The organism is Streptomyces sp. AC627_RSS907, assembly GCF_019049165.1.
Genome location: NZ_JAGMUE010000168.1, coordinates 76,713 through 128,177, shown reverse-complemented (window position 1 = coordinate 128,177; position 51,465 = coordinate 76,713). Strand labels below are relative to the sequence as shown.

The window sequence follows — 51,465 nt, the reverse complement described above, 5'->3', positions numbered from 1 at the left end:
GCCACCGAACACCGTCCACCAGCCGCCGACGACCCGGCGACCTGCGACTCACACCCGCCGCAGGAAGCAACGACTCCAACACAGACCACTGCTCATCAGAAAGATCCCCACGCCCCACAACGTGATCATCACAGCACGAGGCGTGGATCAGAATCCCGACCTAAAACACGGCCTAGGCCGGGTGGCGCGCAGGAGGCGTTGGGCCCACCTTATGTCCCACCACGCCAGGCATCTGACCGACAGAGCCATAGATACAGCCACCGGCTCGGAGGGCGCGCTCCGTGAGCTGGCTGGGTCGCAACGGCGCAATGTCGTCGGCGCGGGTCCGATGGGTGCTCTCTGTCGTCGCCGTCCACCGGAGCCTCCCTCGTCCAGTGCTGGGGAGTGGCGTTGCTCCCGTCAGTCTCGGTCGCGGAGTCAGTGCTGTCTCAGGCTTGGATGCCGTCCCGTGACGGCGCGTCTTGAAAGAACGCGCGCAGGGGCTCATCGATGGCACGTTTGCAGCTGGCGCAGTCGGCTGCGGCATCAAGACGAGGTGCGAGGTCTTCCGTGTCGATAGGAGTGAGAATGAGCCAGCGAAGGACTGCCTGTCGCACGATCAGCCTGAGTTCGCGTAGTTCGGCCAGCTTCTCACTCTCTTCTTGCTCTATGAGCAGGTCTCCGTGTACGTACTTGGAGCGCGTACTGTAGGCCTTCTGCACTGCGTTCTGGACGAGTTCGCGCAGGCGTGGGGTGGGGAATAGGGCGGCTGTGCGAGTCTGGATTTTTTTACTGATTCCCTCGTGCTTGTCGTTGGGGCTGGCCATCAGGGCTTCGAGCGCGATGACGTAGTCCAGGTGCAGTTCGTCGGCCTCTTGTTCCCATACGCCGTTGTCGCTGTGGGTACGTTGGTAGGCCTGCTGCAGGTGTCGGGCAGCCCGCTCAAGGCGGCGGGCGCGTTTCCTGGGCAGCTTTCGGCCGCTGGTGGCTCCGTCCATGACGGCGTCGATCTTTGCTGTCACTGCGGAACAGAATGCCTGCATCCGCGGTAGATCGGCTGAGGTGACGCAGAAGCCGCCTGCCTCACGAGTTTCAGACTCTTGTGAGATGCCCCGTGTTTCGTAGAGTCCGGCGATCTTGTTTCAGGCGGACTGTGGGGTGTCTTCCTGTTGTTGCCACCAGGCGCGTTCGTACTCGGCGGGCGGTACGTAGTCGAGGGCGGAGTGGAGCCGTTCCTCGTTGTACCAGGCGACCCACTGGAAGATCGCTCGTTCCACTTGGTCGACGTCCCGCCAAGGGCCCTGCATCTCGATCAGCTCGGCCTTGAAGGTTCCGTTCAGGGCTTCGGCCATCGCGTTGTCATAGCTGTCCGCGACCGAGCCGACCGAGGCCGAGGCTCCGATCTCGGACAGCCTCTCGGTATAGCGAATTGATACGTATTGCGACCCGCGGTCGCTGTGATGAATGAGGCCAGAGTCCTTCTTGATCTTCCGTCTCCACAACGCCATTTCCAGTGCGTCCAGAGGCAGTTCGGTTCGCATGTGGTTCGCAACTTGCCAGCCGACGATCATGCGTGAGTACACATCCAGGACGAACGCCACGTACGCCCAGCCCGACCAGGTGCGGACATACGTCATGTCCGTCACCCACAGCTGATCCGGTCGCGAGGCGGTGAAGTCACGGTCGACCAGGTCCGGCGGGCGGGGCGCCGACGGCTCCGGCACGGTGGTCCTCCGCCGCTGCCCGCGGATCACGCCCTCCAGGCCCAGCTCGTCCATCAGCCGCTCGACGGTGCAGCGGGCCACGACGACGCCCTTGCGCCGCAGGGCGCGGGTGATCCGCCGGACCCCATAGGTGCCGCCCGACTCGGCGTGAACCTGCTCGATCAGCCGCATGAGCTGCTCGTCACGGAGCCGGCGCGCCGACTTCGGCCGCTTCTTGCGCGCGTAGTAGGCGGACTCGGACCAGCCGAGCACCCGGCGTACGGGCCCGACCCCGAAGCCGCTGTCCTTCAGGCTGTCGATCACCTGGTCGGCCTCGTCCGGGGACGGTCGAGCTCCTGGGCAAAAAGCGCACTCGCCGCTTTGAGGATCTCGTTCGCCCGCCTCAACTCCGTTACCCCCTTGCGGAGTTGCTTCAACTCGGCAAGCTCGGTACTGGTCAGCCGGTCGTCGCGTTCGCCGGCGTCCGCCTCGGCCTGGCGGACCCAGCCGCGCAGGGCCTCCTTGTGGATGCCAAGGTCCTTCGCGACATGCGCGATCGGACGGCCGGTGGTGCGAACCTCGCGGACGGCCCGCTCACGGAGCTCGTCCGGGTACTTACGTGGTGCTGGCACTGCTCGTGGTTCTCCTTCGGGCCAGGATCATAAGCCTGGCTTCAGGGACTCCACGAAACCGGGGTCAGCTCAGCCGGACCGTGCAGGCCCAAGGCACTCTGCCCGGCCTTTACCGGCTGTTCGGCGTGTGGATGCGGGTGGCAGGGTCCCTGACCAACCAGGCACCGTACTGCTGACCGTCACGCGAGCGTGCCACGGTCAGCGGCTTCCGGCCTGCCTCGCGCACACCGTCGTCATTGGGATGAACCCTACGAGCAGGGGTTGTGCTCGGTGGGCCTGAGCGCTATCAGGTGAGATACGCGCGTCCGGGCCCTTGGAGTGCCGGTCCACCAGGCGTTGAGGCGGTGGAAGTTCATAGCGGTGGCCGTGAGCTGATGCTGTAGCCGAGCCTTGGCCAGGCCGCGATACCGACATTGGCGCAGGCCGAAGGCTCGAACACCTTGAGAGATCGTGCCTTCGACACCGGCCCGGTGTGCGTACTGCTCCCTCCACTCCTGAGTGTCTTCCTGGGCGCGTGCCTGCTGAATCGCCTCATACTCCGCTTGTGGCCGGAGGGTGATCCGACGGCCCATGTCCCATCTGCTGTTGGAACGGGTGCACTGCTCTCTGCTCTTGCAGGGACGGCAGGCAACCGGTGGGAACCGTACTCGGATCACGGCTGCCCCCTCCTGGGAGCGGTCTTCGGCCCAACGGCTGCTGGTCGCGCCGTTGGGACAGGTCACCTGCCGGTTCTCCCAGTCGATGGCGAAGTCCGCCTGGGAGAAGCCGCCGTCCTTGGTCTGCCAGCTGGTGGAGGCGAGGATTGGACCCACCAGATTCACTTTGTGGTTTTGGCAGGCGGTGACCACTTCCCTGGCCGTTGCGTACCCCGCGTCGACCAGGTGGCGGTCGGGCAGGAGGTCGCGCTCGGCAAGGTGAGCGTGAATCGGGGCAACCAGCCGCACGTCCTGGACGGTGGAGTCGGTCGTGGCGACGTGTGTGATCAGGTTTGGGCTGTCCGGCTCGCAGGTCTCGGTGAGGTGGACCTTGTAGCCGTCCCAGAAGATGCCGCGCTTCACGCTGCCCCGGGCGTCAGTGTCGTAGGGCGTGACCAGCCGCTCCGCGCCCGGCGGGCGGTCCTTGAAATGCCGGCGATGGACTTGTCCCTTATCGACGAAGTACTGCTGGATCCACATCTGCCGAAGGGTCTGCACCCGGCTAAGCAGCCGTAGGGACGCAGGGGCGTCCGGGCGGTGCACGGCCTCAAGGAGAGCCAGCCCATCGGTGCCGATCTGCTCGAGCAGCTCCGTCTGCTTCGTCTTTCCCTTGGGCAGACGGGTGTCTTCGAACCGGATCGCGTACCGATCGAACCAGTCGGATGGCACCCACCCTGCCAGCCACTCCGGCTCGTCTGCGGCCACGCTGTTCAATGCAGCCCGGAGCGTCTCACCGAGCCGTACCAGTCCGTTGATCTGCCGGGCGGCGGACAGCACGATCGTGGAGTCCGTGCGCGCACGGCCGCCGGCCTTGAGCAAGCCGCGTTCCACGGCGGCTTCAAGGACCTGGTCCAGGAGCTGGATCCCGGCGTCTCCGGCGATCAGCCGGTCTTGGAACTCGGTGAGCACCGAGTGATCAAAGCCGGGATCGACCAGCTCCAGTCCCAGCAGGTACTTCCAGTCCAGCCGTCCGCGCACGGCGTCCGCGGCCTGTCGGTCCGAGAGTCCCTCGGCGAACTGCATGACCGACACAAGCGCCAGCCTGCCCGGCAACCACGCTGGCTTTCCCCTCACCGGGTACAGCCCGTCGAAGTCTGCGTCCGAGAACAGCTCGCCCAACTCGTCACGGATCCGCATCGCCAGGCTTCCCTTCGGGAACGCAGCCCGGGCCACCCGGGCCGTCTCCTCAGGAACCCCGCCAGCCCTCTTGGCGCGCAGCGACACCCCGACACCCTCCCCAAACGCGATGACGGCCTTCACAACCACAACGGGTCCTGAAGGCCGGCGTCACGTTCAGGCACTGGATTCGCCAACAGTGTCGCTGCAATGCCGGGGTGTGGTCGGCGCATCACCCGCAGATGAACACCGCGGTGGCGCCGTTGGGCAGGTCCTGCTCGTGGCTGCCGCCGGAGAAGATGTTGCTCACCGACCTATGATGCGATCCCGGCCCTCCACCTGCTTGGAGAAGACGCATGACGGTTGCGAGCACCGGCAAAGTGGTCGTGAACAGGGTGATGTCGCTCGATGGGTTCATCGCCGGTCCTGGCCACACAATGGACTGGATCTTCGAGCACATGACGTCGGCGACGTTCCCGGAGGTCATGGCGGCCACGGGCGCCATGCTCATCGGCCGGGGCACGTACGAGGTCGGCAAGCGCATGTCCGACGAGAACACCGGCTACGACGGCGGGGCGCAGTTCGTCCTCACCCACCTCCCGCCCGACGAACCGGACCCCAACGTCACCTTCCTCACCTGCGACATCGAGGAAGCCGTGGCCACGGCACGCCGCGCCGCCGGCGACAAGGACCTGGAGATCCTCGGCGCCGACGTGGCCGCCCAGTGCCTGCAGCGCGGCCTCGTCGACGAGATCCTGGTGTACGTGCTGCCGGTGCTGCTCGGCGACGGCGTCCGCTTCGCGCCGCCGGGCCTCGACCGGATCGACCTGGAACCGTTCAGCAACGTCCAGTCGGGCGGGGTCACCATGCTGCGCTTCCGCGTGCGCAAGTAGGCACGGTCACAGCTACCAGCTTGCACGCTCGCCAACTGAATTGCTCAGTCGCACGGGGACGCGGCGCTCGTGGCAGGCGCCTGGCTACAGCTCGATGTCGAGCCGCTCCACGTCGGTGAACTCCACGCCCAGCCCGTGCGCGCGGCTGTTGTTGGCGCGGAAATACATCTGGGCGAGGCCGTCGGCCGCGATCTGCTGGAGCTGCTGCTCGGTGGCGCCCTGCTCCCGCGCGGTGAACAGCTGGTCCGCGAAGGCGGGTGGCAGCGCCTGGGTGATCTCCTCCCGGGCGGACTCCAGCACTCGCTTGGTCAGCTGCCGGAGCAGCCTGCCCTCCCCAGTCAGCTGCAGGCCCTCCGACCGGGCCCGGTCCACAAGTATCGCAACCAACTGCTCGTCACTCGCCGCCACGGCCTCCGCCCGCCGGCTCGCTGCCCGGCATCTGCTCGATGGTGGTGTCGCTCATCTGGCGTCTCCTTGATCATCGGATCCGCCGATCATTGAACACTCTCGATCGTGGACCTGGGTCGACCAGGCGCCGCATCCCGGGCAGGTGGCGCCGGCCGTGGTGCATTGCGCGTCGACACGCACTATCCCGATATCCGCGTTCACCGACAGCACCGCGACGTCCGCGATCGCCGGGAACAGCAGCTTCTCCAGCCAAAGCACAACCTCTTCCGCACGGACCACGGCCTATTTTCGGGCGACTTCGCATGCCGCTTGGGAAAGCTCAATCGTCACACAGCGTGGCCACTGCACGAAAGCTGAGCCAGAACCCGAGTGCCGACAGCACACGCCCGGGGCTGGGGGCGCGCTGAGGGATCCCCTTGGCCGGCGACGGTGGCCGGGCGCCATCCGCCGAGGAGAATCGCTGCATGCGGATTCTGATCATCACTGCCGGTTCACGTGGGGATGTCGCGCCCTTCACGGGCCTGGGGCGGCGCTTGCTGGACGCCGGCCTTCAGGTCGCCGTGGCCGCTCACGCGTCCTTCGCTGCACTCATCGACGGGTGTGGTCTCGACTACCGGCCTGTGCCGGGAGACCCGCAGGGGCTGATCCGGGACTGGTCCCGGGTGGCGTCGCGGGAGGAGGCCCAGGCGCTGACGAGGGCGTACGCGGACGGGCTCGCCGACGGGGTGGCGGAAGCCGTGGCGGGCGGGGCCGACCTGCTGCTCACGGCCTCCGGCCCAGCGCCGCTCGGCCGGACGGCCGGCGAAGCGCTCGGCATCCCTGTCATCGGCACCTACCTCGTACCGGCTTTCGCCACCGGAGCATTCGCGCTGCCCAACGCACGCAGCACCGCCGGCGGCCCGGGGCCGGAGGGCAACCTCGCCGCAGGTCGGGACGTGGTGCGGCGCGCGGAAGGGGTCTTCGCGGGCGCCGTGACCCGGCTGCGCGCCCACCTCGGGCTGCCCGGCGCCGGCGCGTCATCGTCATCGGGGGAGATCCGGCCGGTCCTCCACGGCTTCAGCCCCTTGGTGGTGCCGCGCCCCGGGGACTGGCCGTCGCGGGTCGAAGTATCGGGTTACTGGTGGCCCGCGCGGCCGGACGGGTGGCGCCCCCCGGCCGAACTGGTCGACTTCCTCCAGGCCGGTCCGCCGCCGGTGTTCATCGGGTTCGGCAGCATGGCGCCAGGGCAGGGGGAACGGCTCAGTGAGCTGGTGGCTGCGGCTGTAGGGCAGGCGGGGGTGCGTGCGGTGGTGCAGGCGGGGTGGGCCGAACTGAGTGGCTGGGGCGACGACGTCCTGGCCATCGGCGACGTCCCGCACGACTGGCTGTTCCCTCGCACCGCCGCCGTCGTCCATCACGCCGGGGCGGGTACGACCGGAGCCGGACTGCGGGCCGGAGTGCCCGCTGTGGCCGTTCCCGTCATGGCCGACCAGCCGTTCTGGGCGTCTCGGTTGTACGAGCTGGGGGTCGCCCCCCGGCCTGTGCCGTTCCAGGACCTGACCGCCGAAGCTCTCAGGGACGCGATAACGGCCTGCCTGTCCGAGCCGGCCCACCGACGCCGCGCGACCGAACTCGCTCACCGCATCACAGCAGAGGACGGCGCCGCCGCGGTGCTCACCCACATCGGCTCAGGGGGCGCCGGGTGAATCCGAGGAATGCTCCACCACCGTGCTGCGGAGCCAAGCCGTCCGAGGCACTCCGCCGTATCCAGTGCTGCCGAAACTCGCGAACAACTCGAACGCCACCGTCCCTCGGACGCCTCCCAAAAGTCGTGGACAAATGCTGCCTGAAGTCGTGAACGAAGCCACCCCACCCCTGCTCTGTTCCCAAGTCTGCTTGTCCGGGACGATTTGTCTGCCCGTGCAGCGATCCGTACGACCCTTGATGGTGCGGGAGCGCGGGGCGCGCCTACGGCAGGGGGGTTGCATGTGCCGTAGCGGCATGTGGTCCAGTAGGCGGCGAGCTCGACATTGAGAGGTTCCCGCGCATGCCCCTTCCTGCGATTCCCCGCCGGGTCAAGATCGGTGACGCCGCCGCGTTCGCCGGGACCACACCCCGCGCCATCCGCCACTATCACGCCATCGGGCTCCTCCCCGAACCCGAACGCGGCAGCGACGGCCGGCGTCGCTACGTATACGACGACATGATCCGCTTGCTGTGGATCCGCAGGATGGCTGAGGCGGGTATCTCCCTGGACGACATCCGGGCCGGCTTTGAGGGCGTCACCGGCATCGAGCAGTCCCTGGCCCGGCTGGAGGAGTCCCTCGTCTCCAAGGCGGCCGCCGTCGAAGCCCAGCGGGCCGCCGTGCACCGCCTCCGCGAGGTGGGCAGCCCCCTGGGCCTGCTCTCACCGCTGGTCAGTGGCCGCCTGCATGATCTGCCGCCCGGGTCCCTGCGCCCGGCCGATCTCGATACCCTTCTGGTCACGGAGCGTATCTTCGGCTCCCTGGGCGCCGCCTTCCAGGCCAACCGGTTCATCGTCCTGGCCACCCACCCCGAGCTGCGGGCCGAGGAAGACCGCCTGGCCGAGGCCGAGGCGGCCCTGGACGACGCCGTGTCCCCCGACGATCCCCGCATCGAAGACCTGGCTGTCCAGCGGTGTGCTCATGAGACCGCCTTGGGAGCCACCATCGACAGCTCCGGCCTGGACGAGGCCCTCGACGGCCTCCTGGACCAGGAGGACGAGCACGCCGGCGAGGAGGAAGGCGAGGCGAGGATGAGCCCGATGGAGGCCATCGGCAAGATGCCGTACGGCTTCTCCCCGGCCCGCGTCCGGTACGAGGAACGTGTCATCGAACTGCTTCACCCGGCCGATCAGGGCGGCGACACCCCACGGACCTGCTGACAGGAATCGACGCTCGGGGCGAGCCCGGCAAGAGCAGCCCGGAATGGTGCAGCACGAACGTAACCGCGGTGCCTCCGGCGGCCGTTGGGCACTAGGTGAAGAGAGCCGAAGAGCACGCCTGCCCGCTTGTCCACCAGTGCCGTCTGCCACTGTCCACGCGCACCGTCAACCACCTCGCCGGTCCGCTGCGGCGCCGTTTCTGACGGCTATCCGGTCCCGGTGGCGGATCCTGCCGCCCGGGAAGATCGCGGTGATCGCCCTGGCCGTACTGCGCCACGACCAGCGCCTGGCCGACATGGCCGGCGGCGACAACATCTCCGAGTCCACCGTCCGGCGCTGGCGCGACGAGGCGATCGGACTGCTCGCCGCACAGGCCCCGCGCCTGGACCGCGCGTGCAAGAAGAACGCCCGGCAGGGTGGGGAGGTCGTCCTGATCGACGGCACCCTCATTCCCACCCAGCGCCGCACCGGGAAGGCCGACCGCAAGAACTACTCCGGCAAGCACCGCCACCACGGCCTGCACTTCCTCGCCCTCACCGTCGAACGGGCACCGGTCGAGCACGGATTCGCCCACCTCAAGAACTGGCGAATCCTCGCAAAACTCCGCACCGGCCCCGCCCACGCCACCCAAATCCTGCGCGCCCTGCTCGTCCTGACGAACCTCGAAGTCAACCGCTGACGGACGATCTTCTCCGCAGACTCCCGCCCACGACCAGCACGAGCACCCCGGAACACGGTCACACCAGCCCCGCTGACCAGCGATTTTCAGGTTGGCCGAGGCTCACTCCCCCACCGCACCGGTGCACCGGGGTGGAGTCCACCCGATGTGCACCACCGTGGTCTCCACTATCCGGATGGACTCCACTCCCTACCCAGCCGCCGAGCCGCGCCCGAGGGCGCGGTGCAGTTCACCGTGCCCACTCATCCCTAGCGGGCGGCCCCGCACGGAGCGCCACGGGTTCGGCCGGCCGCCGGGGTACTGCCGAGAGCGGGAGCGGCGTCGGTCCGGCGGCGGCTTCGGCGACGGGTACAGCGCCGCGCGCAGCCGGGCCGCGTCGGCGAGCTGCTCCAGGCGCTCGCGCTGCTCCGGCGAGAGGTGCGGCGGGGTCGGGTGGACCATCGGGCCTCCGTGCTTCGGTGGGTTCGCTCCACTGCACCATCGCTGTCTGCGTGGCCTGCGTGGCCGCTCGCGCGGTCCTCGTCCCGACAGGCACTCCGGCGACTTCGCCCGTCGTCCCATGAGATGGGCACGAGCTGCGGACCCTCGCGGACGCGAACGCGTCGGCGCCCACGGACATTTGGTCCGTGGGCACCGGTGCGATCAGCGGTCGGCGGTCAGCTCGCTTTCATGCCCTGGAGGTCACTGAGCGACAGCTCGTTCGTGCCACGGTCCGCCGCCTTGCTCTGTGTCCACGCGAGGATCGCCGGGTGGGCGTCCTCGTACAGGGCGCCGGCGATCGTGTGCTGCCCGTCGGTGGTGGCTACCTCGGCGAGGTAGGCGGCCAGGGCGTGCGGGCCGCCGCCGCTGTACCCGATCTCGTAGCCCAGGGCGTTCCTCTGCGGAAGGAGCGAGAGCACGCCCTTGTCCGTCCGGGCCCAGAACAGACTGCGGCCTGTGTAGAAGCGGCTGAAGACGTCGTCCGGGCGCAGTTCGAGCGGGGCGTACGTCGTGTAGCTCCACTGGTCCGTGCCGCCGGTGCCCGCGTGCTTGAAGTGTTTGCCTACGACGGGCAGCCCGAACTCGGGGTCGTAGAAGGTCCGGCGGCACAGGCAGTGCGGCTGCCACCCACCTTGGTAAGGACCGCTCCTGGGTGACCAGTCAGCTCGCCCTTATCACTCTTCCCGGGGGAGATTCAGGCTCTGCTCGGCGCCGGAAAGATGGCTGAGCGATGGGCGACAGCTCGCCCGGCGGCTCAAGGAGAACCCCGCTCTTGATGCCGCCGTCCTGGTCTCTCTCTGGAAGGACATCAAGGCGCAGGAGGCAGCCGAGCGGGAGGAGAAGAAGAGGCTGCACCGCGCCGCCAGAGAGGGCCGGGTGTTGTCCGCGGACAACACGAAGACTCCGGCCCGGGGACCGCAGTGCGATCTGGAGGCGCCCGCGAGGCCTGTGCCGCGCTGCGGGCACACAGCGGAAGAGGCGTACCCCGGGCAACAGCCCGGGGTACGCCCTTCTGCGGCGCCTGCTGTCAGGAGGAGCGGACCTGGATCTCACCGATGCCCGAGCCAAGGCTTGAGCAGTGCGCGGTCGACTGGCCGGAGTCGCCCGGCTCGAGGCGGATGTGTTCACCGTCCGCGTCGGACGACCAGCCACAGATCAGGTGGACCCAGAAGGTGATGGGCTCGCTCCCGACGTTGGTGCACAGCGCCCAGCCGGTGTAGTCGTCGATGTTGTGCTTGCCCTTCTCGCACGAGAGCCCGTGAGGGTCCGCGGCAGGGGCGGCCACCGCGGCAGGCGCCGCGACGGACAGAGCGAGGGAGAAGGCTGCGGACACGGCGAGGGCGGCACGCACAGCAACGCCCGCCTTCCTGTTGTTCTTCAAAGCGTTTCTCTCCGTGAGGTCGGACGACTTCCTTGTCCCACTCTTCCGCCACCAAACCGGACTAAAACTACGCTCGGCTTCACCGTCCGTGAGCGAAAGGATTCGGCACGCCGGGAGAAGGCACACTCGGCCCTGTGGAAGTCAAGGACACGCTGCTCGACGTCCTGGACGGCGCCGGTGGAGGTCGCGACGGCCGGAGCCGCCGTCGCTGTCGCCGACAACGTCCGCGCCCCTTACGCCGACGCCAGCGCGACCGTCAACAGCAGCGGAGGCATCCAGAACTCGAAGGGCGTCGAGAAGGTCACGCGCCTGGGCACGGGGGAGTACTGCGTCACCTTCACCGACCCCCCGGTTCGACCCGTCCAAGGTCCTACCCAGCGTCAGCTTCCTCCGGTGGGGACGAAGCGGCAGCTACAGGTGGAGCAGCGACAGCGACGCCAGCACCCACTCCGCAAGGGTGTTCTCGTACGGCATGAACGGCAACAACAAGGAAGACGAAGCCGACGTCGATGCCGGTGACGTACTGGCCGCGATGGACGATGAAGCCGTTCTCCGCTGCGTCCTCGCCGGGCCTCCACGGGGTCCTCGTGCCCTGCGGCCGTCCGCTCAACCCGCCGCAGTCACCCGATCGGTGGCCATGCTGAGAGGGTTCAGTGTGTCGGCGAGTGCCAGCATCGAGTTGCAGCCTCGCGCCCGTCGCAGGGTGCTCGGCGGGGTGAGCGGCCGCCCTGAGCGTGAGCCCATTCTCATACCGGTATAGTTTTACCGGTATAGTTATTGGAAGCACGTGAGAGGCCTCATGATCGAGATTTTGAGCCGCCCCATGCTCGACAGGGCGAGAGAGACCGGCGCGTTGGTCGGTGACATCCTGCAGAACCTGAAGAGGCGCAGCACGGTCGGCACAAACCTCCTGGACATCGACCGGTGGGCCAAGGAAATGATCATCGAGGCGGAAGCGCAGTCCTGCTACGTCGACTACGCGCCCTCCTTCGGGCGCGGCCCGTTCGGCCACTACATCTGCACGGCCGTCAACGACGCCGTACTTCACGGACGGCCCCACGACTACACACTGGCCGACGGTGATCTTCTGACGCTCGACCTGGCCATCTCCAGGCGTGGAGTGTCCGCAGACGCCGCTATCAGCTTCCTCGTGGGAAAGGCCAGGCCCGCAGACAGCGTCGCGATGATCGAGACGACCGAGCGCGCGCTCGCCGCAGGGATCGATGCCGCCAAGCCAGGGGCGCGCATCGGCGACATCTCCCACGCCATCGGAACGGTCCTCCGTGAAGCGGGCTACCCCATCAACACCGAGTTCGGTGGTCACGGCATCGGCTCGACCATGCACCAGGACCCGCACATAGCGAACACCGGACGGCCCGGCCGTGGATACACACTACGCCCCGGATTGCTGCTCGCGCTGGAGCCCTGGGTCATGGCCGACACGGCCGTCCTCGTCACCGATCCCGACGGCTGGACGCTACGCAGCGCAACAGGGTGCCGGACTGCGCACAGCGAGCACACCATCGCCGTCACCGACGACGGAGCTGAAATCCTCACCGTGTCCGGACAGACACGGCCGTGAGGGCTCAAGCGTAAGTGGCAGTCCCCAAGGGGTCGCTGCAGCCGGGCAGACCGACTCTCGGTATCCATGTCCGTTCAACCCGACGAGGCGCGGCTGCGGCCGCCGCGACGTGTGGCCGGTGATCCGACACCGTCCCTGCCACTACCGACCAACTGCTGCGGCCACGTCTACGGACGCGGCCGCAGCAAGGGCCGGCTCAAAGCTCGGACCGCATGATGGCCGCGACCCGGCCGTACAACGCCGCATCACGTCCGGGCCGCCCGCGCAGCACGGTGCCACGTTCACCCTGGTCAGGCCCACCATCTGCGGAGTCAGGCTGGCCGAGCTCGCCGAGGTGGACTTCGACAGGGTCTACGCCGTGAGCGTGAGGGCGCTTCTGTATCGCACAGCTCGCGCTGCCCCGTCTGCGTGACGGGTCCGGATAGCCAACATCTCCGGCCTCGCGGCCACCCTCGCATTCCCCGGAGTTGATCGCCTACAGCGTGGCCAAGGCAGCTTCGGACGCTTTTACCCTCGCCGTGGCTGACAATTCGGACGCCGGCGGGATCACCATCAACTCCGTGGCCCCAAGCGTCGTCCTCACCAGGAACAGTCAACCAGCACCGGGCGCGTGCCATCGCTGCGCTTGGTCCGGTACGGCGCCGACCTGGCGTGCCTGCACGTTCCAGGACAGTGCGGACGGACGCGACGTCGGGCTGGCGACTGCATCCGTTCACTCACGCGGCAGATAGAACTCCCGGTTCAGCGAGCAGAACACGGTGTCGGCGGCGGCAAGGACGCTGACCGCGACCTGCTGGTTCGCCTGCCTGCCAACCGCTCCGCAATACGGACGGGCCACCCCCACCGACGCTGTGCCGCGCTTGGGGAACGGCACGTCGTCGACCACTCACACCTCGGGCGTGGTCGCCTCGGTCAGCCGCTGGGCAATTCGCTGCCTGACGGGAAGCGGGTCCTGCGGTGACTGGTCCACGAACTGTTCCAGGGCTGCATCTTCCCGTCCGGCAGCCGCCCGGCCATCCGCTGCATCGATGTGAGCCGGCCGTCCGGCATCAGACCCCCAGATGACACGCACCCCACCGCCGCTGATCCCGCCGCGGCACCGCGGCGAACACATCGGCAACCAGAGAAGGTGCCACCATGAGGTGAGATCCCCCGACGTAACGAAGCGCTACGAGGGCCATGATGCCGCAGGCCCGCGGGCGCCGGATGTCGTTTCGTCGTTCTCCGAACATCACGTGCGGGCACCTCACGGGGACTGCGCCCCGTGCCAACCGTGGGCACACGTTTCGGCCTCGGTCGGGATCAAGCGGTTCTGAGCCGTCCGCTGCCGAGCGAGGTACGGAAGGTATGCTCCGGGCGCGGGGCGACACGAGTTCTCGGGTGGAGCTGATGGGGAAGTCGGGCTGGGATGTCATCGTCGTGGGGGCGGGCTCGGCCGGCTCGGTGCTGGCGGCTCGTACCGCCGCCCGGGGAAAGCGGGTGCTGTTGCTCGAGGCGGGCCCCGACTGTCGCTCGGCGGAACTGCCGGAAGCCTGGCGGTCACCGAACCCCATGGTCGCTCTGTCGAACCTCGCTACCTCGGCGAGCATGCTCTGGTGGGACGTGACCTCGTCGCGGACAGACAAACAGCCACCCCTTCTGTATGCGCGGGGCCGGGGAGTCGGAGGCAGCTCGGTCGTCAACGGCCAAATCGCTCTCCGACCTCCGATGGAGGACTTCGAGGACTGGGCCCGCTGCGGCTGCGAGGGCTGGGCACCCCACGACGTCATGCCGTACTTCGTCAGGCTCGAGGACGACGAGGTGTTCGGAGACTTGCCCTATCACGGCCGCGGCGGCCCGACTCCCATCCACCGCACACCACAGACAGCCTGGGGCTCCGTGGACCGCGCGCTGGTCGAAGCATCCCTCGCCGCTGGCTTCCTGTGGGAGGCGGACGCCAACGCACCAGCTGCTTGCGGCGTATCCCCATACCCGATGAACTCGCGTGACGGGCGGAGGGTCAGCGTCAACGACGGTTACCTTGAGCCCGTGCGTGACTTGGAGAACCTCACCGTCCGAGGTGACGCCCTCGTGGACACGGTGGTCTTCGAGGGACAACGCGCCGTCGGCGTCCGCGTGGTCATCGACGGACGGCCGGTTGTTGAGTACGGGGACGAGGTGGTCCTGAGCGCGGGATCGGTCCACTCCCCTGCCGTTTTGATGCGTTCGGGCCTCGGCCCCGCTCAGCGGCTGCGGGCCCTGGGGATCGAGGTACGGCAGGATCTCCCGGTGGGACTCGGTATGCAAGACCATCCGATCACCCTGCTCTCCTTGCCGCTACTGTCAACACATGCCATCTCCTCCCCTCACGACCGGCACACCAACGTCTGCGTGCGGTGGTCGAGCGTCAGCGGAACGCATAAGAACGACCTGCTCCTCATCGCACTCAATCAGGATGTCTGGGCCATGGCCGCAGGCAACGCCGGGACACGGGCAGGGGCGCTCGGCGTCATCCTGAACAAGGCCCACTCGCGCGGGCACCTCACTCTCGTGTCGACCGACCCCTCCGTCCAGCCGCGGATCGCCGAACGGATGCTTTCCGATGAGCGCGACCGGTCGGTGCTGCGCGAGGGCGTTCGCACCGTCGTCGAAGTGAGCGGCCACGAGGGCATCTCCCGTCTGTTGTCCCAACCTCTGCGGGAGGCCAACCAGCCACTGTTCGACGCCTTGTCGAGCAACCGCGCTCTGGACGACTACCTGCTGTCCACCGTCGCAGACGCCCAGCACGGCACGAGCACGTGCCGGATGGGCGCGCCCGACGCCGCAGGCACGGTCGTCGACTCCTCATGCCGAGTCTTGGGAACCGAAGGGCTGCGTGTAGTGGATGCCTCCGTTTTCCCCTCAGTGCCTCGAGCGAACACGAACCTGGCGACAATCATGTTGGCGGAGCGCATGTCGGACCGGCTTGATGACTGACGGAGGAGGAACGTGGCTTCGCTCCGGGTTGGTACGGTTCGGCCAGGGTACGATCCCGCCGTCTGGCCCAGGCCACCGCGGTCGCTGAACACGGCCAGTGCAACGGCGTCCTGCCCGATGTGGGGAAGCCGCGAGCAGAGTCGCGGGCCTGGTCGGGGCTGAAGGGCTCGAACCAGTCCGCGGCGGTCAGGTTGGCAAGGCCGAGGCTGTATGACCAGTCACCGGACACGGCGCCCCCACCCGCTCACGCGCACGTACGGGCCCTTGCCGCCCCGAGTTCCCTTCAGCGAACTGCACGCCGCTGTCCAGGCTCTCGGGCACACCGTCGCACTCGACACGGACCATACGTCGGGCGACATGAACTGCTACCGCGTGTCCCGCTCCGCAGCCCGCATCCACGTCATCGCCTGCCCCGCCACCTGCGTATCTGGAGACCCGGACGAACGGGCACCAGGAAGGCGACATCTGGTCCATCGACGTATGGTGACCGGCCCTCCGAGGCGCCCTGGGACAGCGGCGCCACAGCGGCCGGGATTTGGCCAACTATCCGTTGGCGAGCCCCGGCCGGGAGCGGTCAGTCATCGATGGGCGGGACGGCCCGCAGCCCGCCGGCGGGGGCCTGTGAGGCGTCACCGTCGTCCGCGACGATCCGCAGGATGTCGTCGACGAGCTGCTGAGGGTGGGCGGTCCCCACGTCGTGCTCAGGGTTTCGAAGACGTCGTAGACGAAGGAGCCGTCGGACAGCTCCCGTTCGTCAGACTCCCGGGTGAGCGAACACTGCGAGTCGCCACGGTGAAAGTTGTACTTCTGGTCGTCGATCAGGATCGTGACGTCGCAGCCGCACCCGAACCCGTCATCGGGGCCCTCGAACTCGCCTTCCTCATGGCGCCGGTTCAGCGTCCCGCCCGGCCGTGCTGCTCGGCGAGGAGCGCCGCGACGGCCACCACGGTCTCGTGGCCCTCGGCCGGCCTCGGAGCGGAGGCCGGCGCGACGTGGCGCGCGCGCACGGTGGTGGAGGCGTGGCGGGCGGCAAGGCCGTGGATCTGCTCGGACACCGACCGCAGCGTGGCCAGGGCATCACCGAGGTTCGCCGGCTTCCCGGACCAGCAGGGGCGGGCATCTGCGTCGCGCGGCCGCGCCCGGCGATCCGCCCGAGCGCGGACCCGAGCTCCCCGAGTGCGTCGGCGGTGTGCTGGAGCTGGACGAAGAGTGCGGACGCGACGGTCGCGGCGTCCTGCGGGGTGTACAGGGCCCACGGGCTCGACAGGGCCGTCACCACGGTCTCGGCAGTCTCTGCCGCCGCACACGCCATCTCCACCGTGTCCCGGGGATCGCACATGCCGCACTCGACGGCGGTCCGGGCCTCCGAGACGAGGCCACTGGGCTCGGCGGCGGCCCTCTCGTACAGGGCGCTGAAAGGGGTGCCGGCGCCCCAGCCGGCTGCGGGCGACTGGTGGGTGAGCATGGCCGGATCCTTCCAGACCTGTATGCGACCACCGCCGAAGCCGTCCTCGTTCCGCCGACGAGCAGCGGACGGTGGGTGCCGCGCGGCACAGTACGGGGATGAACGCGCCATCAGACCGCCTGGGCCTGCCCGCCCGCCGACGCCGCCACGCGCGGCTGATCGCCGCCCTGGCCACGCTGATCGGTGCCTGCGCCGAAGCGGCGGGCGCCGTGTACCAGCCGATCGCCGCCGCCTCGCCCGGCCAGGAGGCCGGGGAGGGTCGGGCGACGAGCAGATCCCGCTGGAGGTCTTCAAGAACTGCTCGCTGCGCATCGACGGACTGGAGGCCCGTCTCCGCTGCTGAAGAATCGATAGAGCAACGGTTTTCAAGAGGGTGCTGCATGACGGGGGCACTGGGTGGATGACCTGCCCGTTTCCCGGTCCCCGGGCCCGTCGTGGCCCTCGGGTCCACGCCTGGTCCACTGGCTCCTGGGGCCCAGGAACGCTCGTAGGAGCTGTCCGATGGGTCGTGTGACCGAGAATCGCGCACATCCGTCTTGGGCAGTTGAGGTCGAGCCTCACCTCACGTTGGCCACTTCGACCGTGATCTGCTGGCCGTCCAACTGGGTGTCGTTCAAACCTTCGATCGCTGCTTCGGCTTCCCGTGCCAGACTCATGGTGACAAGCGCGAAACCCCGGGACTGGCCAGTGTCGCGGTCACGCATGACGGCGCTGTCCAGAACATGGCCGAAATCTGAGAAAATCGTCCGCAGGGTGTCATCCGTTGTCTCCTGCGCCAGATTGCCAACCCGCAGTGTCGCGCTCATGGTCATTCTCCCTAGTCGATGAACGCCCCGGAGGGGCTCAACGACCGCACGTCCCGATAAGTGGGACGCGTCGGCTGGTGCGAATCACCGCATGAATGCCCGGCGATACGCATGGAGATGCCCTAGTCACTCGAAAGCGTGACTCGCCCCCCTTTGGCGAACAGGTGAGAAGCCATTGCGCGACTCATCAGGACGGACGGGAATCCGCTCAGGACCCACTGCGGGGCTCACGAAACAAGCCGCCAGGCGCGGCGTCGCACGACCCATCGGACAGGGCCTTGAGGCCAGGCGCGGCGAGCTGCTGGAGCTTGTCGGCGGCGAGCTTCGCGCACCTCGGCGTGATCGTGTGGTCGGCGATACCACCGCTCCGGGCCCATGGCATCGCACGGACGGACATGTAAGCATCCGCTGGTTGTGAAGGCGGAAGATCCACGTTCGGGTGATGTTTCTGAGCCCTAATAGGACTCCGTTAGGTCTTTCGGTCGGTGGTGTTCAGCGGCATGGCGGGCATGTGGACGCACTTGAAGTGAACCGTGCTCGGGCGAAGTTGGCGCTATTCGTGGCGGACGTCTTCGCGTCGTTACCGCGCAAGGACCAGCGGGCCAAGGGCGACTGCTATCTGAGGGGACTGATGGTGGACGGGCGGCGCAAGTCCGTCCAGGGCATGGGCCTCGCGGCTGCCGGACGGCAACGAGCAGAACCTGCAGCACTTCGTGAACCAGTCGACCTGGGATCCGGTGCCGGTGCGGCGGCGGATCGCGCAGCGGATGGTGCCGCTGATCGGCCCGGACGCCTGGGCGGTCGACGACGTGTCGTTTCCCAAGGACGGGAAGATGTCGGTCACTGTCGCGCACCAGTACTGCGGGGCCTTGGGCAAGCAGGCGAACTGTCAGGTGGCGGCCAGTGTGCACACGGTCACCGATGCCGCTTCCGTCCCGCTTCAGTGGCGGCTGTTCCTGCCCAGGGAATGGGACGGCGACGCCGAACGCCGGCGTCGCTGCCGGGTGCCCGATGAGGTCGGGCACCGGGAGAAGTGGCGCCTGGCCCTGGACGTCTTCGACGAGCTGGCCGGGTGGGGGCTGGTTCCGCTGGTGGTGGCCGATGCCGGTTACGGGCAGGACGCCGACTTCCGCGACGGCCTGTGCCAGCGGGGCATCGGCTATGTCGTGGCCGTCCGTTCGGACGCGGCCGTGCACCCGCACAACTCGCAGCCCACCGCTCCGGCGTGGTCCGGCACCGGCCGCAGGCCGCGGCCCCGCTACTGCGGCCGGCCTGGGTCCGGTCCCGCCGCCTGGCCCAGGCCGCCGCCACCGTGCAGGAGAGTTCGTGGGACGGCGTCCTGCCCGAGGCCACGCTGCTGGTCCAGTGACCCGAAGGCGCCCAGGCACCCACCGGATACTGACTGTCCCTGTCCAGCCTGCCCGCTGACACCCCGATCGCCGAACTGGTCCGTCTGGGAATGATCCGCTGGCGTATCGAGCACGACTACCGGGAACTCAAGCATGGCCTCGGCCTGGACCACTTCGAGGGACGTTCCTGGGCCGGGTGGCATCACCACGTCACGCTGGTCACCGCCGCCCACGCGTTCCTCACCGAACAGCGTCTGGTCCCAAAAGCCGATACAGCGGACTCACCCTCTACCAGATCCTCGACACCATCCAGGACCTGCTGAACTGCTGGACCGGCACCTGTACCACCTGCCACCAGCCCCTGCCCAGAACATCGGCCACCAGTCCAAACCCAAGAGCCATTGCAACCCGACGGGGTGCTACTGGGAGGGTGAGGTGTCTGCGGCGGTCCCGTTGAGCTCGATCATGGTGCCGTCCGGATGCCACAGCACGGCATGGAGTTCTTCGTCAGCGGTGATGGATTCGCCGACGATGACGCCTGCGTCGTTGATTGCGTACGCCCGGCTCTTCACGTCTCCGGGGAGGAGGCCGAGGTCGGTGGGGGTGCCGTCGGCCGTCCAGCGTACGGCGCGGACCGTGCCGTCGCTGTGCTGGGCGCTGCCGACGGTCACGCCGGAGTCGTTGATGTCCTGGGCTGTGGCATGGGCTCCGCCCAGGGTGCGCAGGATGGTGGCTGTGCCGTTGGTGTTCCAGCGTACGGCGTGTCCGTCGGGGTCGGGGAAGTCGCTGTCGTCGGACTTTTTGGAGGTTGACTCGCCGACGATGACGCCGGCGCCGTTAATGGCGTGCGCGGCGGCGCTGACCGTACCGGGCGGCAGGGAAAGCTCGCGGACCGTGCCGTCGGTGTCCCAGCGTACGGCGCGCCCGGTGAGATCGCCGGGGCCGGACTGGCCGACGATGACGCCGTCGTCGTTGATGCCGAACGCCGTGCTGGACTCGTCAGTGCGCAGCGTGCCGAGGTCCGTGACGGAGCCGTCCGTGTGCCAGCGCACCGCGTGCGTCGTGCCCTGTTCTGTGGCCGAGGTGCCGACGGCGACGCCCGAGGCGTTCATGTCCTGCACCAGGCTGAAGGCCCCGCCCAGCGTCTTCATCTCGCTGACCTCGCCCGCGACCGACCAGCGCAGCGGCAGGGACGGGATCTCCTCGGTCGCCGCCATACCGGCGAGTTCACCGGTGTCGTTGATGACCTGCGCCGCGCTGTCGATGCTGCCGGCGGGCGCGGTCAGCGGCACGGCGGGCGCACCGTCGGGCCACAGCACGGGGTGAAGCGCCCCGTCCGTGGCGATCGCGGAACCCACCGCCGTACCGTCCCCGTTCAGGTCGAGGGCGCTGCTCTCCCGGCCGGCCAAGCTAACCGAACTGGCGGCATCCGGCACATGCTCGGATGGCGAGCGGGAGACGGACGGACCGTCGCCGTCGCCGTCGCCGTCGCCGTCGCCGTCGCCGCACGCAACCGGGACGGCCAGTAGCACGGTCAGGCACAGAATGCGCCTTGACAACCGTGCAACCGGGACGGCCAGTAGCACGGTCAGGCACAGAATGCGCCTTGACAACCGCAGGAGCCCGTCGGCACGTCTCCCTGCATGAGCCGATCGCGTCACCATCTCGCCCATGCGCTCCCCCGCCCACGCCTTCTGACGTCTGTATCCGACCGGATGAGCCCTGGCCGTTCTGGTTCCGTACCCGGGGCGGCGTGCCAAAAAACGGAAAGGGGCAGCTGGCGACCATGGACTCGTAGTCTCGGGTGGGCCGGAAACACTGCCCGGTACGGCAGGCCGTACTTCGGCGCGAGGCCCGCATCCCGACGCGAGGAGAAGCCCGCATGGCATCCCAGGAAGTCCGAGCCGGGGCACATCCGGGACTCCACGAAGCGGGGTCAGCTCAGTCCGGGCTGCTGCGTAGGCGGTCGGGTCCGTGGCAGGCGACGCGCAGCGTCTCCAGCCCCCGCACTCAGAGCGGATACAGGCACCACTCGCTCGACAGGCGACAGGGCGAGCGCCCTACCTGAGTTGCGTCGGCTCCTCGTTTTCGGTCAGGCGCACGAGGTGCTTGGAGTCGTCCCACAGTTGTGCTGCGAGCCGCTCGTCGTAGGAGAGCCGCGCGGAGCGCACGGGCGAGAAGGCCCCGTCGTTCGCCTGGAAATACATGCCGGATGCCTCAGCAAAGCCAGGGTCCGCGGCGAGTGCCGCCAGCGAGGCGCCTGAGAACTCCACGTCGGACGTGATGACGCCCATGCGTTTCGAGACCCACTTGAATGCGGCTGCCTTCGAGACCCACTGCACTGGCTTCGGCATCCCCCGCAGGAACCCGGTGCCAGGCACTGCTCCCGGGTCGAAGGCGATCGAGGACACCGAGCTGTGGGCCCTGCGGAGCCGGCGGTCCAACTCGTAGGCGTACATCACGGTGCACAGCTTGGAGGTGGAGTAGCGCTTGCCGGCCGACAGTTCCTTGCCGCCGTCCTTTCCGTTGGTGGCCAGCATGACGGCGTCCGGCTCCACGACGGTACCGACCATGCGGCCGTCGACGGTGTCCGGATCGTGAGTGCCGCTGGCGGTGTAGATGACGCGGCCCTTCTCGGAAAGGCTCGGGAACAACAGCTCGACGAGGAGGAAGTGGCCCAGGCAGTTGGTCGCGAAGGTCGTCTCGTATCCGTCGGAGGTGTAGGAGATGTCGCCGTCGAAGCGACCGCCGGCGTTGCAGACGATTGCGTCGAGCCCGGAGACCGCACCGGAGTCGAGCTTCGCACGCAATCGGGTGGCGGCTGTCCTGACCGAGGCGAGCGACGAGGTGTCGAGGATCAGCGGTGTCACGGACACGCTGTGCCGCGCGCTCAGCTCGTCGACGACCGGTCGCATGCGTTCCATGCTGCGGCCTGCGAGGACAAGGTCGATGTGCTGTGCGGCGAGCGTCCGCGCCGCGGCAAGGCCGATGCCCGAGTGGCCACCGGTGATCAGTATCGAGGTCATGGCCGTTTCTCCTGGGGTGCGATGTGCTGGATGGCGGGCGACGGCGTGAGACGGGTGCCCGGCGGAGTGAGAGACCCAGAGGCCCGCACCGCGTGGTCGGCGGCGTGAGGTGGCCGGGAGACGGGTCGCGACAACGGAAGCGGCGGGGTGCCCCGCTCTCTGATCGCGCTGTGGGGGCGCCACGGCCGCGTCTTCGCCGGCCCGGCCGCTTCAGGATTGCGGACTGAGGGTGCTTGTGCCAGGGACAGGCTGTCCGTGGCTGGCGGCTATCCGGAAAGGGGGCGGCGAAGGTCTACTGGAAACATGATTGATCGCATCGGCCTTGCTGATTTCCTCCGCCGTCGCCGGGAACTGCTGCGTCCGGCCGACATAGGTGTGCCCGACGGCGTACGGCGGCGTACGCCGGGCCTGCGGCGCGATGAGGTGGCCAAGCTGGCGAGTATCTCCACGGACTACTATGCCCGGCTGGAGCAGTGCCGTGGAGCAAACCCCTCCGAGGCCATCGTGGCCTCGCTGGCCCGTGCGCTGCGCTGTGATCCCGACCAGCGCGACCACCTGTTCCACCTGGCCGGGTTCTCAGCCCCGGCCCGTTACTCGGCTGGGTACGTGCGGCCCGGGCTGATGAGTCTGCTGGATCGGCTCGGCGACATCCCGGCCTGCGTCGTCAGCGATGTGGGAGAGGTGCTGTGGCAGAACACCGTCGCCGCGATCACTCTGAGGTGGAACGCTGGGCACTCCGCCAGCCGCTCGGCGAACATCGTGTGGCGGTGGTTCACCGAGCCTGCCCTGCGCACCTACGTCCCGGAGGAGGACTGGCCACGGCATTCGCAAGCGCACGTCAGTGATCTGCGGGCCACCTCCGCGCGGCGCGGGGGTGATGCCGACGTCACCGAACTGGTCGACGGCCTGGTGGCGCACAGCGAGGAGTTCCGTGCTCTGTGGGAACGCCACGAGGTGGCGGTGCACCGCTTCGACCAGAAGAGGTTCCTGCACCCCGAGGTCGGCGTTCTGCACTTGACCTGCGAGGTCCTGCTCTCACCCGAAGCGGACACCAAGGTTTTGGCGTTCCTCCCCACCGAGGGCACCGACGCACGCGAAAAGCTCGCGCTTCTGCGGACGATCGGGACGCAGGACTTCCAGACGTCCGATGCCCGATGACCCGCCACACCGGCCACGCTCGAAGGACCCCCGGAGCCGAGGGACAAGGGGCTCTGTCCTGACAATCCCCCAGCGGCGCCTCACACTGGTCATGTACGCCGATCCCCCCGCTGGTGTCCTGCGTCTTTGATTCGTACAGGCCGGTCTCGGCGAGGCAGCCCTCCATGAGGTCGCTGTGGTACTGGACGTCCCGTAGGCCGCGACGGATGCGCTGGACGAGGCGCTCAGGTGTGGAGAAAGCGACGTGGGAGGAGCCTTGCTTGCAGCCCTGCGCACGCGGCCTCGACCCCCGCCGAAGGAATCTGGTCCCTCCTGCGACGCGGCGTCGCTACTGAGACCGCACTCGTGACGTCGCGGGATGCTCAGGCGGGTCTGATGGCCGGTAGCTGGTCAGCCAGTCCCGGACCGCGGCCCACTTCCTCAGGTCAGCGGCCTTGTGGACGTCGATGCCGCGAGGGCGTGTCGGCGTTACCGGAAATTTCGGCCGCGCTGGATTGCCGGCGAGGGTCGGGGCCTGTGGCTCTGGTTCGCCGTCACGGACGAGGAGGTGTACGCAGCCCGTCGATGAACACGGTGACCAGGCGCTGGTTGTAGGCGAAGTCGTCCTCGCCGGGCACGGCCTGGCACAGCAGGGCGACGGCGTGCAGGACATCGCGGGCGCTGATGTCCTCGCGGACTCCTCCGACCGCGGCCGCAGAGGTGAGGATGTCCGCGAGGGTGGGCTCGAGTCGCTCCAGGAAGTAGGCGTGCAGCCCGCTGTAGGCGGGATCGCCGGAGTGCATCGCCTCGGCCAGGCCCCGTTTGGTGCCGACGAACTCGGTGTACCGATGCACCCACCGATCCAGGGCGACCACCGGGTGATGGCTGGCGAGGAGAGCGGGACCCGCGTCCGCGCAGGCGTCGATCTCGTGCTGCAGGACGGCGGCGACCAGTGTGGCGCGGCGCGGGAAGTGACGGTAGAGGGTGCCGACCCCGACGCCGGCCAGGTCGGTGATCTCCTTCGCGGGCGCGTCGACCCCGGAGCGGGCGAAGACGGTCTTGGCGGCTTCGACGAGGGCGCCGAGGTTCCTGCGTGCGTCGGCGCGGGGGCGCCGTCCACCTGAGGCAGTGGAGGAGGCCCGGGCGGATACGGGGCGCTGGGACATGTCGGCAGTCTAGCCGCGGCCAGTGGTAATCCGGAAAGGCTTTCCGTATAGTCCGAAGCGGAAAAGCTTTCCGCTTCGGCTCAGGTCCGTTCCTGACGCCGTCGCCCTTCCGTTCCTGTTCCCTCCAGCGCATCTGGGAGACTCGCCATGCAGTACCGCCCCCTTGGCCGCACCGGCATCAAGGTCAGCCCCTACGCCCTCGGGACCCTGATGTACGCCACCCGAATGGGCAACGAGCCCCAGGAGTCGGCGCGCATCATCCACAAGGCACTGGACGCGGGGATCAACTTCCTCGACACGGGGGACGCCTACGGCGACTCCGAGGAAGTGGTCGGCGAGGCGCTGAAGGGACGCCGTGAGAACGTCGTCCTGGCGACGAAGTTCGGCATGCCCGCCGGGGAGGACCCCAACCAGCGCGGCACTTCACGGCGCTGGATCATCAAGGCCGTCGAGAACTCGCTGCGCCGGCTGCAGACGGACTACATCGACGTCTACCAGATCCAGCGCCTGGACCCCACGACGGACTTCGAGGAGACCCTCTCCGCGCTCACCGACCTGATCCGCAGCGGCAAGGTCCGCGTCATCGGTTCCTCCACCACGCCCGCCTCCGACATCGTCGAGGCCCAGTGGGTGGCAGAGCGGCGTGGCCTGGAGCGCTTCCGCACCGAGCAGCCGCCCTACTCACTGCTCAACCGCAGCATCGAGCGTGAGGTCCTGCCCGTCGCACAGCGATACGGCATGGGCGTGATGGTCTGGGGCCCCCTCGGCCAGGGAATGCTCACCGGCCGGGTGCGCAGGAACCAGGAGAACAACCTGGTCCGTGCACGCTTGTTCAAGCACCTCAGCGACGAACGCCGTATCGAGGTCGTCGAACGGCTCCTCCCCCTCGCCGAGGAGGCGGGCATGTCACTGACGCACCTCGCTATGGCCTTCACCATCACCCATCCCGGCGTCACCAGCGCTTTGGCCGGCGCCCGCACCCTGGCTCACCTCGACGATCTCATCGCAGGCTTCGACGTCCAGCTCAGCGACGACATCCTCGACAGGATCGATGAGATCGTGCCGCCCGGCACCGATGTCGGCACCCTCGACCAGGACTACGTGCCTGAAGCCCTGCAGAACTCGCACCTGCGCCGCCGTCCCGGCACCGAGCGTGCGGCCGCCTGAACGAGCCGAGTGAAGGAAAGCGGCCGGCATGAGTACTTCCCCTGTCCGCATCAGCGTCAGCATCGACGGCCACGACTGGTCCGGCGAGCAGCTCGACCGACTGCAACACCAACGCCACCTGCACGTCCTGCACACAATGGCGGCCCTGGGCGCACCGATCACCCGTGACGGACGATCCCTGGGCAGCCCCGAGATCGACACCCTCACTCCGCACGCCGCGCGACAGCTCAGCATCGGTATCCGCGGCGCGTACGACATCGACGGCATCACCACCCTGTTCCGCGAACAGCTCCGCGCTTCCGACGCTCTGTGGAAACAGGCCGTCGGAAACGACGCGCACGCCCCACTGCGTGCGGCTGTCACCGACATCGAGGTGCAGGGCATGTCCCTCGACGATCTGGGTGCACACGCTGCCGACCCGGCAGCCGTCGAGCACCGTTACCGGCTACTCAACCCCGACCACTACTTCCTGCGCACTGAGGTCGGGCGGTCCCGTGCCATGGAGACGTTCGGCATGCATACGAACCCCACAGACATGTACATCACTGTCGACCCCGATGTGCGGCCCGTCTCACCAAACCCCGACTACCACCGCCTCACCTCCGGATTCACCACTCTCGCAAGCGATGGCACTGACATCCGCATGTACGCCTTCCACCAGGTCAAGCCCGCCCCCGGTGGCTTCGCCGTGAAACTCGGCGCATACTTCCCGCCCGAAACTCCCGCCGACATCGTCGAAGGCCACAAGCTGCACATGGCCATCGAATTTCGTGAACTGTGCCTCCTGGGCACCCAGAGTCCTCGCGTGTAGTCGATCGGGGCCGGCAAGCCATCGGCCCTGTCTCACACTGAGCTTCTTCGAGAGGGGCCCCGATCAGGTGAGGATGAGTGGCCGCGAAGGTGGTCGCGAGAGAACGGTTGTCACGTACACCCACGGCGCCTACAGCAACGCCTGCCGGCACAGCGGCCTCAACATCGGGACGCTGTCCAGCTGCCACGAGGTCCGAGAGGGCCTGGAGTTCCCGGACTGCAGCGTCCTTACCTGGATGAAACAGCCCGCAGCAGCCCGAACTTGGGCTTTCACCTCGCCCTGCGGCGCCACCCAGAACCTCCCCTCCGGCACGATCAGCCCCGACTGACGTACGGCACGCACACCCGGCAGAGCGCACAGACTTCGCCGCTCGACGGGCACAGCAGCACCCTTGCGCATACTGAGGGAGAACGTTCGGTTGACATGGCGGCCGCGACGGCCTCTAATGTGGTGTACCGAACGTTCTCCTTCATATGCGTCGGTCCTGGCCGGTCGACCGACCTGCTCTCCCTGCTGCCCGATAGGAACACCTCATGCGCATCCGTATCTCACGTCGTGTGGCGCTCGCCGCCGGCGCCCTCGCCCTGCTGGGCGTCGCCACGGCTCCGGCCGTGGCGACGTCGAACAGTGCCCGGGCCACCGAGCCCAAGCCGACCGTCGTCCTCGTTCACGGAGCCTGGGCGGACTCTTCCAGCTGGGCGCCCGTGATGGAGCGACTGCGCAAGGACGGCTATCCGGTGCGCGCCATTGCCAACCCGCTGCAGGGCCTCACCAGCGACACCGCTTACGTCTCCAGCTACCTGTCCACCATCGAGGGCCCCGTGGTTCTGGTCGGCCACTCCTACGGCGGTGCCGTGATCACCAACGCCGCGTCCTCCGACCCCGACGTCAAGGCCCTCGTCTACATCGCCGGCTTCATCCCCGCCAAGGGTGAGACGGTCGGCGAACTGGCCGCGAAGTCCTCGCCGCCCATTCCGCTGGTCTCCACCAACGTCCCGGGCGGTACGGAGGTCTCCATCGACCCGGCTCACTTCCGGGAGGCCTTCGCCGGTGATGTCGCCAAGACGACGGCCGCCAACCTGGCGGCGGCACAGCGACCCGCCAACCTCAAGGCGGTGACCGACGCCAGCATGGCCGAGGCCCACCAGAGCATTCCCTCCTGGAGCCTGATCACCCGCCAGGACAAGGCGATCGCTCCCGACCTCCAACGGTTCATGTCCAACCGGGCGCACGCGCACACCGAGGAAGTCAACGCCTCGCACGCCGTGATGATCAGCCGCCCCGGCGTGGTCACGAAGGTGATCGAGGAGGCTTCCCGCAGCACCCAGTGACACACACCCGCCCGGACCCGGATCCGCCGGTGTGCGGATCCGGGTGGCGGTCCGTGAGGGGTGGTTCGGCCGACGCGCCCGTCCTCCGGCCCCTCACCGCACCGACTGCAGTGCCGGTGGCCCTCACGACCCGCGTCAGGACCTGCGGGTGACGGTGCCCATTCGCACACGACCTTCCGTGCAGGCCGTCTCCCTGGCAGTTGAGCAAACTCGCCAGGGGGACGGCCTGTCGGCACCCGGAGCGCTTGCTGGGTCGTTCCCGCGCGTCTCAGAGGTGCTCCACCAGCGTCGTGCCGAACGACTCGACCGCGAGGTACGGATTGAGGTGGCGGTGGCGGCCGGCGACGGAGAGGTCTCGCCAGTGCCGCTGGAGGACCTTGGACGTTCCGTACGAAGCAGCGGCAGCTACTCGGCGGCTTGTGGGCGGCCAGTTCGTAGCAGCCGCACCGTGCGTCGGCGTCGTAGACGGAGGCGTACGCATCAGCTCGTCCGCGCCGGTCCGCTCCGCGATCTCAGCGAAGCGGCGTCGCACGGTCGCCACCGAGCCGCGGGCCTGCGCCGCGCCGGTGGCCTCCACAGGGGCGCGGGCCTCCGCAGGAATTTCTCTCGGCGTTTGGGTCGTCCGGTGCCGAGGCGCTGGAGTTGCTGAACGTCCGCGCGGAGCAGAGGCCAGTTGAGTACTTGCCGTAGTGCCGACCACCGGGGACGCCGGGTTCGGCGCAGACACGGGCGCGGCTGCTGGAGGTACGAGGCCGAGAACTCTCAGCGGTTTTCGTGGTCGGCTTCTCGATCAGACGGGTGACCGCGGCCGGGTGACTGACCATGACGGCGCGAGAAGTTGACCTCCACCGCGGGGGCCTTGGCCCGCCTCGCGAAGTATCGCTGCTTCTCGGGCACGACGATCTGGTCCTTCGTTGCGGTCAGGTAGTGGCTCGGAATGTCGTGCCAGGCCGCCGCCTCGCTGATGGAGCTGTTCGCGCGGGCGTCGAACGGCCGCTGTGTGACAGCCATCGCCCCTGCGGTCACCGGGTTCACGTCTCCGGCGAACCCCTTCGCGAACTGCTCCTGCGCCAGGTACACGTCCGCGCTTGGTGTCGTCCGCGGCCACGGTCGGAACCGTGACGTCCGGCAGCGGGTGCTTGACGGGGATTTCCGGTCCGGCCGTTCGTGATCGAACGGCCGGATGAACTGCGCGGCTTCGTCATCGCGCTCGCCGCCGCCTCGGCTCCGGTGCCCGGCGAACATGACGGGCCGGCCTGTCCACGGCGGCCGTCATGCGGGCGATTCAGCCCCCGATCACTCTGCGCCAGATCTCCGAGATGGTCGCACTGGCCCGGTCCAAGTCGCCGTCCGGAGCGCAGGCAGCGCGGTAGAAGGTGCGTTCCGTCATCCAGCACAAGGCGGTCGCCAGCGCGGAAGCGCCGTCCGGTCCGTCGTCGTCCGGGATGCCGGCGCTTGTCAGGACCTGGGTCATGGTGACGGCGAACCGTTCGACGGTCTCGCTCCATGCCGCTCCGATGACCGGGTGCAGCGCCGAGTAGTCCACGGCGGCGCGCATGACCGTACTGTGAGCCCGCCACACCTCCTCGGTCGCGTGGACGGCCCGCTCCATCGCCTCCACGGGCGGGGCGGAATCTTCCCGGGCCGTGGCGTCGGCGTGCGTCCGGATGGTGCGCATGGTCCGTTCGACGAGGGCGGCCAGGACCTCGTGTTTGCTTCCGAAGTAGAAATACAGGGAGCCGCGGGAGATCCCGGCCTTCTGGGCGATCGCCTCGACGGTCAGGTTCTCCAGGCTCGTCTGCTCGAGCAGTTCCTCGGCGGCGTCCAGAAGAGCCTGCTCACGCAGGTCTCCCTTGCTGGGGGCGTCCCTGCGCCTTCCCACGGTCATCTCCTCTGTTCGGCTCTCGCAGCACTTTACTTCTCCACCGGACGGGCACGCTCCGAGCGCTCTGCATCGCGGGCCCGGCGTCACCGCGTGACCGACCGGGTCAGGCGAGGCGTGCGGTGCGCAGCCAGATGTCCAGGCAGGTGGCGGAGGCCCGCTCGAGTTCGTCGGCACCGGCCGGGGAGGCATGGGAGAAGGTCCGCTCGATCATCCAGCACAGGGCTCTGGCGAGCGGTTCCGGCAGCGTGCGGACCGTCTCCCTCGGGCACACCCGCACGGTGCAGGATGCGGGTGATCTCCTCGATGAAACACCTCCGCGGTGTGGCTCCACAGCGCCCCGACCTCCGGCACGGTCCGAGAGCGGGCTGCACCGCCATGTTCACTTTCCCCACGGCATGCCTTGCGAGGACCGTGGAGCGGTGGTCCGGCTCGGGCGGACCGGAGCCTCCGTCCGCTCGAGCCGGACCGGGTGTCCGCTGGGCGACTCAGTTGGTCGCGATCTGGGCTCCGTCGGGGAAGTCCGTGGTCCGCGACAGTTCCTCCCAGTTGCGGATGTCGGCGTCCACCGCGTCCCGGCCCTGACGGATGAGGCGCAGGGCGTCGGAGCCCAGCACCAGGTGACCGGGAGGCTCGGGCACATCGAGGATGTGCAGCAGCGCTTCAGCGGCCTTCTGCGGGTTGCCCAGCTGATTGCCGCTCGCCTTGAGCCGCGCTGCACGGACCGGGTCGAAAATCTCGTCGTAGTCCGAGATCGACCGCTCCGCCCGGGTCATCGACCGGCCCGCCCAGTCCGTCCGGAAGGACCCCGGCTCGATGGCCGTGACATGGATGCCGAAGGCCGCCACCTCCTTGCGGATGCTGTCGAGCATGCCCTCCAGCGCGAACTTGCTCCCGCAGTACGCGGACATACCGGGCACCGCCATGAGACCACCCATCGAGGTCACCGCCATCAGATGACCCGAGCGCCGAGGACGCATATGGCGCAGAGCGGCCTGAAGCGTGGCGGCAGCACCGAACACATTCGTCTCGAACTGAGCCCGCACCGCGGCCAGAGGCGTCTCCTCGAAGACACCCTCCAGGCCATAACCGGCGTTGGCGATGACCACATCCAGCGCACCGACGCCCGACTCCACATCGTCGACCGCCGAGGCGACAGCCTCGTCATCCGTGACATCGAGCAGGCGCGCGTGCGCCCGGCCCGGCGCAAGTGCCTCGAACGCGGCGACGTCGTCCTGCCTGCGAACGGTGCCCACAACCGTGTGCCCCGCCGCCAAAGCTCCCGCGGCGAAGGCCCGGCCCAGGCCGCTGCTCACACCGGTGATCAGAAAGGTCTTCATGACCGGTCACATCCTTCGACTCCTGGCGGCGCACCGCCATGACAGTTCACGTCGACCATCGAATCTACAGCGTGTAGACTCTTTTCGACAACATGCAGATTACCTCGCCGCAGCCACGGCGCCGAAAGCGCTTGACCACGACGCCCCGTACACGGGTGCTCGCGCTCACCGGCGTGGCCGGCGGGTGGGCGAGCTGGCGGCGCGCCATCTCAAGCGCGCTCATCTCGAACTCGGCGGCAACAACGCACTGATCGTGATGGCCGACGCGGATCTGGCCCATGCTCCGAGCGTGGGCGCGGTAGGCTCCTTCATCCACCAGGGACAGATGTGCATGGCGACCGGCCGGCATCTGGTGCACGAGTCGATCGCGGACTATTTCGTGGCCAGGCTGACCGAGTGCGCGGAGGCGCTGGTCGTCGGCGACCCGGCCGGACAGGAACCGGTCCAGCTGGGGCCGGTCATCGATGAACGGCAGCGCGACCACATCCATGCGGTCGTCACGGACTCGGACGCGGCCGGCGCGAAACTGCGCGCAGGGGGCTCGTACCGGCACCTGCTCTACCGGCCCACGGTTCTGGACCACGTCACACCGGACCACCGCGCGTTGCGTGAGGAGATTTTCGGTCCGGTGGCTCCGGTCATCCGCTTCTCCACACTCGACGAGGCGGCCGGGTTGGCGCGCGACACCGAGTACGGGCTGTCCCTCGGCATTCTCACGCGTGACGTCATGCGCGGCCTGCAACTCGCCAACCGCATCCCGTCCGGGAACGTCCGCCTCAACGACCAGACCGTGAATGACGAGGTCCCGGTCCCCTTCGGTGGTGTCGGGAACTCGGGCACCGGGTCGCGACACGGCGGCCACCTGGCCAACATCGAGGCGTTCACCGAGACGCAGTGGACGACACTGCGCGGCGACCTCGCTCACCACCCCTTCTGACCGGTAGCGCCCGGCCGTCCGAGGAGGACACACGATGAACGGCGTACGTGCCGATCTGCTCGACGGGGCACCCGCATTGTTCCGGCTGCTGGGCCCCGACCCCGCTGGTACCCAGCCTCAGTACTGCGCGAGAGCGGACTGACGTGGAGCATCCTGCGCCGAGCATGTACCGGTCCGCGGCCGCCGGCACCCTGGAGAGCGCCTGCCGGCTCATCCAGGAGCGCGCCTTCGCCTGACCGCGAAAGGAAGCAGGCACCGTCCTGGCCGGCAGCAGAAGTTCTCGTCCGCGTCGGCCACGTGGACGGTGCCGTCCGCAAGCCCACCCTGGAGCTGCTGCCCCTGCCCGCCGCGACGGCGAGCCCGTCGCAGGCCCGCTGGGAGGCGGCGCCGCGGACACCGCCGTCACGCTCACCGAGCACGGCGCGGCCCAAGGTCCTCACCCACGAGGCACCCAGCCGCCGACTGCCACCAGGGATCGGGAGAGCGGCACGGTGAGCGCCTCACCCCCCTGTCTCGGTGGTCACGTGTGTCAGCGGCGGGCCGTGCGCACGGCTCACGGGCGGCAGTCACCCTCGTCGAGGACCGGCCTCGCCCAGCGTGCTCCCCGCCGGGACCGCGCGGCTTGTCTCCGTCGCCTCACGTGGTCAGGACGTCCTCGATCTGAGCAGGTCGAGCTTGTCGCCGAGGCTGCCCACGGCGATCGAGATGTGGCCGTGCCCGCTCTCGATGTGGGCGCGGGCGGTCGGCAGTCGCCCTGCCAGCCACTGCCCATGTGCAACCGGCACCATCCGGTCGACGTCTCCGTGCCACAGCTCGACGGGAGCGGTCACGTCCCCAAGGTCGAAGCCCCATGGCCTGGTCAGTACCTGCAGGTCCTCGACCCACCCCTCGTTTCCGGCCGCGAGAGCGTGCTTCAGGTGCACGGCACTGTCCGCGCCATAAGCGCCGGTCACCTCGGCGACATCCGGCGGGGGCAGCAGACTGGCGATCCCGGAGGCGAGATCAGCCGGGGTGTCCCGGACCACCGCTGCCAAGTGCGATACCACCGCGCGCTGCTCCCCCTCCCCCTTGGACGCGCTGCCGAACTGAACGGTGTTCTGCATGCCCATGCCTTCGACGAAGTCGAGTCTTTCGGCGTCGTGCGGTGCGAACGATGCGATCAGCAGCACTCCCGACACACGCCGCGAGTCCCCCACCGCGCCGGCCAAGGCGTGCGGCCCACCCGCGGACCAGCCCACCACCAGATACCGATCGACCCGCAGGTGATCCATCAGCGTGCGGCAGTCCTCGGCTGTGCCTAGGAGAGTACGTCCAGGCAGCGGACTGGAGCGGCCATAGCCGGCGCGGGAGTAGGTGACGACGCGGTATCCCCGGTCAGTGACCGAGTCGAGGACGGAGTCCATGGGAACCGCCGAGCCCGGCATGCCGTGGTGGAACAGAACGGCCGGTCCGCGCTCGGGCCCTCGAACGGCGAACTCGAGCACACGGCCGTCCTGCAGGTACATCGACTGCATGTCCGTGCTTCCGGCGCTTTTGTCACCGCTGTCCGGGGCTCGGCTCCCCGATGCGGGCGGCGACCCGCCATCCTTGTCCGTGGAACGTGGGTGCATCGACTCGATCCCTTCTGTCGGATGATCTGTGGCCCGTCTGTATTTCAGTACGTCACGGGGTTCGGCAAGGGCGCGTCGCAGACCGGGCGCGGCGGCGGTGATCCCCCGCGTGGTACGCCTGGTCGTGGACGCCGCCCTCTGCCCTCCTCCCGTCCTCTCGTCCCTTCGCAGACGCCCGGGACGAGGCTTCGGTCGCACGATCAGCGTCCGTACGCTTCCAGCAGTCGCAGCCACACTTCGCTCACCGTGGGGAATGCCGGCACCGCGTGCCAGAGCCGGTCGATGGGCACCTCGCCGACCACCGCGATCGTCGCGGCATGCAGCAGGTCGGCGACGTCGGGGCCGACGAGCGTGAACCCGACGATCACCTTGCGGTCCTCGTCGACGACCATGCGGGCGTGTCCCTTGTACCCGTCGGCGTGCAGGGCCGATCCGGCGACGGCACCCAGGTCGTAGTCGACCACGCGGGTCCGGATGCCGAGGTCCTCGGCCGCGGCCGCGGTCAGGCCCACCGACGCGATCTCCGGCTCGGTGAAGACCACCTGCGGCACCGCGCGCTCGTCGGCTGTTGACGCGTGGCGGCCCCACGGGCTGTCGTCCACCGCTTCGCCCTTGGCGCGCGCCACGATGACGTCACCCACCGCGCGGGCCTGGTACTTGCCCTGATGGGTCAGCAGTACACGCCGGTTGACGTCGCCGGCGGCGTACAGCCACCCGTCGTCAAGGGGCGCCTTGTCCTTCCCTACGACCCGCAGGGTGTCATCCACCGTGAGCCACGCACCCGGTGTCAGCCCCACGGCGTCGAGTCCGACGTCCTGGGTGTTCGGTGTACGGCCGATCGCGACGAGGACCTCGTCGGCGTGGACGTCCTCACCGCTGGTGAGCGTGATGTGCACGGTACCGTCGTCGTCCCGCTTCACGGCCCCGGCCTCCGCGCCGAGGCGCACCGAGACTCCGGCTTCCCGCAGTGACTCGGTGACCCGCTCGCCGACGAAGGGCTCCGCGAGCGGCAGGACACCGTCACGGGCCAGCATCGTCACGGACGATCCCAGAGCGGCGAACGCCGTCGCCATCTCCGACGCCACCACGCCGCCGCCGATGACGGCGAGCCGGCCGGGAACCGTGCGCGCGGCGGCGGCCTCCCGGCTGCTCCACGGCTTCGCCTCGAGCAGACCGGGGATGTCCGGCAGCAGTGCGGCGCTGCCGGTCGCCACGACCACCGCGTGACGTGCGGTCAGCGTGGTCGTGACGCCGGACTCGTGGGTGACCTCGACGACCCGGTCTGCGCTGATCCGCCCCTGGCCCCGGTGCAAGGTGATCCCGACGGAGTCGAGCCAGGACACCTGCCCGTCGTCGTTCCAGTTCGAGGCGAAGGAGTCACGGCGGCTCAGCACCGCCGTGACGTCGAGGTCACCGGTCACCGCCTCTCGCGATCCCGGCAGTTGCCGGGCGGCACGGAGCGCGGCCGTGCTGCGCAGCAACGCCTTGGTCGGCATGCAGGCCCAGTAGGAGCACTCACCGCCGACGAGTTCGCGCTCCACGATGGCGACGCTCAGCCCGCCCTGCACCACCCGGTCGGCGACGTTCTCCCCGACAGGACCCGCACCGATGACGATGACGTCGTATGTGTGGTCGCTCATGTCAGGCCTCCTCGGCGGCGCGGCCCAGGCGCAGGGCCGAGATGAGGAAGAAGATGCCGCCCGGGATGGCGTAGCCGATCGCACTGGCGAGCGTCGGGTTGTCGGCACCGGCGGACGCGACGAACGAGCCTCCGGCCAGCACCGAGATGCCGCCGCTGAGGATCATCGCCCACTGGCCGCCCATCTTGCGACGCGGAACGGCCACGATCAGCTGGACCAGCCCGGACACGATCGCCCAGGCTCCCCATACACCCAGCACCGCGGGGATGCCGGAGGTGGCAGCGATGCCCACGCTGACGGCGGCGACCAGGCTGACCGCCATGTTGACGTAGAGCAGGACAGGCGATCGGGTCTCGCGGGTGGCGTTCGCGTCGACGACGGCCGCACCGACGTCGAACAGCGGATACACGACCAGCAGCACGGCCGCGACGGGGCTGATCTCCTTGGCCATGGTGAACATCACCAGGGCCCAGACGATGGCGAAAGCGAACCGGACGAAGTACAGCCTGCGCAGGGCGGAGGCTGTCCCGGTTCCGGTTGTGAGGGCTGGCGCGGCAGCGTTGCTGGACACGTTGATCCTTCGGTGGATGCGAGGGGGACGACGTTCAGGTTCGGCGTGTCGCGTGACGCACTGATCACCCACAGAGAGACTGAACGTTCTGTGCGCTATAGCTTGGCAAGCGGGCCTCGACCTGTCAAGACCGAACGTTCTACCCACCTAGGCGGGCATGCGTTCGCGATGCCCGCCGGAGGTGTTGAGCGGCTCACAGCAAGACAGAACGTTCTCCATTGACCGCTCGGTGGGCGCCTGTCAGAGTGGCGAGCAGTGGAACGCTCGCCACAGGACGTTCCGCCACCACTCCTTCCACCTTCGAGAGGCGGGACGTGTCATGAGACTGCGCGCCCTGTGGCGCACTACCGTCACCGCGGGCGCCCTCCTCCTGTTCGGGGCCACTGCTGCCCCGGGGAGAGCTTGGGGCCCTGGGAGTGATCTTCGCTTTCGCGACCGAGTCCCGTCCCTCTACGCGGCGCGCGGGCGGACTCCGCCGGCCGGCCCGTGAAAGCGATGCCCCCTGCAGCCGTCACCGTGCGGGCGATCACCGAGGCCATCGCCCGCACGGTGGGGCCGCGTCCGACAATTCAGGCCGACGATCCGCAGCCGCGCCTTGGGTCTCCACGGCGACACCCGACACCTTCTTCCGCTCACTCGGCGGCGCGGTGGAGGTGTCGGTGCTCGGCTCGGCCCTCACCACCCGGATCGGCCACCACGCCCTCGCGAGGATCCGGCCGGCTCAGCGCCCGGGACCAGGTCACGGCCGCGTCGGCGTCCAGCGGCGGGAGGCGCACGCCCTGAGCGGTGCGCGCAGCCCGAGCCCGGCATGTAATGATGGAGAACGTTCGGTCTTGACGGCCGTGGACGAATCTTGCCATGATGGCAAGGCAGAACGTTCGCCCCTCTCTCCGGCCCCCGGAAGCCTGACCACCCCTCAGGCTCACCGGATCCGCTGATCGAGGACGTTCCCGCGCGGCACCCGGTGCCACGCCTCCCTCGCGTCACTGCCCCTCCGCGGGCCACACCGACCGGACCCGCCCGGCGCCCGCCGACGTGGGCGGCCGACAACTGCCCGGCCGGTCACGCTCGTTGCTCAGCAACAGAGAAAGAGGTCCCATGCCTGCCACCGACCCACAACTCGTCGACCGCCTCATCGGCACTCTGCGACGCTTCGTACAGGCGGAACGGGTGGTCACCGCCGGACCCGACTACGAGGCCGGCCGGAACATCTGGAACGGTGCCGTGTCGACTCGTCCCGGCGTCATCGTCCGGTGCGCCGACCAGGCCGATGTCCAGGTCGCCCTCCATGCCTCGCGGATGCACGACGTGCCGTTGACGGTGCGCGGCGGGGGCCACGACTGGGCCGGCAGGGCACTGAGCGAAGGCGGCCTGACCCTCGACCTCTCGGCCATGCGCCGGGTGACGGTCGACCCCGTGGCCGAGGTCGCCGAGGTGTCGGGAGGGGCCACGGCAGCTGATGTCGTGGCCGCCGCCCAGCCGTTCGGCCTGACCGCCGCGACGGGCTCGGCGGGATCCGTGGGCATGGTGGGCCTGACACTCGGCGGGGGCTACGGGCCGCTCAGCGGCCGCTTTGGGCTCGCCTTGGACAATCTGCTGTCCGCTGACGTCGTCCTCGCCGACGGCTCGGTCGTCACCACCGACGCCGAGAGGGAACCGGACCTGTTCTGGGCGCTGCGCGGCGGCGGCGGGAACTTTGGTGTCGTCACCTCGATGCGGGTGCGCCTGCACCGTGTGCCCACGCTGTTGTCCGGTCTGGTGCTGTTCCCGTGGGACCAGGGCGAAACCGTACTGACCGCGCTGTCGGACGTCCTGGCCGAGAGCCCGGACGAGCTGACGGTGCAGTCCGGCGTCCTTCCCGGGCCCGACGGCAAGCCCGCGGTGTTCCTCTCACCCACCTGGAGCGGCGACGACACCCTGGCGGGAGAACGCGCGGTGGCACAGCTGGACGCCCTCGGCACACCCCTCGTCTCGCAGGTGGGGCCCACCACCACCTCCGACATGCTGGCCGGCATCGACGCGCTGTTCCCCTCCGGACGGCACGTCGTGATCCGCTCGCGTTCGGTGCCGTCACTCACCCCGGGAGTGCGCGACATGCTGAGCCTCGCGGGAGACACGCTGACCTCGCCCTACTCGGCGGTGTCGGTACACAGCTTGCACGGAGCCGCGACGCGCGTCCCCGTCCCGGACACGGCGTTCGGCAACCGCGACCCGCACCTCATGATCGAGAGCATCGCCCTGTGGGACGCGAGCGACATCCGCGCGGCGGAACACCGCGCCTGGGCCGACAAGCTGACCTGCGCTCTCGTCTCCGATGCCCTTCCGGGCGGCTATCCGAATCTGCTGGGCCCGGACGAGACCTCACAGATCGCACATGCCTACGGCCCCAACACCGCACGGCTGCTCGAAGTGAAGCACCGCTTCGATCCCGACCACGTCTTCAAGGCCATTCCCCTGCCGGACCCCTCGTAAGAGGTCGGGCGACCATCCCTCCACACATCGAGACGAGGCAATTCATTGAACCTCCGAAATCGGACGACTCGCGGCGCCGCGACCCTGGGGCTGTTGCTGGCCACCACGGCGGTGACCGTTCCCCAGGCCATGGCAGCGGACGCGGACGCGCGTACGAGCAACGGGCCCGTGAGCGGCACGGCGAGCACGCCGATCGGCAAGCTCGGCCCCCTGACGGACCTCATCATCGAGCGCATCCTGGTGAGTGACGACGTGGCGGCGTCCAAGTTCGGCACCGGCTCGCCGATCGAGGACCCGGTGCGCGAGGCACAGGTGCTGGAGTCGGTGCGCAAGCAGGCCGACGCCGCCGGAGTGAACGCGGACGCGGCGGTCGCGTTCTTCCGGGACCAGATCACCGCGAGCAAGGTCGTGCAGCGTGGTCTGGTCGCCCGCTGGACCGCTCACCCCGAGGAGGCCCCCACGACACGCCCCGACCTCGGCGCCATCCGCACCAGGCTCGACCGGCTGACCACCGCCCTGCTCGCCGAGCTCAAGGCCACGCAGCACGTGCGGGACAAGCCCATCGCCTGCACGGTGCAGCTCACGCTGGCCGGTGTGTCGGGGGCGGTGGTGGACCACCTGGACGCGCTCCACCGGCAGGCGCTCAGGACGGCGACCGACTCCGTGTGCGCACCGGTCGGCCAGTAGCACCGGCCCTCCCGGCACGGCGCCTTCTGGACCGGGGCGCGGTGCCTCGCCGGCCTGTAGGGTCGGCCCTGGCAGGACGCGAGACTGCCACCGGAGGAACTCGGCCGGTGGCAGCCCGGACGGCGTGAAGCCGTCACGGCGTTCCGGATCTCGACGCACTCATCCCCACCATCGCGCCGGCCACGACGGGAGCGAACCAGAACTTCCCGTTCGGCGGGACCAGCATCCTGATCATCGTCGGTGTCGGTCTGGAAACGGTGCGGCAGATCGAGCCAGCTCCAGCAACACCACTACGAGGGCTACCTGCGCTGAGCGGACCGTCGAGCCCACTACCTGGGATGAGGACAGGCTCATGCGCGTCTTTCAGCAGCTTCGTCGGTCAGCACCTGATACGCCGATCGCGTTCCGAGGGGCACGACGTCGTCGCCCTGGCCCGCTCGGCCGCGAGCCCGCGAAAGTTGACCGACGCGGAAGCCGAACCGGTGCGGGGCGACCTGATCGAGCTGCCCCATGGCGACTCGACGGCTCCCCCGGCCCGGCTGGAGTACCTGCTCGGCGTGGACGCCGTCGCGCACGCCGCGGCCAGAATGGAGTTCAGGTCCACCGCCCCCATGCCAGCGGTGCCGAACGCCGCTCGCTGTCCGGTGTAGAACATCTCCGCCACGGCGGCGTACGCATCGGTGGTCGAGTCGAGCCAGTCCGGCCGTACCGGCCGACGAGGTCCTCGAACCAACGGCCTTGCGCAGCGGTGCGAGAGCCGGCCCAGCACTCGGCGAAACCGGGCGGCACCGTACCGCTGAACCCCGGCAGGATGGGGACGATGCCGAGCTGCCGCATCCGCTCGATGACCTTCCGACCGAGGCTGATCGAGATGGGCACGCCGTCGGATCCGCGCGACAATGCGCACGTCCCACGTCATCGAGGGATTCGTGTTCGATCGAAAGACGCGAATTCGCGCGGTTCAGTCCCGCGGGGAACTCGGCACGATCCTCGCCACCGTCCAGTCGGGTTCCGTCCCCGACTCCACTGTCCGCACCTGCGCAGCCGCCCTGCCGGACGTGGCGCCGACGGCGGCCGTCGCGCGCGAGGCGATGAACGGCAGGGCGCTCCCCGAGCCGGTCACGACGGCCAGGGCAAAGCCCACGAAGAGGAGGTGGCGACGGAGAACCACGGGGGCACCACCATGGCGAGAGAACGTTCTATCTAGTTGTTGTGATTCAATGCGCTGCCGTGGACACCTGTCAAGACCGAACGTTCTATCGTTTGGTAAGCTAGTGGTCATGAGCAAGAAAACACAAGGTGGCACCATCTCCGAGGCGCGTACGCGGCTCCTGAACACAGCAACCCGGATCTTCTACACCGAGGGCATCCACTCCGTCGGTATCGACCGGATCACTGCCGAAGCCCAGGTCACGCGGGCCACCCTGTACCGCCACTTCGCCGGCAAGGAAGACCTCGTCCTCGCCTACCTCGACCAAGCCGACCAGGCCATCCGCACTCAGATCACCACCGCCATCGCCAGCACCCCGTCCCCGCCCGACCAGGTCCGCGCCGTCGCCAGGACCATCACCGACGGCATCCAGTCCCCCGGCTTCCGCGGCTGCGCCTTCCTCAACGCCGCCGCCGAATACTTCGACCCCGCCCATCCCATCCACCAAGCCGTCCTCGCCCACCGGCAGTGGTTCCTCACCACCCTCACCGACCTGCTCGCACGCACCAATGAAGCTGAGGCCCCAGCCGGCGGCCAACACCTCGTCATGCTCCGCGACGGCGCCATGGCAGCCGGCTGCCTCTTCGATCCCAAGCTGATCTCCGAAACCTTCCTCCACGGCGTTGAGGGACTGCTGCGAACCATCACCGCGCAAGCTCCCGACAATCCCGCCGACGACTGACTACGCGGGGAAGCAACGCCCCCTGGTGGGATCAGCCTGCAGGCGAGGATCGGATACGGCCAGCTGAGCGTCGGCGGCCAGCGGCTCTTCCACGCCCCAGCGCCGCAGGACCGCTGCGGCAGAGCGTCGGACGTCCGACACTCTGGCAAGTTACGCATTTACACCGGCCACCGCTCGTGGCTTCTATTCCCAGGTGTCTCGCATGTAAGACCACCGCTCGATGGCCTATGTCACGGACACGGGCTGTTCATTTCTTCCTTACACCCGGCGTAAGTTCTCTGCCATTGGTGAGCGACCTGGCCGGTTACGGCGCTGGGGCGTTTGCAGCTCCGGGCCCGGCGCGCAGCAGGATCCGGGGGGCAGCGGAGTGCCTCACCCTCCCCCATCGACATGCACTGTGACGCGTGAGGCAGCCAGCACAACAAGGAAGCCTCTATCGCGACTCCACATCCCAAACGGCGAACTGTCCCGGCTGCTGGATGAAGTCAGCTGACGCCGACTGCGGATCGTCAGACGTCGCCGTCCACCCATGATCGCCGACCGACCGGCATCCTCCCTCAACGCCGTCGCCGAGTTCCCGAACCCCGAGCATCCCGTCCACGTCACTGTGCTCACACACCGCCAGTGGTTCCTCGACAAGGTCACCGAACTGCTGGCCGACATCCGGGAGACGCCCGCTGAAGCCGCCGCCCATCACTTCGTGATGATGCGTGACGGCGCCACGGTCGCCGGCTGCCTGTTCGGCCCCCGGGATGGTTCGCAACGCCTTCCTGCGACTCCGGGCTCCTCGGCAACCAGGGTGGGGCCGGGACAACGCCTACAGCGGTGTGAGGCGTACATCTGTGTCATGTGCGGTCAGCAGCGTGCGGTCGGGGATCTGCTGCCAGTGCGGTCCGTCGTCGTAGGGCTCGGAGGCCACGACGGTGCCGCCGCCGGGCCGGGTGAGGTACCACAGGGTGTCGCCCCAAGCCGTGGCGGTGATGGTGTGGCCGTTGGTGAGCAGCAGGTTGAGGCGGGAGCCGGGGGCCGCCGCCGCGACCTCCAGCACCGTGTCGGCCAGCGCCTGGCCCTCCGCGTCACCGCCGCGCAGCCGCGCCAGGACCAGCGCCCAGACGAGCGCCGAGTCGTTGCGGGCCTCCAGCGACAGCAGGTCCTCGGGCGGCAGCGTCTGGGACACCGCGGCCAGGGAGCCGGGCCAGCCCCGGACCGTGCCGTTGTGGCTGAACAGCCAGGTCCCCGCCGCGAACGGGGCCGCGGCAGCCTCCGCGTCCGCGCCCGACAGGGTCGCGTCCCGCACCGCGGCGAGCAGCGCGGTGGTCCGTACGACCCGGGCGAGGTCGGCGAACGACAGGTCCGCCCAGATCGGCCCGGCCCGCCGGTACCGGGCCGGCACCAGGTCCCCTTCCGCGTACCAGCCGACACCGAACCCGTCGGCGTTGACCGTCCCGTACCGCTGATGCCGGGGTGCCCACGACTGCCGGTACAGCGCGTGCGGGGGCTCCACCAGGAACCGGCCGAGCGCCTCCCGTCGCCCTACGTACGCCACATGACGGCACATCAGACGCTCTCCGAGCGTGCCGTGCGGAAGCCGGAGAAGATCTGCCGGCGGATCGGGTAGTCCCAGTTGCGAAACGTGCCTCGGCAGGCCACCGCGTCCACGGCGAACGAACCGCCGCGCAGCACCTTGTGCTCGGAGCCGAAGAAGACCTCCGAGTACTCCCGGTACGGGAACGCCCGGAAGCCCGGGTACGGCAGGAAGTCGCTCGACGTCCACTCCCACACGTCGCCGATCAACTGCCGAACCCCGAGCGGCGACTCACCGGCCGCGTAGCTCCCCGCAGGGGCCGGGCGCAGATGCCGCTGGCCCAGGTTGGCGTGCTCCGGGCCCGGGTCGGCGTCACCCCACGGATAGCGCATCGAGCGGTCGCCGGCCGGGTCGTACCGCGCGGCCTTCTCCCACTCGGCCTCCGTGGGCAGCCGGCGCCCGGCCCAACGGGCGTAGGCGTCCGCCTCGTACCAGCACACGTGCAGCACCGGCTCGTCGGGCGGCACGACCTCCGTGACGCCGAAGCGGCGCCTGAGCCACTGCCTGCCGTCCCGTCGCCAGAACAGCGGGGCATCGATGCCGTGCCCGCGGATGTGCGCCCAGCCCTGAGCGGTCCACCAGCGGGGGTTCGTGTAGCCGCCGTCCTCGATGAAGGCCTGGTAGGCGGCGTTCGTGACCGGCGTGGTGTCGATGAAGAACGGGGCCACCTCGCGCCGGTGCGCGGGGCGTTCGTTGTCCAGGGCCCACGGCTCGTCACTGGTGCCCATCGTGAACGGGCCGCCCGGCACGAGAACTTCGGACGGACCGGTGAACAGCGGCACGGGCTCCGGGTCCGGGGCGGTCAGGGCCGGGGGGCCGGTGCGCAGCTGATGGGTGATCAGCATGGTTTCACCGTGCTGCTGTTCGTGCTGGGCGACCATCCCGAACGCGAAGGCGGCCTCGGTCAGCCGCGTCCCGTGCAAGGCGGCCCGCTCCAGCACGTCCAGCACCCGGGTGCGGACGTCGGCCGCGTAGCCGCGGGCCTCGGTGGGTGAGAGCAGGGGCAGTTTCGGCCGCTCGGCCCGCGGATGCTCGAAGGCGTCGTAGAGGCTGTCCATCTCGGGCCGTATCGCCTCCTGACCGGCTACGGCCCGTAGCAGCCACTGCTCCTCCTGGTTGCCGATGTGGGCGAGGTCCCACACCAGCGGGGACATCAGGGGCGAGTGCTGCGCGGTCAGGTCGGGCTCCTCGACGCAGCCGGTCAGCAGTGTGGTCCGCTCGCGCGCGACGACCAGCGCCGTCAAGGCGCGTTCACGCAAGGTCTCCGAGCCCGACGACGTTTCGGCGGTGATGCCGCTCTCGGTGGCGGCGTCCAGGGCAGGGTCGTTCATGGGCGGGTCTCCCTCCCGTGCGGGCCGCGGCTCGCGCCGTTCAGCAGATCCAGCAGATCGTCGGCGGGGCAGCGGCCCCGACGGACATAGCGCTCCAAGTGCTCGGCGACGGCGTCCGTGACGTGTGTCGAGGCGCCGAGCCGGGGCAGGGCATCCAGCGCCGCGCGAAAGCATGTGTCGGCCGTCTCGCGCAGCTCCGGATCGGTGAGGGCGAGACGAGCGGCAACCCGGTACAACGGGTTGTGCGGGGCGGCGAGTCCGAGGGAACGCTCGGCCAAGGGCTTGACGGCCCGGTAGGCCGTTTCGGTGGCCTCCACGTCGTCGAACAGCGCCGCCGTCACGGCGAGCGGCACGATCCAGCCGTCGTCGCCGGGCTGCGCGTCGATCATGCGCAGTTCGAGATGGCCGCGCGGCCTGACCGGCGGGAACAGCGTGGTGACGTGGTACTCGAGATCCTCCCGCGTCGGCGCTCTCGGGGTCCGGTGCCGTGTCCATTCCCGGAAGGACATGGACGCCGGTACGTCCCAGGGCCCGTGGTCCCGCCGGACGCACATCACCGGGGCGTCCAGCACATGCAGGGTCCAGGCGCTGCGGGGGTCGGAGGTGAGCAGGGGACCACCGGCGCGGTCGATGCCGATCTGGGTCCACCGCAGTTGACGGGTGGACCGCCAGCCGGTGGGCCGGCCGCCGGACAACGGGGAGTTGGCGAACGCCGCCAGCAGCACAGCCCCCAGATGATGGGCCAGCCACCATCGCCGCACATGTCCCTGGGGGCCGGGCTCGTCGTGTCCAGCGTCCAGGGACACCTGCACGGAGGCGGAGGTGCACATCATGAAGCGCCCGGCGGGACCGTTGCGGTCCAGGCAGGCCTCCAACGCGTCGTAGCGCGGCTCGCGCAGGAACCGGCGGGGCTCGTGCCAGGGATCGTGGCCGAGGCCGACGAGGGCGAGACCGGCTTCGCGCAGGACCGCGCGGACGGCGCCCAGGTCCTCGCTCACGGTACGGACGCACTCCGTCAAGGAAGTGGCCGGTGCTGAGCTCAACTCCAGTTGGCCACCGGGTTCGACGGTCAGGGCCGAAGTCAGCGGCAATGTCCGCAAGGTGGCATACACCGTCCGGAGCCGTTCGGGTGCCACGGGCAGGTGCGGCGCCTGTGTGTCATGAACGAGCCACTCCACCTCGACACCGAGGCGGCGTGGCGGGCGGGTCTCGAAACAGGTCCCGCGGACCAGGGCCTCGGCTTCCGCCTCACTGATCGCGGCGCCGGAACGGGCCCGGCCCCCGTGCGCGTCGGACATCAGCAGTCCCTTCCTGAGTGCCGTTCCCCTGCGATCATGTTCCGTGGACGGGACGGGACCCGGCACCGACCGGGGTCGCCCCTGGCCCGGCCCCGGTGGAGTCGCCGTAGACATCGATGCGTCGGTCAGCGACCGTAGGTCTCCAGCAGACGCAGCCAGACCTCGCTGATCGTGGGGTGCGCGGGGACCGCGTGCCACAGCCGGTCCAGGGGCACCTCACCGGTGATCGCGATCGTCGCGGCGTGCAGCAGTTCCGCGACCTCAGGGCCGGCCAGGGTGAAACCGACGATCACTTTGCGGTCCTCGTCGACGACCATTCGGGCACACCCCTGATAGTCGTCGGCGTGCAGGGCCGAGCCGGCAACCGCGCCCAGGTTGTAGTCCACCACCCGGGTCCGCAGCCCTGCGGCCTGCGCCGCGGCCGCGGTCAGCCCGACCGACGCCACCTCCGGCTCGGTGAACACCACCTGCGGCACCCAACGCTCGTCAGCGGTGGCCACATGCCTGCCCCAGCGGTCGTCCTCTACGCGCTCGCCCTTGGCCCGGGCCACGATCACATCACCCGCGGCCCGCGCCTGGTACTTGCCCTGATGCGTCAGCAGCACACGCCGGTTGACATCGCCGACCGCGTACAGCCACCCCCCGCCCAGAGCCTGACCGTCGCCGCCGACCACCCGCAGCGAGTCATCCACCGCGAGCCAGCCACCCGGCTCCAGGCCCACCCGGTCCCAACCGATGTCCCGCGTGTTCGGCCTGCGCCCGATCGCCACCAGCACCTCATCGGCCTCGATCAGCGCACCGCTGGTCAGCGTGACCCGCACCGTGCCGTCATCGGCACGCTCCACCGCACCCGCCTCGGCGCCCAGCAGGACCGTCGCCCCGGCATCCCGTAGCGAAGCGGTCACCCTCTCCCCCACGAACGGCTCCGACGACGGCAGCACACCCTCACGTGCCGGCATCGTCACCCGCGACCCCAGTGCGGCGAACGCCGTCGCCATCTCCGACGCCACGACACCGCCGCCGATGACAGCCAGGCGTCCCGGAATCGCCTTCGCGGCAGCCGCCTCCCGGCTGGTCCATACCCCCGCCTCGGCCAGACCCGGGACATCAGGCAGGAGGGCCGAGCTGCCCGTCGCCACCACGACCGCATGACGCGCGGTCAGCGATGTCACGGCGCCGTCCTCACCCACCACCTCCACCGCACGCTCGCCGACGATCCGCCCCTGGCCACGGAACAGCGCGATCCCGGCCGACTCCAGCCAGCACACGTGTCCGTCGTCCTTCCAGTGCGAGGCGAACGCGTCCCGGCGCGCCAGCACCGCCCCCGCGTCCAGCGCACCGGTGACCGCCTCACGCGCCCCGGCAGCCGCTGCGCATCCCGCAGGGCCGCCGTGCTGCGCAGCAACGCCTTGGTCGGCATGCACGCCCAGTACGAACACTCACCGCCGACCAGTTCCCGCTCCACGAGGGCGGCACTGAGCCCACCCTGCACCACTCGGTCAGCGACGTTCTCGCCGACCGGGCCGGCACCGATGACGATGACGTCGTACGTGTCCGCAGCCACGCCGTTCACGCGTCCTTCGCGGTGCGGCCCAGACGCAGGGCCGAGATCAGGAAGAACACGGCACCGGGGATGGCGTAACGGATCGCGCTGGACAGCACGGGATCGTCCGCACCCGCCGACGCGATGAACGATCCGCCCGCGAGCACCGAGATGCCGCCGCTGAGGATCATGGGCCACTGGCCGCCCATCTTCCGCCTCGGGACGGCGACGATCAGCTGCACGAGACCGGCCACGACCGCCCACGCACCCCACACCCGCAGCACCGCCGGGATGCCCGACGCACAGGCGAACGCCAGGGCGATCGCTGTGATCGAGCTGACCGCCACGTTCAGATACAGCAGCGTCGGCTTACCCGTGCGACGCGACACCTTCGCGTCATAGATCGCCGCTCCCACATCGAACAGCGGGTAGAGCACCAGCAGGACAGACCCGATCGGAGTGATCTCGTCGGCCATCATGAGCATCACGAGGGCCCAGACGATGGCGAATGCGAACCGGACGAAGTACAGCCGTCGCAGAGCAGAGGCGGTCCCGGCCAGGCCGGAGGCGGCAGCAACAGTACTCACGATGATCCTTTCGGAAAGGAGCGGCAGAACGAACGTTCTGCCGCATCAGCATGGCAAGGGAAGGGTCTTTCGTCAAGACCGAACGTTCTGTCTTCCAAACTCGCGTGGGGCGCACTCCCCCGCGCAGACCATCGCCACTCGCTCGCCTGATGGAGAACGTTCGGTATTGACGCCATGCAATTCGACCGGGAGACTCTAGTCAGACAGAACGTTCTCCCTCTATTGCCTCTCGCCTTGCGTGCCGCGCCGCGAGCATCACTCGCCGCAACAGCCCAGGCAGGCAGCGGGCATACCGGCCTACCTCCCACCAAAGGACATACGATGGCAGACACCATTTACATGGGGACCGCGACTTCCACCGGCGACGGCAGGGCCGGAGGCCGCGTCCAGTCCGACGACGGCCTGCTCGACCTCTCGCTGGCGATCCCGAAGGAGATGGGCGGCCCCGGCGGGGCGACCAACCCCGAACAACTGTTCGCCGCAGGGTGGGGCGCATGCTTCCACTCGGCCCTCAAGGCTGTGGCAGCAGGGCAGAAGACCACTCTCACCTCGTCCACGGTCGTCGCCGAGATCGGCGTGCAGCGAACGCCCGAGGGCGGGTTCGGTCTCAGCGCCACGCTGCGCATCGGACTGCCGGACCTTGAGCAGGCGGCGGCCGACAAGCTCGTGGAGGCGGCCCACGCGATGTGTCCCTACTCCAACGCGACCCGCGGCAACATCCCCGTCGACTTCGAGGTCAAGGCGGCCTGAGGCCGGTAGTCGGGGCCGAGGGTTCCTCTCGTCCCGACACAAAGATGATCGGCGTCCGGGTCACGGCGAGTGAAGCCCTTGCCCCGGCGAGGGCTGATCCCGGTCAGGCCGGCCTGGTGCATGAGCCGCTCGACGCGCTCGCGGCCGACGTGGACGCCCTCACGCTGGAGGACGGCGTGCACACGGGGTGAGCCGTGGATTCCGCCGGACTCGTCGTGGACCTGCCGGATCCTGCCCGTCAGCTCGATGTCCCGGCGGCGCCGTTCGCACGGCTTCTTCTCCGTCAGGCGCCACCGGTAGTAGGTGGAGGAGGGGATGTTCAGTTCCCGGAGTACGGGCCCGGCCCCCAGATGCGGGTGCTTGTCAACGAGCGCCGTCACCTGGGCCGGGTCGGGTCGAGCTGGGCCGCGAAAAATGCCGAAGCCGTCCGCAGGACCTCGTTCGCCCGCTTGAGCTGGGCATTCTCCTTGCGCAGGGCGGCAAGCTCCTCACGCTCGGCGGTGGTGAGCATGTCGTTCCGTTCGCCGGTGTCGGCCTCGGTTTGGCGGATCCAGCCGCGCAGGGCCTCGTGGTGCACGCCGAGTTCCTCGGCCATGCGGCGGATCACGGGCTTCGGCTCGGAAGCGCGGTACATCCGCACCGCCCGCGCACGCAACTCCAGCGGGTACTTCCTCGGGGCAGGCATCGTCCGGGCTCCTCTCATGAGCCCCATCTGACCTGGTGTCACATCCCCCCGCATCTCGGGGGAACCTCATTCTGTGCATACGGGCACGGCAGTCGCGCGGGGAAGCAGGCACGGTTCGACGCCGGACACCGCTGTTGTACACCCCGGCTTCACGGAACCTCCACGATCGAGCCCGGTGCGTACTACAGTTTTCTCCGCGTGACTCGTCATCTTGTGTCGCGCATGAGACGAATGGGGCGGGATCTTCCGCATGCCCAGGGTGCGCCTTTGGGGGGCTTTGTGCAGGAAATGATCATGGGGTCGAATGTGGCCCTGGCGGACCTGAGCGACGACGTCGGTTCGGTGATCGTCAGTCTGGGCTGGGCCAGCCCTACCGGCGAGGGCGACGCTGATGTGTCGGTCCTGCTGCTGGACGCGAACGGCAAGGTACGCAGCGACAGCGACTTCTACTTCTACAACCATCCGGTGGCCGCTGACGGAAGCGTGCAGCTTCTGGGCAAGACGCCGACGGCGGACGGCAGTGAGGACCGCATCAGTTTTGACCTCACCGCGGTGCCGTCCGGGATCGACCGGATCGTCGTCGCCGCGAGCAGGTACGGTGAAGCCCGTTTCGGTGAGCTGGAGGATGTGAGGATCACGCTGGCCGACGCGGCCGGTGAGGGCCTCCTGCGGTTCGCCGTCGACGATGCCGGCTCGGTGACGGCAGTGATCTTCGGTGAGCTGTACCGGCGGGGTGAGGGATGGAAGTTCCGTGCCGTCGGGCAGGGTTACGAAACCGGGCTTGCGGGGCTGGCAACGGACTTCGGGGTCGACATCGAGGACGACGCTGCTGCGGAAGCCGAAGCGGCGCTCGACAGCGCGGAAGCCGACGAGCAGGCGGATGCGGCGGCTCCGGCGCCGACCGAGACCCCGGCCGAGGAGCCGGTCCGGCAGACGCCGCTGGAGGCCGTCCCTGCTCCTCGCCGGCCTGAGGACGAGGCCGGCGAGCCGAAGAAGCCGGCCGCCCGTCCGCGCACCGCGAAGAAGAAGGTGACTCTTCCCCAGACGGTCAAGAAGACCCTTGCGGAGAACGATTCCTGGAGGCAGGCCAGGCTCTTCCCGGTCTCGGTGCTCAAGAGCGACCGGGACCGTGAGATGCGTGCCACCTCGGTGCTGCTGTCGGTGATGGCGCAGGTGCCGGAGTTCAGCAGGAGACTCACCGCGGGATTCGGGGCTCCGGCGGGCCGTATGGAGACGTTCACGGAGGTCTCCCTGCCCCATGGGGACAGTCCGCGGCGCCCGGACGGGGTGATCCGGGTGGAGCGGGCGGGCAAGCTGTGGACCGCGCTGGTCGAGACGAAGACCAACGGCAACGCGCTCAAGGCCGACCAGGTGCAGGCGTACATGGACATCGCCGCGCGCCGCGGTTACGAGGCCGTGATCACGCTGACGAACGACGTCGCGCTGGAGGGCAGTCCGCTCGTCGACGTCAAGATCGACAAGCGGCGCAAGCACAAGGTCGCCCTCTGGCACCTGTCCTGGGCCGAAGTCGCCCACCAAGCGCAGATGCTGATCAGACACGAGGGAGTGGGCAACGCGGCGCACGCCTGGCTGTTGCAGGAACTGCTGCACTACCTGCAGCACGAGAACTCCGGCTGTCACGGATTCCAGAACATGGGACCGGCCTGGGTTCCCGTGCGCAACGGCATCGACGACGAAACCCTCTGTCAGGGTGACGCCCGGGCGCTGGAAGTGGTCGAGAACTGGGAGCGGCTCATCCGCCAGGTCTGCCTCAGGCTGGGCGGCGAACTCGGACAGAAGGTCCTGCCTGTCCAGCGCGCCAAGCGCGGAACGGACCCCAAGGAGCGTCGAAACCGCCTGGCCGACCAGCTCTGCCTCGACGGGCGGCTCCAGGCTGAGCTGCGTATCGACGGGACCCCCGGCGTCCTGACCGTCAGCGCCGACCTGCGCACCGGCAAGCTGCGCACCGGCATCGACATCCCGGCCCCCGAGCAGGGCTACCCCCTGAGCTGGGCCAAGCGACTCGTCCGGCGCCTGGCCGAGGCGCCGGCGGACCTGCACGTCGAGACCCTCGTCGACAGCGAAGCCGGAGGCCCACGCGGAACCCTGGAGCGGTTGCGCCCCGAACCGGCGGACCTGCTGCCCAAGGACAACGCCAAGATCACCGGGTTCCGCCTGTCGCTGCTCAAGAGCATGGGAAGCGGCCGCGGCAACGCCGAGACCGGCTTCATCCGCAGCGTCGACGACGCCGTGCACCGCTTCTACACCACCGTCGTCGTCCACCTGGACCCCCCGACAACACGGCGGACACCGTCCAAGGAACGCGCGACAGCCGGATGACAGCCGGGTGCAGACGGCGGCCAGCCGTCTGCACCCGCCGCGAGACCGTCCTCGGGCACAGGCCCGCCCCGACCGCAACAGGACGCTGGCACCACTCGGCGCCCTACCGCCCGTTACTGCCCGGTCGCTCCGTGCGAACCGCACGGCTCGCCGCCGAAGAGGCACCCCCGGCGCCTGCTGGGAAGCGGGGCGTCGCCCATGGAGGAGTGATCCCGACGAACGGCACGGAGCATGCTGGGCCATCAGTCTGACCAAGGTGCAGGAAAGGGCGCCCGATCTGGTCAGCCTGTTCAAAACAGCGGGTCCCGGTGTGCGCAGCCATGGGCTGGAGGGCGTGCGGGCCGCGGTGTATCTCGTGCTGGACCGCTCCGGGTTCGCTTCCCCACGACCCGACCAACGAGCAGACAAGCCGCCCGATCAGGCGGGGCAGGTCAGCCCTCTTCCCAGTCGACGCTCCCCACGCCCGTGTGGAACAGGCCGTTGAGCGTATGGGGACCGGGCGGAGCGCTCGACCGGCTCCGCCCGCGGAAGTCGGCCGCGAGCACGTCACGGCCCGCCAGGCGGTCGACGACGAGGTCCCGGGTGCGGGCGGAACCACCCCAGTAGGTGCAGGGACACCAGAGCCGGCCCGGTCCCCGGCAGATGGTCGTAAGCGGGCAGAAGCGTCTGC

At 69.0% G+C, this 51,465-nt stretch carries 49 protein-coding genes and 7 pseudogenes; 23 read left to right on the top strand and 33 right to left on the bottom strand.

Features of this window, described 5'->3' with window-relative positions; all coding sequences use genetic code 11:
- Nucleotides 1-428: 428 nt before the first annotated feature.
- The 4 genes from KUM32_RS30435 to KUM32_RS44035 all read right to left on the bottom strand — a co-directional run bounded on the left by KUM32_RS30435 (nucleotide 429) and on the right by KUM32_RS44035 (nucleotide 4,621).
- Entirely contained in the window at nucleotides 429-1,001 is a 573-nt protein-coding gene (locus KUM32_RS30435; protein ID WP_217145174.1) for a HEPN domain-containing protein, read from the bottom strand.
- A 120-nt stretch (nucleotides 1,002-1,121) separates the two neighbouring features.
- A protein-coding gene (locus KUM32_RS30430) for an IS3 family transposase (protein WP_374227572.1) occupies nucleotides 1,122-2,314 on the bottom strand; the annotation gives its coding sequence in 2 pieces (ribosomal slippage) (nucleotides 1,122-2,050 and nucleotides 2,050-2,314; 1,194 coding nt in all).
- A 248-nt stretch (nucleotides 2,315-2,562) separates the two neighbouring features.
- Nucleotides 2,563-4,233 (bottom strand): IS1182 family transposase, encoded by a 1,671-nt coding sequence (locus tag KUM32_RS30425; protein WP_217145187.1) that lies wholly within the window; start codon nucleotides 4,231-4,233, stop codon nucleotides 2,563-2,565.
- A gap of 124 nt (nucleotides 4,234-4,357) precedes the next feature.
- Nucleotides 4,358-4,621: a hypothetical protein gene (locus tag KUM32_RS44035; RefSeq protein WP_254406368.1), complete on the bottom strand. Its 264-nt coding sequence runs from the start codon at nucleotides 4,619-4,621 to the stop codon at nucleotides 4,358-4,360.
- Here KUM32_RS44035 and KUM32_RS30420 point away from each other — a divergent pair.
- Entirely contained in the window at nucleotides 4,524-5,018 is a 495-nt protein-coding gene (locus KUM32_RS30420) for a dihydrofolate reductase family protein (protein ID WP_308408753.1), read from the top strand. The genes KUM32_RS44035 and KUM32_RS30420 overlap by 98 nt on opposite strands.
- 84 nt (nucleotides 5,019-5,102) lie before the next feature.
- Here KUM32_RS30420 and KUM32_RS44030 read toward each other — a convergent pair whose 3' ends face one another.
- Nucleotides 5,103-5,426, bottom strand: coding sequence for a hypothetical protein (locus KUM32_RS44030; protein WP_254406353.1), 324 nt, complete (start codon nucleotides 5,424-5,426; stop codon nucleotides 5,103-5,105).
- 51 nt (nucleotides 5,427-5,477) lie between these two features.
- A complete protein-coding gene (locus tag KUM32_RS30405) occupies nucleotides 5,478-5,684 on the bottom strand; it encodes a hypothetical protein (protein WP_217145172.1) in 207 nt (68 codons plus the stop codon).
- Nucleotides 5,685-5,890: 206 nt separating this feature from the next.
- Here KUM32_RS30405 and KUM32_RS30400 point away from each other — a divergent pair, with 206 nt between their 5' ends.
- The 3 genes from KUM32_RS30400 (at nucleotide 5,891) to KUM32_RS30390 (ending at nucleotide 8,989) form a co-directional block, all read left to right on the top strand.
- Nucleotides 5,891-7,111 (top strand): glycosyltransferase, encoded by a 1,221-nt coding sequence (locus KUM32_RS30400; RefSeq protein ID WP_217145171.1) that lies wholly within the window; start codon nucleotides 5,891-5,893, stop codon nucleotides 7,109-7,111.
- 341 nt (nucleotides 7,112-7,452) lie between these two features.
- A complete protein-coding gene (locus tag KUM32_RS30395; RefSeq protein WP_217145170.1) occupies nucleotides 7,453-8,310 on the top strand; it encodes a MerR family transcriptional regulator in 858 nt (285 codons plus the stop codon).
- A gap of 250 nt (nucleotides 8,311-8,560) precedes the next feature.
- A complete protein-coding gene (locus tag KUM32_RS30390) occupies nucleotides 8,561-8,989 on the top strand; it encodes a hypothetical protein (protein ID WP_254406352.1) in 429 nt (142 codons plus the stop codon).
- Nucleotides 8,990-9,178: 189 nt separating this feature from the next.
- On the opposite strand, the gene KUM32_RS30385 is transcribed toward KUM32_RS30390, so the two are convergent.
- The 3 genes from KUM32_RS30385 to KUM32_RS30375 all read right to left on the bottom strand — a co-directional run bounded on the left by KUM32_RS30385 (nucleotide 9,179) and on the right by KUM32_RS30375 (nucleotide 10,850).
- Entirely contained in the window at nucleotides 9,179-9,430 is a 252-nt protein-coding gene (locus tag KUM32_RS30385; protein WP_217145169.1) for a hypothetical protein, read from the bottom strand.
- 215 nt (nucleotides 9,431-9,645) lie between these two features.
- Complete coding sequence (locus KUM32_RS44025; RefSeq protein WP_254406351.1) at nucleotides 9,646-9,888, bottom strand: hypothetical protein; 243 nt, start codon at nucleotides 9,886-9,888, stop codon at nucleotides 9,646-9,648.
- Nucleotides 9,889-10,496: 608 nt separating this feature from the next.
- On the bottom strand, nucleotides 10,497-10,850 hold the full coding sequence (locus tag KUM32_RS30375; protein WP_374227571.1) for a hypothetical protein: 354 nt from the start codon (nucleotides 10,848-10,850) through the stop codon (nucleotides 10,497-10,499).
- Nucleotides 10,851-11,649: 799 nt separating this feature from the next.
- On the opposite strand from KUM32_RS30375, the gene map reads away from it, so the two are divergent.
- Nucleotides 11,650-12,432 carry a type I methionyl aminopeptidase gene (map, locus tag KUM32_RS30370; RefSeq protein WP_217145168.1) on the top strand — a complete coding sequence of 261 codons (783 nt, stop codon included), beginning with the start codon at nucleotides 11,650-11,652 and terminating at the stop codon, nucleotides 12,430-12,432.
- Nucleotides 12,433-12,914: 482 nt separating this feature from the next.
- The gene (locus KUM32_RS45470) at nucleotides 12,915-13,163 is read left to right on the top strand and encodes a hypothetical protein (protein ID WP_374227573.1); all 249 of its coding nucleotides are present in this window, start codon (nucleotides 12,915-12,917) and stop codon (nucleotides 13,161-13,163) included.
- Here the strand turns inward: KUM32_RS45470 and KUM32_RS45465 are convergent.
- Nucleotides 13,145-13,318 (bottom strand): transposase, encoded by a 174-nt coding sequence (locus tag KUM32_RS45465; protein WP_374227570.1) that lies wholly within the window; start codon nucleotides 13,316-13,318, stop codon nucleotides 13,145-13,147. The two genes, KUM32_RS45470 and KUM32_RS45465, sit on opposite strands and share 19 nt — an antisense overlap.
- A 503-nt stretch (nucleotides 13,319-13,821) precedes the next feature.
- Here KUM32_RS45465 and KUM32_RS30355 point away from each other — a divergent pair.
- Nucleotides 13,822-15,387: a GMC family oxidoreductase gene (locus KUM32_RS30355; protein WP_217145185.1), complete on the top strand. Its 1,566-nt coding sequence runs from the start codon at nucleotides 13,822-13,824 to the stop codon at nucleotides 15,385-15,387.
- A gap of 893 nt (nucleotides 15,388-16,280) precedes the next feature.
- Here KUM32_RS30355 and KUM32_RS44020 read toward each other — a convergent pair.
- Nucleotides 16,281-16,442: a hypothetical protein gene (locus KUM32_RS44020; protein WP_254406350.1), complete on the bottom strand. Its 162-nt coding sequence runs from the start codon at nucleotides 16,440-16,442 to the stop codon at nucleotides 16,281-16,283.
- 967 nt (nucleotides 16,443-17,409) lie between these two features.
- The gene (locus KUM32_RS30345; protein WP_217145166.1) at nucleotides 17,410-17,658 is read right to left on the bottom strand and encodes an RNA-binding protein; all 249 of its coding nucleotides are present in this window, start codon (nucleotides 17,656-17,658) and stop codon (nucleotides 17,410-17,412) included.
- A 442-nt stretch (nucleotides 17,659-18,100) separates the two neighbouring features.
- Between KUM32_RS30345 and KUM32_RS30340 the strand changes: the two are divergent.
- Nucleotides 18,101-19,121: pseudogene (locus KUM32_RS30340) on the top strand (IS701 family transposase).
- On the top strand, nucleotides 19,118-19,330 hold the full coding sequence (locus KUM32_RS45460; protein WP_374227569.1) for a hypothetical protein: 213 nt from the start codon (nucleotides 19,118-19,120) through the stop codon (nucleotides 19,328-19,330). The pseudogene KUM32_RS30340 and the gene KUM32_RS45460 overlap by 4 nt, the downstream one beginning before the upstream one ends.
- A gap of 96 nt (nucleotides 19,331-19,426) precedes the next feature.
- On the opposite strand, the gene KUM32_RS30335 is transcribed toward KUM32_RS45460, so the two are convergent.
- Nucleotides 19,427-20,365, bottom strand: a complete 939-nt coding sequence (locus tag KUM32_RS30335; RefSeq protein ID WP_217145165.1) for a DUF3466 family protein — start codon at nucleotides 20,363-20,365, stop codon at nucleotides 19,427-19,429.
- A gap of 702 nt (nucleotides 20,366-21,067) precedes the next feature.
- Nucleotides 21,068-22,033, bottom strand: a complete 966-nt coding sequence (locus tag KUM32_RS30330) for an SDR family NAD(P)-dependent oxidoreductase (protein ID WP_217145164.1) — start codon at nucleotides 22,031-22,033, stop codon at nucleotides 21,068-21,070.
- A 303-nt stretch (nucleotides 22,034-22,336) separates the two neighbouring features.
- On the opposite strand from KUM32_RS30330, the gene KUM32_RS30325 reads away from it, so the two are divergent.
- Nucleotides 22,337-23,191, top strand: a complete 855-nt coding sequence (locus tag KUM32_RS30325) for a helix-turn-helix transcriptional regulator (RefSeq protein ID WP_217145163.1) — start codon at nucleotides 22,337-22,339, stop codon at nucleotides 23,189-23,191.
- A 533-nt stretch (nucleotides 23,192-23,724) separates the two neighbouring features.
- On the opposite strand, the gene KUM32_RS30320 is transcribed toward KUM32_RS30325, so the two are convergent.
- A complete protein-coding gene (locus KUM32_RS30320) occupies nucleotides 23,725-24,336 on the bottom strand; it encodes a TetR/AcrR family transcriptional regulator (protein WP_217145162.1) in 612 nt (203 codons plus the stop codon).
- A gap of 147 nt (nucleotides 24,337-24,483) precedes the next feature.
- Here KUM32_RS30320 and KUM32_RS30315 point away from each other — a divergent pair, with 147 nt between their 5' ends.
- The 3 genes from KUM32_RS30315 (at nucleotide 24,484) to KUM32_RS30305 (ending at nucleotide 27,645) form a co-directional block, all read left to right on the top strand.
- Nucleotides 24,484-25,503, top strand: a complete 1,020-nt coding sequence (locus KUM32_RS30315) for an aldo/keto reductase (RefSeq protein WP_217145161.1) — start codon at nucleotides 24,484-24,486, stop codon at nucleotides 25,501-25,503.
- Between the two features lie 28 nt (nucleotides 25,504-25,531).
- A complete protein-coding gene (locus tag KUM32_RS30310) occupies nucleotides 25,532-26,314 on the top strand; it encodes a hypothetical protein (protein ID WP_217145160.1) in 783 nt (260 codons plus the stop codon).
- 533 nt (nucleotides 26,315-26,847) lie between these two features.
- Complete coding sequence (locus KUM32_RS30305) at nucleotides 26,848-27,645, top strand: alpha/beta fold hydrolase (RefSeq protein ID WP_217145159.1); 798 nt, start codon at nucleotides 26,848-26,850, stop codon at nucleotides 27,643-27,645.
- 268 nt (nucleotides 27,646-27,913) lie between these two features.
- On the opposite strand, the gene KUM32_RS30300 is transcribed toward KUM32_RS30305, so the two are convergent.
- The 4 genes from KUM32_RS30300 to KUM32_RS30285 all read right to left on the bottom strand — a co-directional run bounded on the left by KUM32_RS30300 (nucleotide 27,914) and on the right by KUM32_RS30285 (nucleotide 30,867).
- Complete coding sequence (locus KUM32_RS30300) at nucleotides 27,914-28,222, bottom strand: hypothetical protein (RefSeq protein ID WP_217145158.1); 309 nt, start codon at nucleotides 28,220-28,222, stop codon at nucleotides 27,914-27,916.
- Between the two features lie 185 nt (nucleotides 28,223-28,407).
- Nucleotides 28,408-28,725, bottom strand: a complete 318-nt coding sequence (locus tag KUM32_RS30295) for a hypothetical protein (RefSeq protein WP_217145157.1) — start codon at nucleotides 28,723-28,725, stop codon at nucleotides 28,408-28,410.
- Nucleotides 28,726-28,930: 205 nt separating this feature from the next.
- Entirely contained in the window at nucleotides 28,931-29,527 is a 597-nt protein-coding gene (locus tag KUM32_RS30290) for a TetR/AcrR family transcriptional regulator (RefSeq protein WP_217145156.1), read from the bottom strand.
- A 488-nt stretch (nucleotides 29,528-30,015) separates the two neighbouring features.
- Nucleotides 30,016-30,867, bottom strand: a complete 852-nt coding sequence (locus tag KUM32_RS30285; protein ID WP_217145155.1) for an oxidoreductase — start codon at nucleotides 30,865-30,867, stop codon at nucleotides 30,016-30,018.
- 175 nt (nucleotides 30,868-31,042) lie between these two features.
- On the opposite strand from KUM32_RS30285, the pseudogene KUM32_RS30280 reads away from it, so the two are divergent.
- Together KUM32_RS30280 and KUM32_RS30275 are read left to right on the top strand one after the other, a co-directional pair.
- Nucleotides 31,043-31,804: pseudogene (locus KUM32_RS30280) on the top strand (aldehyde dehydrogenase family protein); the annotation flags it as partial.
- A 297-nt stretch (nucleotides 31,805-32,101) separates the two neighbouring features.
- A pseudogene (locus tag KUM32_RS30275) lies at nucleotides 32,102-32,254 on the top strand (electron transfer flavoprotein subunit alpha/FixB family protein); the annotation flags it as partial.
- A 194-nt stretch (nucleotides 32,255-32,448) separates the two neighbouring features.
- On the opposite strand, the gene KUM32_RS30270 reads toward KUM32_RS30275, so the two are convergent.
- The 3 genes from KUM32_RS30270 to KUM32_RS30260 all read right to left on the bottom strand — a co-directional run bounded on the left by KUM32_RS30270 (nucleotide 32,449) and on the right by KUM32_RS30260 (nucleotide 35,625).
- The gene (locus KUM32_RS30270) at nucleotides 32,449-33,318 is read right to left on the bottom strand and encodes an alpha/beta fold hydrolase (protein ID WP_254406349.1); all 870 of its coding nucleotides are present in this window, start codon (nucleotides 33,316-33,318) and stop codon (nucleotides 32,449-32,451) included.
- A 296-nt stretch (nucleotides 33,319-33,614) separates the two neighbouring features.
- Nucleotides 33,615-35,054 carry an NAD(P)/FAD-dependent oxidoreductase gene (locus KUM32_RS30265; RefSeq protein WP_217145153.1) on the bottom strand — a complete coding sequence of 480 codons (1,440 nt, stop codon included), beginning with the start codon at nucleotides 35,052-35,054 and terminating at the stop codon, nucleotides 33,615-33,617.
- 1 nt (nucleotide 35,055) lies between these two features.
- Nucleotides 35,056-35,625 (bottom strand): hypothetical protein, encoded by a 570-nt coding sequence (locus KUM32_RS30260; protein ID WP_217145152.1) that lies wholly within the window; start codon nucleotides 35,623-35,625, stop codon nucleotides 35,056-35,058.
- Between the two features lie 1,098 nt (nucleotides 35,626-36,723).
- On the opposite strand from KUM32_RS30260, the gene KUM32_RS30255 reads away from it, so the two are divergent.
- The 4 genes and pseudogenes from KUM32_RS30255 to KUM32_RS30240 all read left to right on the top strand — a co-directional run bounded on the left by KUM32_RS30255 (nucleotide 36,724) and on the right by KUM32_RS30240 (nucleotide 39,434).
- Complete coding sequence (locus tag KUM32_RS30255) at nucleotides 36,724-38,097, top strand: FAD-binding oxidoreductase (RefSeq protein WP_217145151.1); 1,374 nt, start codon at nucleotides 36,724-36,726, stop codon at nucleotides 38,095-38,097.
- 93 nt (nucleotides 38,098-38,190) lie between these two features.
- Nucleotides 38,191-38,784 (top strand): chorismate mutase, encoded by a 594-nt coding sequence (locus KUM32_RS30250; protein WP_254406348.1) that lies wholly within the window; start codon nucleotides 38,191-38,193, stop codon nucleotides 38,782-38,784.
- Between the two features lie 149 nt (nucleotides 38,785-38,933).
- Nucleotides 38,934-39,096: pseudogene (locus KUM32_RS30245) on the top strand (preprotein translocase subunit SecY); the annotation flags it as partial.
- Nucleotides 39,097-39,122: 26 nt separating this feature from the next.
- Nucleotides 39,123-39,434, top strand: coding sequence for an NAD-dependent epimerase/dehydratase family protein (locus tag KUM32_RS30240; protein WP_217145182.1), 312 nt, complete (start codon nucleotides 39,123-39,125; stop codon nucleotides 39,432-39,434).
- Here KUM32_RS30240 and KUM32_RS30235 read toward each other — a convergent pair.
- Entirely contained in the window at nucleotides 39,379-39,621 is a 243-nt protein-coding gene (locus tag KUM32_RS30235; protein ID WP_254406360.1) for an alpha-N-acetylglucosaminidase TIM-barrel domain-containing protein, read from the bottom strand. The genes KUM32_RS30240 and KUM32_RS30235 overlap by 56 nt on opposite strands.
- Before the next feature lie 124 nt (nucleotides 39,622-39,745).
- The gene (locus tag KUM32_RS30230; RefSeq protein ID WP_217145150.1) at nucleotides 39,746-39,955 is read right to left on the bottom strand and encodes a hypothetical protein; all 210 of its coding nucleotides are present in this window, start codon (nucleotides 39,953-39,955) and stop codon (nucleotides 39,746-39,748) included.
- Nucleotides 39,956-40,064: 109 nt separating this feature from the next.
- On the opposite strand from KUM32_RS30230, the gene KUM32_RS30225 reads away from it, so the two are divergent.
- On the top strand, nucleotides 40,065-40,676 hold the full coding sequence (locus KUM32_RS30225) for a TetR/AcrR family transcriptional regulator (RefSeq protein WP_217145149.1): 612 nt from the start codon (nucleotides 40,065-40,067) through the stop codon (nucleotides 40,674-40,676).
- A gap of 433 nt (nucleotides 40,677-41,109) precedes the next feature.
- On the opposite strand, the gene KUM32_RS45455 is transcribed toward KUM32_RS30225, so the two are convergent.
- The 6 genes and pseudogenes from KUM32_RS45455 to KUM32_RS30195 all read right to left on the bottom strand — a co-directional run bounded on the left by KUM32_RS45455 (nucleotide 41,110) and on the right by KUM32_RS30195 (nucleotide 47,020).
- Complete coding sequence (locus KUM32_RS45455) at nucleotides 41,110-41,439, bottom strand: hypothetical protein (protein ID WP_217145148.1); 330 nt, start codon at nucleotides 41,437-41,439, stop codon at nucleotides 41,110-41,112.
- Between the two features lie 54 nt (nucleotides 41,440-41,493).
- Nucleotides 41,494-42,234 (bottom strand): ergothioneine biosynthesis protein EgtC, encoded by a 741-nt coding sequence (gene egtC, locus KUM32_RS30215; RefSeq protein WP_217145147.1) that lies wholly within the window; start codon nucleotides 42,232-42,234, stop codon nucleotides 41,494-41,496.
- Complete coding sequence (gene egtB, locus KUM32_RS30210) at nucleotides 42,234-43,592, bottom strand: ergothioneine biosynthesis protein EgtB (protein WP_217145146.1); 1,359 nt, start codon at nucleotides 43,590-43,592, stop codon at nucleotides 42,234-42,236. Before egtB ends, egtC begins: the two co-directional genes overlap by 1 nt.
- Nucleotides 43,589-44,890, bottom strand: coding sequence for an ergothioneine biosynthesis glutamate--cysteine ligase EgtA (egtA, locus tag KUM32_RS30205; RefSeq protein WP_217145145.1), 1,302 nt, complete (start codon nucleotides 44,888-44,890; stop codon nucleotides 43,589-43,591). Before egtA ends, egtB begins: the two co-directional genes overlap by 4 nt.
- A 125-nt stretch (nucleotides 44,891-45,015) precedes the next feature.
- Nucleotides 45,016-46,454: pseudogene (locus tag KUM32_RS30200) on the bottom strand (NAD(P)/FAD-dependent oxidoreductase).
- A 5-nt stretch (nucleotides 46,455-46,459) separates the two neighbouring features.
- Nucleotides 46,460-47,020: a hypothetical protein gene (locus tag KUM32_RS30195; protein ID WP_217145144.1), complete on the bottom strand. Its 561-nt coding sequence runs from the start codon at nucleotides 47,018-47,020 to the stop codon at nucleotides 46,460-46,462.
- Between the two features lie 321 nt (nucleotides 47,021-47,341).
- On the opposite strand from KUM32_RS30195, the gene KUM32_RS30190 reads away from it, so the two are divergent.
- Nucleotides 47,342-47,770 (top strand): organic hydroperoxide resistance protein, encoded by a 429-nt coding sequence (locus tag KUM32_RS30190; RefSeq protein WP_217145143.1) that lies wholly within the window; start codon nucleotides 47,342-47,344, stop codon nucleotides 47,768-47,770.
- Here the strand turns inward: KUM32_RS30190 and KUM32_RS30185 are convergent.
- Nucleotides 47,713-48,150 (bottom strand): IS3 family transposase, encoded by a 438-nt coding sequence (locus tag KUM32_RS30185; protein ID WP_217145142.1) that lies wholly within the window; start codon nucleotides 48,148-48,150, stop codon nucleotides 47,713-47,715. The two genes, KUM32_RS30190 and KUM32_RS30185, sit on opposite strands and share 58 nt — an antisense overlap.
- A complete protein-coding gene (locus KUM32_RS30180) occupies nucleotides 48,147-48,455 on the bottom strand; it encodes a transposase (RefSeq protein WP_217145141.1) in 309 nt (102 codons plus the stop codon). Before KUM32_RS30180 ends, KUM32_RS30185 begins: the two co-directional genes overlap by 4 nt.
- A 288-nt stretch (nucleotides 48,456-48,743) precedes the next feature.
- Here KUM32_RS30180 and KUM32_RS30175 point away from each other — a divergent pair, with 288 nt between their 5' ends.
- Nucleotides 48,744-50,795 (top strand): TerD family protein, encoded by a 2,052-nt coding sequence (locus KUM32_RS30175; protein ID WP_217145140.1) that lies wholly within the window; start codon nucleotides 48,744-48,746, stop codon nucleotides 50,793-50,795.
- 206 nt (nucleotides 50,796-51,001) lie between these two features.
- Nucleotides 51,002-51,180, top strand: a pseudogene (locus KUM32_RS44010) (toxic cation resistance protein); the annotation flags it as partial.
- Between the two features lie 88 nt (nucleotides 51,181-51,268).
- On the opposite strand, the pseudogene KUM32_RS30170 reads toward KUM32_RS44010, so the two are convergent.
- Nucleotides 51,269-51,465 (bottom strand): annotated as a pseudogene (locus tag KUM32_RS30170) (alpha/beta fold hydrolase); the annotation flags it as partial.

Excerpts from the sequence above, each read along its gene's own strand:
- KUM32_RS30420 (WP_308408753.1), top strand. The coding sequence starts at position 4,524 with ATGTCGCTCGATGGGTTCATCGCCGGTCCTGGCCACACAATGGACTGG.
- KUM32_RS30400 (WP_217145171.1), top strand. The coding sequence starts at position 5,891 with ATGCGGATTCTGATCATCACTGCCGGTTCACGTGGGGATGTCGCGCCC.
- KUM32_RS30395 (WP_217145170.1), top strand. The coding sequence starts at position 7,453 with ATGCCCCTTCCTGCGATTCCCCGCCGGGTCAAGATCGGTGACGCCGCC.
- KUM32_RS30385 (WP_217145169.1), bottom strand. The coding sequence starts at position 9,430 with ATGGTCCACCCGACCCCGCCGCACCTCTCGCCGGAGCAGCGCGAGCGC.
- map (WP_217145168.1), top strand. The coding sequence starts at position 11,650 with ATGATCGAGATTTTGAGCCGCCCCATGCTCGACAGGGCGAGAGAGACC.
- KUM32_RS30355 (WP_217145185.1), top strand. The coding sequence starts at position 13,822 with ATGGGGAAGTCGGGCTGGGATGTCATCGTCGTGGGGGCGGGCTCGGCC.
- KUM32_RS30345 (WP_217145166.1), bottom strand. The coding sequence starts at position 17,658 with ATGAGCGCGACACTGCGGGTTGGCAATCTGGCGCAGGAGACAACGGAT.
- KUM32_RS45460 (WP_374227569.1), top strand. The coding sequence starts at position 19,118 with ATGATCCGCTGGCGTATCGAGCACGACTACCGGGAACTCAAGCATGGC.
- KUM32_RS30330 (WP_217145164.1), bottom strand. The coding sequence starts at position 22,033 with ATGACCTCGATACTGATCACCGGTGGCCACTCGGGCATCGGCCTTGCC.
- KUM32_RS30325 (WP_217145163.1), top strand. The coding sequence starts at position 22,337 with ATGATTGATCGCATCGGCCTTGCTGATTTCCTCCGCCGTCGCCGGGAA.
- KUM32_RS30320 (WP_217145162.1), bottom strand. The coding sequence starts at position 24,336 with ATGTCCCAGCGCCCCGTATCCGCCCGGGCCTCCTCCACTGCCTCAGGT.
- KUM32_RS30315 (WP_217145161.1), top strand. The coding sequence starts at position 24,484 with ATGCAGTACCGCCCCCTTGGCCGCACCGGCATCAAGGTCAGCCCCTAC.
- KUM32_RS30310 (WP_217145160.1), top strand. The coding sequence starts at position 25,532 with ATGAGTACTTCCCCTGTCCGCATCAGCGTCAGCATCGACGGCCACGAC.
- KUM32_RS30305 (WP_217145159.1), top strand. The coding sequence starts at position 26,848 with ATGCGCATCCGTATCTCACGTCGTGTGGCGCTCGCCGCCGGCGCCCTC.
- KUM32_RS30285 (WP_217145155.1), bottom strand. The coding sequence starts at position 30,867 with ATGAAGACCTTTCTGATCACCGGTGTGAGCAGCGGCCTGGGCCGGGCC.
- KUM32_RS30270 (WP_254406349.1), bottom strand. The coding sequence starts at position 33,318 with ATGCAGTCGATGTACCTGCAGGACGGCCGTGTGCTCGAGTTCGCCGTT.
- KUM32_RS30265 (WP_217145153.1), bottom strand. The coding sequence starts at position 35,054 with ATGAGCGACCACACATACGACGTCATCGTCATCGGTGCGGGTCCTGTC.
- KUM32_RS30255 (WP_217145151.1), top strand. The coding sequence starts at position 36,724 with ATGCCTGCCACCGACCCACAACTCGTCGACCGCCTCATCGGCACTCTG.
- KUM32_RS30240 (WP_217145182.1), top strand. The coding sequence starts at position 39,123 with ATGAGGACAGGCTCATGCGCGTCTTTCAGCAGCTTCGTCGGTCAGCAC.
- KUM32_RS30235 (WP_254406360.1), bottom strand. The coding sequence starts at position 39,621 with ATGCGGCAGCTCGGCATCGTCCCCATCCTGCCGGGGTTCAGCGGTACG.
- KUM32_RS30225 (WP_217145149.1), top strand. The coding sequence starts at position 40,065 with ATGAGCAAGAAAACACAAGGTGGCACCATCTCCGAGGCGCGTACGCGG.
- egtC (WP_217145147.1), bottom strand. The coding sequence starts at position 42,234 with ATGTGCCGTCATGTGGCGTACGTAGGGCGACGGGAGGCGCTCGGCCGG.
- egtB (WP_217145146.1), bottom strand. The coding sequence starts at position 43,592 with ATGAACGACCCTGCCCTGGACGCCGCCACCGAGAGCGGCATCACCGCC.
- egtA (WP_217145145.1), bottom strand. The coding sequence starts at position 44,890 with ATGTCCGACGCGCACGGGGGCCGGGCCCGTTCCGGCGCCGCGATCAGT.
- KUM32_RS30190 (WP_217145143.1), top strand. The coding sequence starts at position 47,342 with ATGGCAGACACCATTTACATGGGGACCGCGACTTCCACCGGCGACGGC.
- KUM32_RS30180 (WP_217145141.1), bottom strand. The coding sequence starts at position 48,455 with ATGCCTGCCCCGAGGAAGTACCCGCTGGAGTTGCGTGCGCGGGCGGTG.
- KUM32_RS30175 (WP_217145140.1), top strand. The coding sequence starts at position 48,744 with ATGATCATGGGGTCGAATGTGGCCCTGGCGGACCTGAGCGACGACGTC.